This is a genomic window from Geodermatophilus sp. SYSU D01176, from assembly GCF_054050015.1.
On sequence record NZ_JBJGYN010000025.1, the window covers coordinates 1 to 57,671 of the forward strand.

Here is a 57,671-nt window from a genome sequence, read left to right on the forward strand (position 1 = left end):
ACCGGGAGCTGGACCCGGTCGCCTTCGGCCGGGTCGTGGCGCAGAAGCGGGTGCTCGACGGCCGCAACGCCCTGGACCGCGAGGCGTGGACCGCCGCAGGCTGGACCCACCGCGCCCTCGGCCGCCGGGGCGGTTGACCGTTCGCTCGTGAGCCGAACCAACTCTCCGGGCCCCTTCTTCTGAGGCCTGCCGGCTCAGCCGAATGCGCCGAGGTGCGAGTCGAGGTCGTCGGTCGACAGGTGATGCCACAGATCGGCCCCGCGGCCCGGGTCGACGTACTGAACTCGGGTACCTTCCTCGATCCCGCTTCCCGAGATCGGCACGACGATGCTGTCTGGCTCGCGGACCTCGCGCAGGCTCCAGGCCAGGCCCACCAGGTCGGCGTTGCTCAGGGTGTCGTCGACGGCCAAGGCGCCGGTGAGCGAGTCCAGGGTTCGGGTGAGCGTGCCGATGTCGCCGAGCACGTCCGCTCGTGAGAGGGCGTCGAACAACGCAGTGATCAGCTGCTGCTGCCGTGCGACGGAGGCATCGTACGCGGCCTCGGTGGGAGCACCCCGCAGATAGGCCAGGGCGGCGGCGCCGTCGAGGTGCTGGACGCCCGGCCGGAAGTCACCCCCGGACCCAGGGAACGGCGCGGGAACGTAGACGTCTACGCCACCGAGCGCGTCTGTGACGGTACGAAAACCGACGTAGTCGAGTTCGGCGTAGTGGTCGATCCGGATGGCGGTGAGCGTTTCCATCTGGCGCACCAGCTCCGCCCGGTCGGACTCGTAGGCCGCCTCCAGGGTGGTCCCGGAGCGGTCCGGAGCAGCGACCCACGTGTTGAGCGGGAAGGACACCAGCTGGACGTGCCGCCGGTCCCCGGTGAGGCGGACGAGGCTGACCGACTGGGCGGTCCCGCTCGAGCCGGAGTCGGTCACGACGAGCACGAACGTGACCGGTGGCTGCTCATCCGGAGCCGCTTCCGCCGCCGGGGGTCGGTCCCCCGTGGGGATGGCGGACTCGAGTCGTGTGATGTTGCCGCCGAAGTGGCTCACGCCCCACAAGGCGACGCCGGCGCTCGCGCCCACACCCATCAAGAGGACGCCGAGGACGATCAGCAGGACACGTCGCCGGCGGCCGCCCGCCCCGTGGACGTGCTGGAGGAGGCGGCTGCGTCGGGTCCACCGGGCCGCCTCACGTGCGGGTGGTGAATGCGGGTCATGGGGTGTTGCAGCGGAGCCCTCGGTGGCCATGACGGCGGATTGTGGCGTGCAGCCGGTTCGCGGTACCAGGGGTCGCAGCACGACCCGGCCGCTCTCACACGGCATCGGGTTTTTTCGCGGCATCACGGCGGTCCTACGCCCGGCATCGGTGGCACCCTCATCCCCTCGGGGGTGCAGCGCACGCTCGGTTCCGAGGGGTCGACGAAGCGTGTCGACCTACGACAGATGCATGAGTCGGGGCACTTATCGTGGCGGAATCGCTTGGCCTCTCATTCACGGTTCGTTTACCTCTCCGACAGCGGTGGTTCTAGATGAGGCAGGACGCCGATTCCTGGGGGTGGGCATGCCGCTCGGAGACGTTGGGTTCAGGGCCGTGGACGGGTACGTCGACAGTGAGAGTGAGGTGATGTCACGCGTCGAGGACCGGTTGAGGGTGGCCATGCACGAGATCCGGCAGCCGGTCGCCGCGGTGCTCGCCCTCGCCGAGGCCGCGGGGGGGCATCCCGAGGTCCCCGACGACGTGCGGCGCTACCTCCACCAGATCGTCGAGCAGACCATGGAGGTCTCCGGAGCCGCTTGGAGCGTGCTCGAGACGCGCCGCGCCCGGAGCGCCTCGGAGTGTGATCACGTCGACCTCGACGAGGTGCTCGATTCCGTGCTGCACGCCGTCCGTCTCACCTGGAGCGGGGTGCTGACCCGCCGAGGGGATGCCGGTGGCATGGCGGTGCGGGGGAGCCGCCCGTCGCTGCGGAGGTGCGTCATGAACGTCGTCGACAACGCCGTTCGCGCCGCCGGGCCGGATGGCAGCGTCGCGGTGTCCGTGCAGTGCCACGCCGACGTGGTCGAGGTCGTCGTCGAGGACGACGGGCCAGGATTCGGCCGGGTGCCCCGTGGCACGGGCGTCGGTCTCGCCGTCACCCGGCACGCGTTGCAGTCCATCGGCGGGGGGATCTCGGTCGGCCACGGCCCGGGGGGCAAGGGAGCGCGGGCCGTGCTCTCCCTCCCGGTCTGGGCCGAACGGGCCGACCTCGGCGGGGCCTGTCCGCACCAGGCCACCGCCTGACTGGCGCCACCACGACGGCGGCGTCCGTGCGAGTCCTCCTCTGTGACGACCATCGGTTGTTCGTCGAGCCGATCGCCACCGCGCTGACCCGGCGCGGCCACGAGGTCCTCGTCAGGACCTCTCCCGACGATGCACTCCGGGCGGTCGGGGAGTTCCGGCCCGACGTGTGTCTCATCGACCTGCAGTTCCCGGACGGCGACGGCGTGGAGACGGTGGCACGACTCCGGCAAGAACACCCGTCGTGTCTGGTCGTCGTCCTCTCCGGCTCCGCCGACCCCCGGGACCAGGAGGCAGTCGCGGCAGCGGGAGCAGCCGGCTTCCTACGCAAGGCCCAGCCGATCAGCGCCATCTTCGAGGCGCTCGACGGCATCGCCGCCGGTCGGCGGCTCCCTCCGCCGATCCCCGTGGGGAGTCCCGCCGGTTCTGCCGAGCGGGCGCGGGTCCACCGGCTGGTCGACCTGCTCACCACCCGGGAGCGGGAGGTCCTGCGCCGCCTGGTCGAGGCGCAGGACACCGTGACCATCGCCCGCGCGCTGGGCATGGCGCCCAGCACTACGCGCACCCACATGCAGAACGTGCTGCACAAGCTTGGCGTGCACACCCGGCTGCAAGCGGTCGCGCTCGTGGTGGGCGCGGGCGTGGACGACGAACTGTGACCGGGCGCCTACAGCGTTCGACGTAGAGGCGCGTCCGACAGGTGCGGGTCGACGGTCGAAGGCGGCTGCCCCAGCATGCCAGCATGAGCGAGATCCGGGTCCTCCTCGGCGACGGGCACCGGTCGTTCGTCGAGGCGCTCGAGATGCGCCTGGGGGCGGAGCCCGGCTTGCGTGTCATCGCCGCTGTCGTGAAGCCCTCCGAGGTGGTGCCGGCCGCCCGGAGTCGAGGTGTCGACGTGGCCGTGCTCGCCACGGACGGCGCCGGTGACTTCCTCGCCCTGGGACCCGAGATCCGCGCCGCGTGCCCCCAGGCGGGCCTCGTGGGCGTGAGCGGTGGGGAGGACGTCGCCACCGTGGCGTACGCGATACGCCAGGGCTTCCGGGGGTGGGTTCCCAAGGACGTGGGCATCGCCGCCCTGGTCGACGTCATCCACGCCGTCCGCCGGGGCGAGACCCGCATCCCGCCGCTCCTGCTGACGCAGCTCCTGGACCAGTTGCTCCGTGAGGAGCAGGACAGGAACCAGGCCGAGCTCCCCTTCCGCTCGCTCACCGCCCGGGAGCGCGAGGTCCTCCGGGCGATGTCCACGGGGGCCAGCCGTCAGGAGATTGCCGTCCAACTGGCCATCTCACCGAACACGGTGCGCACCCACATGCAGAGCATCCTGGCCAAGCTCGATGTCCACACGTCCCTGGCGGCGGTCATGCTCGCCCGTCGCGCCGGCTTCGGCTGACCGCGCGGCCGCTCCTACGGGCCACGCCGCGCATCTGGACGGTCACGCCCGCGCGCGGACACCTCTGGGAGATGCCTGTTCCTCAACCGTCCTGCGTATTTCGGATCACCACGGTGACGGATCCGCTGGCCAGGTCCGCGCCCTAGCGTCACCGACCACGTCGACTGGCCGAGGGCAGTGGAGGCACGGCATGCGATGCGTCGTCACGGGGGCCGCGGGCTTCGTCGGTTCCCACCTGTGTGAAGAACTGCTGGCACGCGGTGACACCGTGGTGGGCGTCGACTGCCTCACCGAGTACTACGACCCGGCGCGCAAGGAGGCCAATCTCCTGGCGGCGCGCCGGCACGAGGGTTTCCGGCTCTGTCGGGAGGACCTGCAGTCCGCCCCGCTCATCGAGCTCTTCCGCGACGCCGACGTCGTCTACCACCTCGCGGGTCAGCCGGGGGTGCGGCCCTCCTGGGGTTCGGACTTCGCCACTTACGTCTCCCGCAACGTCCTGGCCACGCAGGCGGTCCTGGAGGCGGCCCGGTCGGTCGAGTTGCGGAAGCTCGTCTACGCGTCCAGTTCCAGCGTCTACGGCAACGCGGAGGCCTACCCCACCGCCGAGACGGTGCGGCCTCAGCCGGTGTCCCCCTACGGGGTTACCAAGCTCGCAGCCGAGCACCTCTGCGAGCTGTATCGCGTCGGCTTCGGCCTGCCCACCGTGTCCCTGCGGCTGTTCACCGTCTACGGCCCCCGGCAGCGCCCGGACATGGCGTTCTCCCGGCTGGTCTCGGCCGCTCTCGACGGCGGCACGTTCGAGCTGTACGGCGACGGCTCCCAGACCCGCGACTTCACCTACGTCGGGGACGTCGTGCGAGCGATGGGGGACGTGGCGCGCTCGGACTTCACCGGGGTGGCCAACCTCGGCGGTGGCAGCCGGACCTCCATGAGCGAGGTGCTCCGCATCGTCTCGGAGCTCGCAGGCGAGCCCACCGTCATCCGGCGGCCGGCGCAGCGAGGCGACGTCCGGGACACCGCGGCGGACACGACGACCGCGTTCCGGGGGTTCGGCTACGTCCCCCGCGTGGGGTTGCGTGAGGGGCTGGGATCGATGGTCGAGGCCCAGCGATCCGCCGTGCTCGCCGCCGCCGGCGCTGCGTGACGGGAGGCATCCGCCATGGTGTCAGGGCAACAGGTCACGGGCGCCTCGGCCAAGCCGCGCCACCTCGCGCCACGGTCGCGGGCGGTGCTCCCCACGGGCCTGTTCCGCGGCGCCCCCAACGGGCTGGAGGACCGCTCGACGGCGCTGGCCCGGCTCACCCGGACACGCCCCGTCCGGCTCGGAGCGGTGCGGATCCCCCGGGTCGTGCTGCTGAGCGTGGACGTCACGGCGTTCGTGGCGGCCATGCTGCTCACCGGTACGGCGAGCCTCAAGACGCTCACCGTGCTCGGACTCGTCCTCGTGCTCTTCCACACTGGGGACCTCTACCGGAACCGGCTGGCGTACTCCCTCCTCGACGACGCGCCCTCGATCTTGGGCCGTGCGCTGGCAGCAGGCGCCGGCGCCATGGTGCTCGGCGGCCTCAACGACGGTCTGGCCGGAACGGCCCGGCTGCAGACAGCAGTGGCCTTCGGCGGGCTGTGCCTCGCCGGACGGTATGTCGCCTACAGCGGGATCCGGACGGCCAGGCGGCACCACCGGCTGCGCCAGCGGACGCTGATCGTCGGTGCCGGCGCGGTGGCCGGCGGGCTCGCGCGCAACCTGCTCACGCACCCGGAGTACGGCCTGGAGCCGCAGGGTCTGCTCGACGACGACCCCCTGCTCCGCGAGGACGAGCGCCCGGTGCCCGTCCTGGGCCAGTACAACGACCTCAGCCGGGTCGTGGTGGAACACGCCGTCGACGTCGTGATCGTCACGTACGGCTCCGTCCGGGAGCTGAACGTGGTGGGGATGCTCCGGACGTGCGACCGGTTGTCCTGCGAGATCTACTTCGTCCCTCGGCTCTACGAGCTGCATGCGGTCACCAGGGAGACGGAGGTCCTCTGGGGCGTCCCGCTGGTGCGGATGCGCAGGGCTCCCTTCCGCTGTGGAGCCTGGACGGCCAAGCGTGTCAGCGACATCGTCATCTCGGCGACCGCCCTGATGCTCCTGGCCCCGGTCTTGCTGGCCTGCATCGTCCTCACCCGCTGGGACACCGGCTCGGTGCTCTTCCGCCAGACCCGCATCGGGCTCGACGGTCGGCCCTTCACCCTCCTCAAGTTCTGCTCGATGAGGCCGGCGTCGGGATCGGAAGCGTCCACCCGGTGGAACATCGCCGAGGACGAGCGCCTGCGTCCGATCGGCAGGTTCCTGCGTCGGACGTCGCTCGACGAGCTCCCGCAGCTGTGGAACGTCCTCCGCGGCGACATGAGCCTGGTGGGGCCCCGTCCGGAACGCCCGTACTTCGTCGACGAGTTCACCCGCCAGTTCCCCTGGTACACCGCCCGGCACCGAGTGCCGGCCGGGCTCACCGGCTGGGCGCAGATCCACGGGTTGCGCGGGGACACCTCCATCGGGGACCGAGCCCGCTTCGACAACTTCTACATCGAGAACTGGTCGATGTGGGGTGACATCAAGATCTTGCTGCGCACGGCGGGTCAGGTACTCAAGGCGGCGGGCCGATGACCTCGCCCGCCCGCGCGCCGTGGACGGAGCAGCGACACGGAGCCCGGCGTGCTGCGGGGCCGAATCGAGAGGCAGAGATCGACGTGGACGTGGACGAAGCAGCCCAACGGATCATCCGACGACACTGGGCGATCATCCTGGTGCTGACCCTCGTGGGGCTCAGCGTGCCGTTCCTCATGGCCAAGTCAGCGGCGACGGAGTACCAGGCATCCGCCCGCATCATCATCGGATCGGCCGACACCCGCGACGGTCAGGAGGCCAACGCCCTCGGCGACACGGCGCTCGCCCTGGCCTCCAGCCCTCAGGTGATCGGGCGGGCACTGGAGCAGGTCGGCGTGCGCCAGGACCCGGTGCAGGTGGCCGAGCAGGTGGAGGTCGCACCCGTGGGGACCTCCGGCGTCCTCGAGCTGACCGTGACCGACCGGGACGCGGAGGTGGCCGGGATGATCGTGCACGCCCTCGCCGCCGAGGTCGTGCGGCTCCGCGAGGAGGTGCTCCTCGGGAACACCCACCAGCTCATCGCGCAGACCGACGAGCAGATCCGGGCCGTGACGGCGAACATATCCGCCATCGAGGCCGCCGCGATGGAGCCGTTCGCGCCCGTCGAGTCACTTGCCCTCCAGCACGATGCGGCCCTGGAGCAGCGCCGCGTCCTGGAGGCGCAGCGTCAGCAGCTGTCCACGTCACTGGCCCAGGTGGTGCGGCCACGTGTGATCGACGACTCCACCGCACCGGGAACGCCCGTCCCGACGTCGCTGCCGTCCCGGCTCGCCGTGGGTGGTCTCCTCGGGCTGATCCTGGGGGTCGCCCTCGCGGCGGTGCGTGAGGCCTGGTGGCCGACCCTCGGCCGCACCTCGCTCGCGCGGCAGCTGGGCGCTCCGGTGCTCGGTACCCTGCGGCACGCCCCCAGTCGGGGCACCGAGCTGCCGGACCCGCTGCTCACCCAGTACGTCACCCTCGCGGCGCAGAACGCGGGCGTGGGGACGGTGCAGCTGGTGCCCGTGGGGCCGCCCGTGGACGTCGCCAGCCTGGCCCGGTCACTGGACAACAGCGAGAACGGGGGACCTGCCGTCGTGCCGCTCGCGCTCGAGGCCAGCGACCACGAGGACGAGATGCGGCCGAGCCGGCTTCCCCAGTCGGACGCGGGCATCGTCGTCGTCGCGCCGGAGGCCCTCAGGGGCAGCTCGCTGGATGCCCTCGAGCGACACGTGCAGGTGACCCAGGAGCCCATCCTGGGGATCGTCACCTACCGGGGTCGGCGGATGGCGCGGCACGAGCTGACCGAGTTCGACGACGAGGCGATGGCGCTGTCGCGCCAGGCGCCCTCGACCCCCGGCCTCTAGGTCAGCGACGTGACCTGGCGGTTCGAGCGCGCGCCGCGCTTCGCCCGTGCGGCCGCACTCAGGACGCCGTCGTCCGTGCCCGGGGATCCGTCCGTGCGGGTGGGGACCCAGGAGCCGGCCGGCGGCGTCCTGGCCGTCATCGCGGGCAGCGTGGCCCTGATCCCGCTGCTCGTGCCCAAGGGGCCCGGGCACAGCGCGCCGATCGACGTCCTGATCGCAGCCAGCATCTTCGTGGCGTTCCTCTGGGCGCTGTCGACCGGGGCGAGGCTGCACCTGCCCTACGTCGCACCGATGACCGGGCTGCTGGTCGCCGGACTGGCGGCCGCTCTGGTGGGCACGCACCCGATGCGCGGCGGTATCGCCGTCATCCAGGAGATCCTGCTCCTCCTCTGGGCGGCCGCGCTGGCCACCGTGTGCCGGACCCCCCGGGCACTGCGGGTCGTCCTCCGCGCCTGGGCGATCAGCGCGACCGCATGGGGCGCGCTGCTTGTCCTGGCCGTGCTGCTGGGGTGGAGCGCCGTCTCGGGGGCATCGGGCGGGCTCGGCACTCGGGCCCGGCTGTTCTTCGACCACCCGAACATGGCCGGCAACTACTTCATGATCGCCGTCTTCGTCGTCGTGGCCGCCGGTCGCCCGCGGCACCGCTGGGCACGGATCGGGGCCTGCGCCGTCCTCCTGGCCGCGATGTTCTTCACCGGTTCCAACGCGGCCCTGGGATCCCTCGTGATCGGGGCCGTCCTGGCGCTCTTCCTGAGCCTCCGGATCCGGCTCGGTCTGCTCAAGGCGATCGCCGTGATCACGGCCGTGGTGGGCGTGCTCGGCGTCGGCTGGATCCAGGTGGGCGCGCCGCTGGTCCAGATGGCCCAGCACAGCGACAACCCGCTGCTGCGGTACTCCTTGGGCCGTGGTGAACGCAGTGCCGAGGCGCGGGAGTCGCTCTTCCAGTCCCAGTTTGAGCTGTTCGAGAGCGGCAGCCTGTTGGGTGTCGGTCCGGCCAACACCTTGAACTCCCTGGACAGCACGGCCGCCTCGGCGGTGAAGGAAGCGCACAACGACTACCTCGCCACCCTGGTCGAACGCGGTCCCGTCGGAGCGCTCGCGCTGGCAGGGTTGATCGGCGTGATCATCGTGCGCTGCACCCGGTTCACGGCGCGGCCTCTGTCACCGCCCCTCGCCCGGGTGCTCCCGGTGCCGGCCGCGCTGGCCGGCGCCTGCCTGGCCTTCGCAGTCACGGCGGTGACCCACGAGGTACTGCACTACCGGTGGTTCTGGACGCTGCTCGGCCTGGTCGCGGCGGCGGCTCTGCTCGCCTCGGCCGACCGTGCGGTGCCGGGTGCGGAACCGGTGCCCATCCGGACCGGTCCAGGGGTCGCGCCGCCCCTCGGACGGGCCACGTGACCGGTCAGCTCCAGGCGCGGGCCGGGGGGCCGTCGGATCGCTCGGCGTCACGGAAGGTGGTCTCGAACTCGCAGTTCCAGATGCTCTCGTTCGCCTTCCGCGCCATCTCGGGGATCGTGGTCGTCATCCTGCTGGCGCGGACAGGTGGCCCACGCTTGGTGGGCATCGTGCAGTTCGCTCTCACCCTGACGTCCCTCCTGCCGTTCTACTGGGGGGTGCCCTCCCTGCTCGCCCGCGAGGTGGCCCGACGGCCGGAGGAGGGACGACGTTGGGTGGAGGTCGGGACGCTGATCGCACTGGGCTTCGGAGCCCTGTTCACCGTCCTGCTCCCAGCCGTGGCGCTCGCCGTGGGCGCGAGTCAGGAGACGACGCTCTCCATCCTGATCGCGACCGTCGGGATGGTCTTCGACGGCGTCGCCCGCGTGCAGTTCGCGGCCTTCTGGGCCTGGGAGCGCATGGGTCTGGAGACCCTCGTCACAGGGGTGCAGGAAGCGGCCTATCTCGGCCTGACCGTAGGCGTGCTCGTCCTGGGTGAGGGACCGCTCGCCGTGCTCGGCGCCTTCCTCGCGTCCCGGGTGCTGGGGGCGCTGTGGGGCTGGGCGCTCGCCGGCCGCGGTCTGGGCGGCCTCCCCGTCCCGCGGGCCCGACCTGAGTTCCTGCGTCGAACGGTCCGGCAGTGCACGCCCTTCGCTATCAGCGACACCTTGACGCTCACCCACTCGCGGTTCGACACGGTGCTGCTCGGTTTCTGGAAGGGACCGGTGGCGGTGGGGCTGTACCAGGCCGCGACCAGCCTCGTCCTCCACTTCAACACCGTCGCGCGGAGCGTCAACCGGGCGCTGTACCCGCGCATGGGCCGCGCGTGGCCCCAGCGGCGGGACGAGTTCGGCCGGCTCCGGGACATCTCCTTGCGGGTCATCGCCCTCGTCGCTGCCCCGATCTCCGTGGCGTCCCTGCTGCTGGCGCCTCGTACGATCGACTTCCTCTACGGCGCCGACTTCGCCCCCGTCGTCCTGACCTACCAGCTGCTCGCGCTCATGATCCCCATCCGGATGGCGAGCAACACGATGAGCCTCTCGCTCGCGGCGACCGACCGGCAGGTCCCGCGAACCGTCGCGGTGTCGGTCATCACCGCTCTGAACCTGCTGTTGAACATCTATGCGATCCCGCGCTGGTCCTATCTGGGAGCTGCCGTGTCCACGCTGGCCTGCCAGGTCGGCCTGCTGGTCATATACGCCGTCCTGCTGCGCCGGGCGGCCGGTCGGTCGGAGCTGCTCCGTTCGCACGTCGTCCCGCTGTTGGCCTGCGTGCCGATGGCCGCGGTGATCCTGCTGACCGGGGGGCAGCACGTGCTCGTGTCCGCCGCCGCCGCCCTCCTGGCGTACGGGCTCGCGGTCGCCGTGATGGCGGCCATCCGGGCGCCGGCCGACCGACGGCGGCCCATCCGTGCGCTGGCCGTGCTGGTGAGGCCGGCGCGATGACATCGACACCCGAGACGAGGGAGGACCGCGTGGCGCCCGACATGCCGACGTTCATCGTGATCGGTGCCATGAAGGCTGGGACCACGAGCCTCTACCACTACCTGCGCAGCCATGACGAGATCTACATGCCGAAGGTCAAGGAGCTCGACTACTTCGCGGCCGAGGCGAACTGGTCCCGGGGGCTGGACTGGTACCGGCAACAGTTCGCCGGAGCGAACGGCGCTCTCGCCCGGGGTGAGGCATCGACGCTGTACACCAAGTACCCGCAGTACCAGGGAGTGCCGGAACGCATCGCGGCCGTCGTCCCCGACGCACGGCTGGTCTACGTCGTCCGCGACCCCGTGGTCCGGATGCGCTCGCACTACCAGCACCGCGTGGCCCTCGGGGCCGAGACGGCGCCGCCCGAGGTCGCCCTCCTCGAGAACCCGATCTACCTGGCCTACAGCCAGTACGCCATGCAACTGGAGCGGTACTTCGACCACTTCCCCCGTGAGCAGGTCCTCGTGGTGACCTCCGAGGGGTTACGGCACGACCGAGCAGCCGTCGTCCGCCGGGTCTACGAGTTCCTGGGGGTGGACCCCACCCAGCTGCCCCCCGCGCTGGACTCGGAGTTTTACCGGACCGCGCAGCGGCGGTCGTACCCGCCGGCGGTGTGGGCGGCCCGCCGCTTCCTCAAGCACCACGTGCCACAGGCGAAGCGGGCGAAGGAGTGGGTCGACTCGCTGACCGCGAGACGCGGCAGTGGTGGGGCGGAGACGGGGCGGGCCTCGTCGTCGGCGTCGGGCGGCCGCCTTGCAGAGAGCGTGCTCCCACCGGAGCTGCGTGAGCAGTTGGCCGACCTGCTCGCCGACGACGTCGCCCGGCTGCGCACGTACATGGGACCCGACTTCGACGGGTGGGGCCTCGCCTGAGCGCCCGGGCTCCGGTCGGTGGTGCCTGGTCCCCTCAGCCGGACGGGACCGATCGGGCGGGCCTGAGCGCCCGGTCGAAGACCGCCCGGTAGGAGGCGGCGATGGTTGCCGGGGCCCAGCTCGTGAGGTCGGCCACCGGCTCGCGGTCGGCCGGCGTGCTCGTGGTCAGCCAGCCGGTCACCGCGTCGGCTGCGCCATCGAGGTCGCCCAGCGGCACCGCGGTGCCCCTCGCACCCAGGGAGAGGACCTCACGCACCCCCTCGACGTCGAACGCGACGAAGGGCGTGCCCGCCGCTGCCGACTGCACGAGCACCTGCGGCAGGCCCTCGGCCTCGCTCAGGAGGACGACGGCATCCACGGCGCGGAGCACGTCGTGCACCTGCTCCGGCTCGGCGAGGTAGCCGGTGAGCACGGCGGGGTCCGTCAGCCCCAACGACCGCAGCTCCTCGGCCAGCCGGGGCCGCAGGGGGCCGTCACCGACGACGACGAGCTGCGGACGACCCGGCCCGGTGTCCTGGAGGCGGGCGAGGAGGGTGGGCAGGAGCAGCGGGTTCTTCCGCGGCTCCAGGCTGCCGACGTAGCAGACGACCGGCCGGCCGGGCACGGTGCCGAAACGCTCGTCGAGCAGGCGCCGGGCCTCGTCCCGCGGACGCCGGCGGGTGGGCAGCGGGATGCCGGACCGTACGACGTGCAGCCGGTCGGCGGGGATCCCCAGCTCGCCGAAGCGGTGCGCGAGGTCCTCGCCGACGACGCAGTAGGCGGTGGTACGGGTGCCGAGCAGCCGCTCCAGGCGCTGGAACAGGAGGTTCTCGACCCTGCCGTAGCCGGGGCCGAAGCTGGCCATCGAGAGGGAGTGGACGGCCGGCGGCCCGCCGGCGGCGGCCGCTGCCGCACGCGTGAGGATGCCGGCCTTCGACTGGTGGGAGACGGCCACCGAGTAGACGCGGCGACGGAGCAACCGCCACAGGGAGACCAGGGATGCCGCGTCGCGGACCGGGTCGACCTGACGGACCAGCGTCGGCAGCACCCACACCCGCTCCGCCCCGGTCTGGCGGAGCGCGAGGTCGGCGTCGGACTCGGCGCCGAGCAGGAGGTGGTGCCGGAGTTCCGGCACCGCCCGGATGCAGTCCCGGACGCGGCGCTCGGACCCGCCCCGCTGGTACCGCGTGCACACGTGCAGTGCGAGTTCGGGGGTCGTCCGCCCGTTCCCGGCACCGTGCACGTGTCCGCCTGTTTCGGGCATCGCCACTGACCCCCCATGCGTAGCCGGCGGCCGCACAAACGCGGAACGCTGTCCCGGCCGTTGCATTGTGCGGAAGCGGAGCGCCGTGCAGGGGATCTGCCATCACGAGATTCCACATCGACGGTCGGTGACCGCCCGATCGACCGGTCGGCCGGTCCGGAACCATTGCGTATCGTTCTGCTCTACGCCGGTGATGGAACGTGGACCGCGGATCGGTCACCACGCTCGGTGAGCGCGGCGAAACCGGCTGGGACGAGTGGGGTGACCCAGCCTCGCCACCGGGCGCATGGCATCACGGCGTGTCAGCGCTCATCGTCACCCGCGGTGCTCGCAGTCGTCGGCCCGGGCGAGCAGGCGCCTACGCAATTATGACGAGGCGGACTAGTACATCCGACGGTTGGCATTCGCTCTTCGTTGTGCATTTCCGGGCGCCATTCGGGAATTCTCAGGATTTTCCGGCGCTTCCGTTGACAGTGTCCTCGGAGCACCCTGAAATGTGCGGGTCACACCGACCCTTGGGGGGCAGACATGAAACGGACCAAGGCGCTGCGCGTCGCCGTCGTGACGGCGATGATCTCTGGGGGGGCGGTCGCGCTGGCCCCCGGCGCCGCACAGGCGGCGGTGATCAATGCCACTTTGGTCAAGACCACGTGGACCGGTGGTCCGGACTCCAACTGGGCCGAGCCCAGCCCCGACCCGTCGGGGGTCACCTACAACTCGCGCACCGGCCGGCTGATTATCGTCGATGGTGAGGTCGAAGAGACAGGCGCTGCCTACCCCAACAACGTGTGGCGAGGGACCAACCTCTTCGTGGCCGGCCTCGACGGCGCGTTGCTGGAATACGACACCAACACGCTGGCCTACTCCGCCGAGCCGGTGGGCGTCGGGTTCCGCCCCGCCTCCGCCGAGTGGGAGGAGCGGCTGTTCATCTCCGACGACAACCTGGACCGCATCTTCGAGGTGAACCGGGGCTCCGACGGCCGCTACGGAACGCCTGACGACACGCAGACGTCCTTCTCGGCCCGGTTCACCGGCACGAGCGCCGACGACCCCGAGGACGTCGCCATCGACCTGGAGCTGACCCGGGACGGTCAGTTGCTCATCATCGACGGCTACCGCAAGGAGGTGTACGTCTACAGCCCTGGGCCGAACAAGCGGTTCGACGGGCTGCCCTCGGCCGGCGGGGACGACTCGGTGCGGCAGTTCGACGTCGAGGTGCACGGCGCCCGCGACCCCGAGGGCATCGCCTACAACCCGAGCCGCGATACGATCTTCGTCCTCGACGACCCGAGCAACCAGATCCTCGAGTTCGGCCTCCAGGGCGGCCCGCCGCAGAACCTGATCAAGCTGCCCATGACGATGAAGAGCGGCGCCGGCATCGCCCTCGCCCCGCCCAGCGGCAATTCCTCCGGGCCGTGCAACGCCTACATCGTCGACCGCGGCGTGGACAACGACACGAACCAGGACACCTTCAACGACGGCCGGCTCTACGAGATCGCCATCCCGAACCTCACCGGTTCCGGCGGCAGCGGCAGCATGCCCTGCAGCAGCGGCGGCGGTGGCGGCACCCCGACCAACGCGCCGCCGACCGTGAACGCCGGTGCCGACCAGTCGGTGACGATGCCGAACGCGGCCACCCTGGACGGGACGATCACCGACCCCGAGGGCGCGGCCGTCACGGCGGCGTGGACGAGGCAGAGCGGTCCCGGCACCGTGACCTTCGCGAACGCGGCTGCGACGGACACGACGGCGACCTTCTCGGCGGCCGGGACGTACGTCCTGCGGCTCACCGGCAGCGACGGACAGGCCTCGGCCTCCGACGACGTGACCGTCACGGTGGCGGCGGCTCCGGGCGGCGGCGGCGGTGGTGGCGGCGGGGTGCTCGACATCCCCGTCCAGGTCGGTTCGGACGACGCCGAGCAACGGCCCAACGGGACGGTGCAGCTCAGCAGTGGTGACCTGAACCTCGGCCAGGAGGACTCCGCGCTGCTGAGGGTCGGCATGCGCTTCACGAACGTCACGATCCCGGCCGGCGCGACCATCACGAACGCCTACGTCCAGTTCACGGCCGACGAGGTGAAGAGCGCTGCGTCGAACCTCGTCATCGCCGGACAGGCTTCGGACAACCCGGCGACGTTCACGACGGCAACCAACAGCCTCTCGCCGACCGCGCGGCCGCTGACCACGGCGACGGTGTCGTGGGCGCCGCCGGCCTGGACGACGGTCGATGCCCGTACGACCGCTCAGCGGACGCCGGACATCCGCTCGGTGGTCCAGGAGATCGTGGACCGTGGTGATTGGGCCAGCGGCGACCCGCTGGTGCTGATCGTCACCGGCACGGGAGAGCGGGCGGCGGACTCCTACGAGGGTGGCACGCGCAAGCGGCCGGTCCTGCACATCGAGTACACCCCCTGAGCCGGGGGCACGGAGGGCCCGGTCGTCGAGTTCCGGCTCGGCGGCCGGGCCCTGTTGTGTGCGCCCGACGAGCCAGGACTCAGCGGCCGACGGCGCCCGCGGCGGCGCGCACCCGGTTCAGGAGCTCCCCGCGATCGGAGCCGCACTCCTCGGTCCCGGTGACGACGACGACCTCGTGGCCCGCACCCGGCCGGTTCGCCCACCACTCCACCAGGCGGTCGAGCAGCGCAGCGCCGCGGCGCAGCTCACCGAGGGCCTCGTGCTCGTCGAGCAGCTGGGTCCGGCTGTGCCGGGAGGTCCGTCGGAGGAGTCGGTCGAGGGCCAGCTCGGGAGGGACCGAGATGGTCACCAGGAGGTCGGCGCGCCGCCCGCGGCCCGTGCGCTCCAGCGTGGTGAGGACGGGGTCGACGTCCCCGCGCACCCCGATCGACCACAGGGACTGGACCAACCCCTCGTCGACGATGCTCACCCCTGGGCGGTGAGCGGCCCGGGCGGCGATGCCCTCGGCGACCAGCCACTGGACGACCCGGCCTGCCACGTCGGCCCTGCGCGTCGGGTGCGAGCGTGCGATGGCAGCGACCACCCGCCCCGTCCCCGCCGGGTCGGCGAGCGCCGCCGCGCCGCAGGCGACCGCCTTGCGGGCGAGCCGTCGGGCGGTGGGCACGGAGGGAGCCACGGCGGCCTGCGGCTGCCGGACGACGACGTCCCGCTGGGCGAGGTCCTCGGCCAGGGTGCGGCCGAGCCTGCTCTTGCCCGAGCCGGGGATGCCCGCCAGTTCGACGGTGAGCCGCCTCGGGGATTTCCCGTGACCGGGGGCGTCGACGGTCACAGGCTCGTCCAGACGGCTGCGCGCGCGTCTGCGAGCACGTCGTCCGCCGGCCGGGACGCGTCCAGCACCACGGCGCCGCTGGCGTCCCAGTCCGCGGCGAAGACCTCGGCGGATCGCGGACGGACGAAGTGGGCCGGATCGACGCCCTGCTTGCGGGCCACCGCGGTGTCCGGATCGACCCGCAGCACCAAGAGGAGGTCGGGCGCGACCATCGTGGCGTAGCACCGCTGTTCGGCGCTCGCCAGCCGCCGCCCCAGGGCCGTCAGCTCGCCGAGCGGCACCCACCGGGTGCGCGAACCGTCCATGAGGGTGACCTGAGGCAGCGGGAACCGGTCGCAGACGACGAGGTGGCCGCGCGCCGCCGCCGCCCGGGCGCGGCGGTGCTGCCGGCGGCGGTCGGTGGCCGTCACCAGCTGCCACAGCAGCCAGGCGGTGCCGGGAGCGGCGCCGCCGTGCTCGTCGGCGGTGGGGTAGTTCGGCAGCCAGGTCCGCAGCAGCCCCGCTCGCCGGGCGGTGGCGATGCCGCCCTTCACCAGGAGGTTCGCCGGTCCGCGGGGGGGCTTGCCCATGTGCAGCACGCGGGTGTCGAACGGTCCACCCAGCCACCGGGCGAGGCCGTCCACCATGGTCGACTTCCCGGCCCCGTCGCCGCCGACGACGGCGATGACCCCGCCCCCGGCCACGAGACGCTTGGTGTTGCGCTGGCCGAAGACGTAGTGCCGGATGCCCCACTCCACGCGACGCCGGCAGCGCAGGGCCGTGTCCACGGCCGGACGGCGGCGCATGAGCTCGCCAGCACCCGCGACGACGCGCCGGCCTGCGACGAGTCGCGTCGCGAGCGAGCGGTCCTCGAGCAGGGCCCGGTAGTAGCCCGACCAGGCGGTCCAGCCGATCTGCGGGAGGTGCTCGTCGACGACCCGGCGCAGGTCGTCCTCGTTGGCCCGGGCCCGCAGGTACTCCAGCTCCCGGCGTTCGCTGCCGCGCAGGGATGCCAGGCCGAAGGCCGCCGCGTCCCACGTCCCGTGCTTGAGGGCCAGCCGGAGGACGAGCACAGCGAGCTCGAACTCGGGCGCCGGTACGGGGAACAGCGGCCCCTGCGTGCAGGAGGCGAGATAGGCGCGTTCGATCGGCAGGTGCACGTTCTTGGTGGTGTCGTCACCCAGCACCAGGTGTGCCTGAGCGTCGACGTGGACGAACCTGCCCGTTGCCGCGTCCGGACCGTAGTAGTGCACCACTCCGGGGACCTGGCGCCGGCGCGGTGGTCGCGCCTGCTTGAAGCCGGCCGCGATGAGCACGCCGAGGAACGCCTGGAAGGAACCACGGTCGACCAGCAGGTCGAGGTCGTTGTCGCCGGAGGCGGACAGGTGGAGGGCGTCGTTGCTCTTCCAGTGGCAGTAGGTGACACCTGCTTCCCGCAGCCGGGCGCACAGGTCGACGACCAGACCCAGCGGAGCGGCGCCGGCTCCGGTCCTGTCGGCCGTCCCCTGGTCGGTCAGCGAGGCCGTGCGCGGTCCTGACATGGAACCCCCCGGTAGCCGGCCGGTCCCCTCCGCCGATCGGACGTCGGGGTCTCGTCGGGCCATCCTGCCGGGTCCCCGGGAGCGAGCACAGACGTCGACCTCTGCGTACCGAGATCGTCCTGACCCGGGCGAAGCGGGTACCAGGAGATGCATGCCCGAGGTACCGTCCGCTGCTGATCGGCCCGTTCGGCAGACCATGCCACGGTCCCGGCGGCCGTGCCCGCGTCCCGACGCTCGAGACGGGTACTCATGTCCTGGTCGAGGCCACGACGTCGATCGCTCCTCCTCGCCCTGGTGACCGTGCTGGTCCTCGGCCTCGGCGTCGCCGCGGCGGCGCTCCTCCTCGATCGGAACGTCGAGCCCTTCTCCAGCAGTGCCCCGCCGGCTCCGTGCGACGGGGAGGGCCGCACGGTCATCCGTCCCGACACCGACGGCTCGGTCCGCGCCGGGCAGTGGGAGGTGCCGTCGCCGCCGGACGACACCACCTACGACCTCTCCGACGTCACCTCGACGGCGTACCCAGCCACTCGGTCGCCCTTCGCGGTGGGCACCGACGACGCCGCGCTGCGCACGTGCGTCCTGGGGGGGACGGTGCTCGGGAAGGCGGACGACGCCGCGACATGGGAGCTCTACCACGACAGCTACAACGCGGCCTGCCTCAAGATCATCGCTCGCGAGTGGATGCAGGTGCGGGGCCTGCGGTGCGACAACGTAGAGGACGGCATCAAGCCGCAGGAGTCCGGCGTCAACGCGAACAACACGCAGTTCTACGTCTCGGGCACCTACCTGACCCGTATCCGGGACGACTGCATGGAGAACGACTACACGGTCGGCGGCGTGCTGTACGACAACCTGTGGGAACAGTGCAACACCGGCATCTCCGAGCGGCCCTCGAACGACCGCTCCTGGCCGACGCCGGCTTCGGAGACGCTGGTCCTCGACCACATGTTGATCGGGCTCTACGAGACCCCGCACGAGGAGGACGGCCAGGTCGTCATGGGCGAGAACGCCCTGTTCAAGTGGTCGACCTCCGGCAACCGCCTGGTGATCAGGTGCTCCGTCTTCAAGGTCGACTCGGTGTCGCTGAACGGTGAGGACGCGATGGCCCTACCGCCGGGGACGGTCGTCGACGACTCCGCGTGCCCCGACGACCCCACCACGATCGTCTGGCTGGGTGGGGGCGAGTATCCGGTGCCCACGCCCGGGATCCGCGTCGTCAGCGACCCGGACGTGTGGACCGACGCAGTCAACGCGTGGAAGGACGCGCACGGTCACCCGACCGGGAGCTAGTGGTACCCGGAGTACCGGGTCATCTCCTCGGGGGGACGACCCGTGCCGCTCGCCGGGTTGGCTCCGCCGGGATCGGCCCGGCACCAGGAGACGCGCGGGTCACCACGCGAGCCGGGGCGTCGGCGGGCGCGGGATCCGGCGAGGAGGGATGTGTCGGTCGTCGTTGCCGCCGTCCCGGTGCTGCTGGCCGTCGTCCTCGGGTACGCGATCGGCTGCGCCGTCTGGGAGGCGACCGGCCTCGGGGGCAACCCGCAGGTGGTCGGCTGGCTGACCGGCCTGGCGCTGCTCGCGGTGGCGATGAGGCTTTTGCTGTCCCGGCAGGCGCGGCTGCAGCGTTCGCTGCGCCGGGCCTGCGGACGGGGGGCGACGTAGAGGCCGCCCGACGACGCCGGAGAAGGGGCTGGGACCGGCGTCCGCGCCGTTGCGGGTGCCCACGTCTCAGTGGGTGCCGGCGTAGCGGATGACCCGGCCGGCGCCCTGAGCGCGGGCGGTCTGCAGCGACAGGACGGCGCGGCGCATCGTCTCGGCGGCGGTGGTGCCGGGCTCGAGCGCGGTCGTGCCGGCGCAGGCGCCCAGGCCCGGGATGCCCAGCTCGCCGATGGTCGCCGTCAGGCGGGTGGCGGCCACCTCGGCGTCCGCGGCGGTGCCGCGCAGCAGGACGGCAAACTCGACGGGGCCGGAGCGGCCGAGCCAGTCGTCGTCGCGCAGCGAGCGGGCCACGACCGAGGTGGCAGCGGCGAGGCTGCTGACGGGCGTCGGCCAGCTGTCGTCGCGCCGGAGCAGGCCGAGCACAATCAGCGCCCCGGGGACGTCGCGGGTGGCGGCGAGGCGCTCGGCGAGGTGGGCCGACACCGAGTTCGGTCCGGGCAGCAGGCTGGTGACGTCGTCCTCCGGTGGGAGGAGGAGCGGGACCGGCAGGGAGACCGAGAGCGGCTTGTCGGCAATGGACATGACCTCCCCATCGATGCTGATCGCGTCCCACCCGGAGAGGTGGGCTCGACGTCCGGACCCGTCACCACCCGTGTTTGCCCCGTCGCCGGACCGGAACCTCCGTCCCGGTCGGGCGGCACGCCCGGGCCCGATCCCGGCACAGGCGGTGAACACACGCGGGACCAGCGCGGACGAGCACGGACCGGACGGTTCCGTCGCGGAGCTGCTCCCCCTAGCGTCCCGGGGCCACGGGCGCGCGCGAGCCGCGCCGAGGGGGAGGGCTCGTGCGGGGACCAGACCCGGCCGGGATGGACGGCGGGCCGCTCCGCGGCATGCCGGTGCTGGTCACCGGGGGAACCGGCTTCCTCGGGGCGTCGGTGGTGCCGCGGCTGCTGGCCGCCGGGTGTCGCGTCACCGTGGTGGGCCCGGATCCGGGGTGGCGGGAGCCCGTGCGGCGGGCGATCCGCGAGGGCGTCGTCGAGCTGGTCCAGGAGCCGGAGTGGTGGCGGCCCGACGCGGCCCGGCGGGTGGCGCGCCGGGCGGTGGGGACCGAGCAGCTGGTGCACCTCGCCTCGGCGCCGCCGTCGACGGGGCAGCGGTCGGCGACCGGCGCCGCGCGGGACGCCGTCTCGGTGGACGTGGCCGGCACTCTGGAGCTGCTCGCCGCGATCGGGGACGGGCTGGGCCACGTCGTGCTGGGCAGCTCGGTGGAGGTCTACGGGCGGGCGCCGGTCACGCCGGTGGACGAGTCGATGCGGCCGACGCCTGAGGACTCGGCGGCCGCGGCGCGGCTGGCGCTGGAGGACCAGCTGCGGATCGTCGCCGCGGCGGGCGGGCCGGAGGCCACGGTGCTGCGGTTTACGACGCTGTACGGGCCCGGGGAGACCATGCCCTGGGCGGTGCCGACCTTCATCCAGGCCGGGCTGGCCGGGCACCCGGCGACCATCACCGGGGACGGGCAAGAGCTGCGTGACTACCTGCACGTGGAGGACGCCGCGGACCTGGTGCTGCGCGCGGTGGCGCGACCGCCGGCGCTGTCGCCGCCCGGGGAGCGGTTCCGGCTCGTCAACGCCGGCAGCGGGACGGCGGAGCGCACCGTGGCGCTGGCCCACCGGGTGCGCCGGGCCGTGGCCGAGCAGCGCGGCGTACTGCCCCCGCCACCGCGGCACGTGGGCGCGCGGCGGGCCGGGGACGTGGTGTGCCGGACCCAGCGGGCGCGCGAGCTGCTGGGGTTCCGGCCGACCGTCGACCTGGACCGGGGGTTGGCCGAGGAGGTCGCCTGGTTCGCCCGGCTGGCGGAGGCCAGGCGCGACCTCCCGGTGGACACCGCGGTCTGACCGCGGTGTCCACCGACCTCAGAAGGACGACGCCCGTCCGACCGGTCGGCCGTCCTGGGGCGGCAGGGCGAAGTGCCGCAGCCGGCGGAAGCCCTCCGCACCGTCGATGGCGGCACGGAGCGAGGCGGCGGCCCGGATCGCCTGGACGGCGTCGACGGTGTAGCGCCGCCACAGCCGCCGGGGCTCCCGCACCAGCCGGACCAGCCAGTTGAGCTTCAGCGGATAAGCCCACGAGGGGTAGTAGCCCTCCTGCTGCACCTGGTCGAGGAAACCGCCGCAGGTGATGGCCAGCCCGGTCGGCAGCCGGCGGGCGACCTCGCAGACGAACTCGTCCTGCAGTCCGGCACCCAGCCCGGCCAGCACCACCGTCGGGCGGTGGCGGGCCAGCCAGCGGTCCAGGTCTCTGCCCCGCGGCAACCCCTCGAAGCCGTCCCGGACGGCGACGATCCGCCCCCCGGGCGGCAGCAGGCGGGAGACCGCACGGTGGATCCCGGGCAGTGACGACGGCGTGCCTCCGACGATCGCCACCCGTGGCGACCGGAGCCGGCCCAGGAGGGCCGGGAGGACCAGGTCCGCGCTGGTCCGCGGGGTCGTCCGACCCAGGATCCGGCGGAGGAGGAGACCGTCGACGCCCACGTACGTGAGCTCGTCGAGCACCTCCGGCGTGCGGGCGAGGACCACCTGGGCGCTGTGGTGGTTCAGCCACGAGACGCTCGCGCAGGGACGCTCCTCGTCGTGGAGGGTCGCGAGGTGCTCCGCGACGAGCTCGGCGGCGACGGCAGCGGGCGCCTCCGGGTCCGGCACCTCCTCCAGGAGCACCCCGCGGCTGCCGTGCGGCTCGAGCACGGCCACCCCGGCGGGCGGCGCCGCGGCCGACCGGCCGGCCCGGGGGCCGGGGTCGGTCGCGGCGCCGTCCACGACGGTGAGGTGCAGCGGCGCGCGCATCAGACCGGCCGCTTCGCGGGCCACACGACCTCGCTGTCGGCGACCTCGCCGTCGAGCCGCTGGTAGTAGTCCCCCGCCGGCAGGACCGACTGCTGGGCCATCGCCGTGGCGACCATCCGGGCCAGCTCGATCGCCCCGCGTGCCTGGAAGTGGGTGTCGTCCACCTCGCCCTCCGGGTAGTTGGGGTGCTCGCCCGGAGCCAAGTGCATGAACCAGTCGAGCGTCCCCTCGGGGCCGAGCTCGTTCCACTTCACGAGGCTCAGCTCGGTGAGGTCGACCAGCGGCACGTCCTGCTCCGCGGCCAGCGCCCGCATGGCGGCCGGGTACTCCCCGTGCGTCGTCTTCGCCTGGCCGGCTGCGTCGAACCGCCGCCGCTCCACCGGCGTCACCAGCACCGGGGTGGCCCCCCGGTTCCGGGCACCGTCGATGTAGAACTGCAGGTAGTCCTGGTACGTGGTGTACGGGTCGGTGTAGCGGGTGGGGTCGTCGGCCTTCTGGTCGTTGTGCCCGAAGGAGATCAGCAGGTGGTCACCCGGCTGGATCTCCGCGAGGATCCGGTCCAGCAGGCCCAGGTCGTAGAAGCTCTTCGAGCTCGCCCCGGACTTGGCGTAGTCCACGACCGTCGCGTTGCCGGTCGTGAACAGCGGCAGGGTCTGACCCCAGCCGGCGCGCGGTGCCTCGTTCGTCTGGTAGATCGACGAGGTCGAGTCACCGGCGACGAAGACGCTCAGCGGCCGGGTCTCGGTGCTGGCCTCCGTCACCGTCGCGCTCGCCGTCGCGGGCGCCGACTCGTTGCCCGTCCTGTCCACCGCGGTGACCCGGTAGGACGCCGTGGTGCCCACCGGCACGGTGGTGTCGACGTAGGTGGAGGCGGGAATCGGCGTCCCGGTCAGCCGGGCGTAGTTGTCCCCCCCGCTCAGCGTGCGGTGGACGACGTAGCCGGCGAGGTCCTCCTCCGTGCTGTCGGCCCAGTCGAGGGTCACCGACCCCGCGCCCGGCTCCGCGGTCAGGCCGGCCGGGGCGGCCGGGGCCGTGGTGTCGGACGGCGGCGGCGGCAGCTCACCGGTCGGGTTCCACCCGTCGGAGCCGGCCAGGTACGTCCACTTCGTGTACCGCTCGGCGTCGGCAGCGGTCAGCTGCGGGCGGTCGGCGTTCACGCCGGCACCCGGGCCGGTGTTCCGGTACTCGGCGAAGCGGGCGTCCCGCCAGGAGAAGCCGCTCATGTCCGTCCACGGCGCCGACTTGATCGCTGCGGGCAGCTCCGTGTCGCGGACGACGACCTGCGCGATGGCGTTCACGTCGCCGCTCGGGTGCCACGGCCGGCCCAGGTGCACCGTCCCGGCGGGGGCGTCGCTGGCCACGGTGCTGTCGGTGACCAGGATGCCGAACGGCAGGCTCTTGTCGATGCTCCCGGCCGTCAGGTAGCCGTTGTTCGAGCTGCTCCCGCGCGTCGAGGCGAACAGCGTGCTCCGGTCGAACACCGCCGTGCCCCGCCCGAAGACGAAGTCCACGTCGCCCTCGACGTAGCTGTCCGCGAAGTAGGAGCGGGCAGCCGTGCCGACGGCGGGGGAGTCCACCATCAGGGTGTCCTGGTCCCCGAGGATGCGGACGTTGTCGAAGACCAGCCGGTCGCCGGTGGTCTTGAGCGCGACCGCCTGCTCGCTGCTGTAGGTGAACGCCGCCTCGTCGAACGCGTTCTCGATCGTCAGGTCGCGGACGGTGACGTCCCGGCCCTTGATCAGCACGCTGGCGCTGCCCGACGTCCCCCACGTGCCGGAGCCGTCCGGCTTCGGGGTGCTGGCCGCGTCGTCGTAGGTGAGGACGACGTCCTGGGCGTTGCCGGTCGTCCCGAACAGCGAGACGTGGTTCGAGGAGACCGTCAGCTTCTCCCGGTAGGTGCCGGGCTGCACCGCGATGACCACCGGGTCGGCGGCCGTCCCGGAGCCCGCGGCGGCCAGCGCGGCCGCGACCGTGGTGAAGTCGCCGGACCCGTCCTGCGCGACGAGGACGTCGTGGGCGGGGAGGACGACGCCGGTCGGGGTCACCGCCACCGGGGACGACGCGACCGACTCGTTGCCGGCCGTGTCGAGGGCGGTGACCACGTAGGCGTACTCGGTGCCCGCGGCGGCCCCGTCGTCGGTGAACGTCGTGCCGGTGACCAGCACGTCGTTGACCTTGTTGGCGGCGGTGACCTCCACCGGTGTGCTGGTCGAGCGGTACACCTGGTAGCCGGCCAGGTCGGCGTCGGTGCCCGCGGTCCAGGCCAGCGTCGCCGAGCCGTCACCGGGCTGGGCGGTGAGCCTGGCGGGGGCCGCCGGAGCGGTGGTGTCGGTGACCGGCTCCTCCGCACCGGTGGGGTTCCAGCCGTCAGACCCGGCCAGGTAGTCCCACTTCGTGTGGTCGGCGGCCTGGGCAGGCGTCAGCTGCGGGCGGTTGGCGTTGACCGTGGCGCCGGGGCCGGTGTTCTGGAACTCGGCGAACCGGCCGTCGGTCCACAGGTTCGGCGACATGTCCGCCCACGGCTGGCCGGTCCTGATCGCCGCCGGCAGCTCGGTGTTGCGGATGACCACCTGACCGCGGCTGTTGTAGACGACGCCGTTCTTCGTGTAGCCGTCGCTCCAGCCCCGCCACGGCCGGCCGAGGGAGAAGGTCTCCGCCGGGGCGTCGCTGGTGATGGTGCTGTCGGTGATCAGCAGGCCGTACGGGAACTGGTCGGCCGTGCTCGCCGCGGTGATGTACCCGTTGTTCGAGCTGCTGCCCCGGCTGAGGGCGTGGATCGTGCTGCGGTCGAAGACCGCCGCCCCCCGGCCGAAGACGAAGTCGACGTCGCCCTGCACGTAGCTGTCGACGAAGTAGGACCGCGACACGATGTTGGCGTCGGGCGAGTTGACCAGCAGGGTGTCCTGGTTGCCCAGCAGCCGGACGTTGCTCGCCACCAGCCGGTCGCCGGTGGTGTGCAGCGCGACCGCCTGCTCGCCGCCCGACAGCTGGACCGCGGCCTCGTCGAAGGCGTTCTCGACGGTGAGGTCGCGCAGCGTGACGTCGTTGCCGGAGAGCCGGAACGTCTGGCTGTTGCTCGTGCCGTAGGTCAAGCCCGTGGCCGGGTTGGTGGTGCCGGCGGCGTTGTCGTAGGTGATCACGACGTCGGCCGCGTTCCCGGTCGTGCCGATCAGGGTGACGTTGCTCTTGGTCAGGCTGACCAGTTCCCGGTAGGTGCCCGGCTTGACGGCGATGACCACCGGGTCGCCCGCGGTCCCCGCCGGGGTCGCGTCGATCGCGGACTGGACGGTGGTGAAGTCGCCCGAGCCGTCCTGCGCCACGAGGACGTCGTGCAGCGGCAGCACCTCGCCGGTCGGCGTGGCCGAGGCGACGGGAGAGGCCGGCGACTCGTTCCCGGCCCGGTCCACTGCGGTGACGGCGTAGGTGTAGCCGGTGCCGCTGACCACCGACCGGTCGGCGAACGCCGTGCCGATGAGCAGCTCGGCGGTGACCCGGTTGGCCTCGGTGGCCTCGACCGACGTCCCGGCGGCGCGGTACACGCGGTAGCCGGCCAGGTCGGCGTCGGTGTCCGCCGTCCAGGACAGCTCCACCACGCCGTTCCCGCCGGTGGCGACCAGGCCGGCCGGCGCGGCCGGGGCGGTGGTGTCCACCGGCTCGGTCGGCAGCGGCTGCCCCACCGGGTTCCACCCGTCGGTGCCGGCCAGGTAGGCCGCCTTGGTGTACCGCCCGGCCTGCTCGTCGGTCAGCTGCGGCCGGTTGGCGTTCACCGTCGCACCGGGACCGGTGTTCCGGTACTCGGAGAACCGGCCGGACGTCCACGGGACGGTGGCGGTCCAGTCCCTCCACGGCTGGGCGGTGTTGATGCCGGCGGCGAGCTCGGTGTCCCGCACGGTCACCTGGGCCTGCGCCGTGGCGTGCGCCGGGTAGGGCCGGCCAAGGTGGATGCCGCTGCCGTCGGTGGTGATCTCGCTGTCGGTGATGAGGAAGCCGTACGGGTGCGCGGCGTCCACCGCGGAGTCGGTGATGCTGGCGCCGGGCTGGTCCAGCACGTGGAAGGTGCTGTCCTCGAACACCGCGACCGCCCGGCCCAGGACGACGTCCTGACCGCCCTCGACGAAGGCGTTGGTGAAGTACATCCGGGTGAACGTGGTCGTGTTCGCCGTCGACAGCTGCAGGGTCTGCTTGTTGCCGAGGAGGCGGACGTTGTCGAAGACGTCCTTGTCACCCGAGTTGACCTTCAGCGCGGTCGCCTGGGCGCCGGTGACCCCGGTGCCGTTGGTGTTGGCGACCGTGAGGTTGCGCAGGCTCCACTCGTGGCCGGAGAGGGCGACGGTGGGCAGCGTGGCGCTGCTCGTGGTGAGCACCGTGTCGGCCGGGTCCGTCGTCGCACCGAGCAGGGTGACGCCGTAGCGGTTGCCGGAGTTGACCAGGCCGTCGTAGGTGCCCGGCTCGACGAGGACGACCTTCGGGTCGGCCCGGTGGTCGGCGTTGTTGGCGATCAGGTCAATGCCGCCCTGGACGGTCGTGGCGTCGCCGGAGCCGTCGGCGGCGACGACGACGTCGACCTCGACCGGGGTCGTGGTGACGGGCGCGGAGGCCGGCGAGGCGTTGCCCGCGGTGTCGACCGCGGTGACCGTGTACGTGTAGGCGGTGCCGGCGGTGACGGTGGCGTCGGTGAACGACGTCCCCGCCACGGGCTCGTCCCCGCTCACGACGGTCGCCGGGGCGCCGGCCGCCGTCCGCGTGACGCGGTAGCCGGCCACGTCGGCGTCGGCCGGGGCGGTCCAGGAGACGGTGATCTCGCCGCGGCCGAGCGTGGCGGTGAGGTCGGCCGGGGCCGCCGGCGCCACGGTGTCGATCGGGTCCGGGGTGACGCCGTCGCCGGCGGTCGGGCGCTGGGTGAGCGGCTGGTCGCCCTCGCCGCCCCACCAGACGGTGTTCAGGCCGTCGATGAACCACTGGCCGGTGCTGGGGCGGAAGACGGCGATGTCGGCGGTGCCGTCGCCGTCGTAGTCGGCCGGGACGGCGGTGTCGCCCTCGCCGCCCCAGTACGTCGTCGGCAGGCCCTGGACGAACCACTGGCCGGTGGAGGGGCGGAAGACGGCGATGTCGGCGGTGCCGTCGCCGTCGTAGTCGGCCGGGACGGCGGTGTCGCCCTCGCCGCCCCAGTACGTCGTCGGCAGGCCCTGGACGAACCACTCGCCGGTCGCGGGACGGAACACCGCGATGTCGGCGGTGCCGTTCCCGTCGTAGTCGGCCGGGACGGCGGTGTCGCCGTGCCCGCCCCAGTACGTGGTGGGGCCGCCGTCGACGAACCACTGGCCGGTGGAGGGACGGAAGACCGCGATGTCGGCGGTGCCGTCGCCGTCGTAGTCGGCCGGCACCGGGACGTCGCCCGGCCCGCCCCAGAACGTCGTGGCCCCGTCCTGGACGAACCACTGGCCGGTGGAGGGGCGGAACACCGCGAGGTCGGCGGTGCCGTCGCCGTCGTAGTCGGCCGAGACGTTGACGTCGCCGTCCCCGCCCCAGAACGGCGAGTCGGCCCGCTCGAGGTAGAAGCGGCCCTCGCTGTCGCGGAAGACGCCGATGTCGGCGGTGCCGTCGCCGTCGAAGTCCGTTGCGGCTGCCCCCGCGGCAGCCGCGGTCGCGGACGGGACGGCGATGTTGAGGAGCCCGAGGAAGAGGGCCGACAGGACCAGGGGCGCGACGGCTCGACCGGCGAGCGGGCGCGCGGAACCAAGGGGTGGGGACACAGGGGTCTCGTCTTCTCTCGCGGAACGGGTGAGCCCAGGAGCGGTCGGCGTTGACCCGGCGAGACGGAGAAGCAGACGGCTTCAGCCTCGGGAACTGGTGCGCTGTGCCTGGAGCAGCGCTGACGCTACGTAGCCGCGATCCGGACCGACCATCACCCGAGCGGGTGAGCAGAGTGCGGATCGCGTCACATCACGGCTCAGGAGCGGACGCTCAGTGACCGGAGCGCTGCGCCCCAGCACCGGACCGCCATGGGGGTGTCTCAACCGCTCGGCGTGGCGGTGGGGGCGGCGAGCCCCCGCAGGTACGCCCACCACCAGATCGCCAGGGCGGCGAGACCCGCCAGCGCGTACCCGATCGCGACCCCCTGCGCCGCCCCCAGGACGGCACCTCCCCAGGCGAAGAGGAGGACCCCGGGCGCGGAGCACAGCTGGGCCCGCAGGCTGCGTGCGGAGTCCGCGATGCTGTGCAGCCCGGTGGCCGCGCCCGACTGGACGGCGACCGCCACCAGCCACACCCCGAGCCAGGGCACCAGCTCGCGCGCCGCGGGCCAGGCCGCGCCAAGCAGGGCCGTCATGAGGTCGTCCGGGGCGAGCAGCAGCGCGGCCGTCCAGGCCACCGCGACCGCGGCCAGCGCGGCGGCGACGACCGCCGACCACCGGAGGAGGGCGCCGCGTCCGCGCGGCCGCAGCTCGATGCCGTGCAGGGTGGTGATGGTGTAGGCGCCCTGGAACAGCACGTTCACCGGGCTCAGTGCGGTCAGCGCGAGGCGGAGCAGGCCGGTCAGGGCCAGGCCGAACTGCGCGGCGAGCCCGTAGACGAGCAGCTGGTAGGTCCCGTAGCCGGTGAGGAACTCCAGGCCGTAGCGCCGCATCAGCCGGCGGTCGGCGCGCAGGAGGTCCCGGCCCGCGCGCAGTGAAGGCCGGGACGGGTCCAGCACGAGGCCCGCGGCCACGGCCAGCACGCCGGCGACACCCCAGGCGAGGACCAGCGAGGTCGCCGAGATCCGGCCGGTCAGTGCCGGGACGGCGAGCGCGGGGACCAGCAGCACCAGCCAGGCGGCGTCCAGGGCGGTGGCCGCGCCCGGGCGCCCCTGGCCGAGGAAGCAGTACCGCCAGGCGTCCTGCACGAGCAGACCGGGGAGCAGCACGCCCAGGGCGACGAGGGCGGCGCCGGTCTCCCCGCCGAGCAGCAGCCCGGCGACGGCGCTGAGGACGGCGGCCACCCCGCCGGCCGTGGCCGCCAGCGCGGTCGAGGCGCTGGTCAGCGACGGCCACCGCGCGGCGGGGGACCCGGCGTGCCGGACCAGCAGGGCCTCGCCGCAGGCCGCCCGGACGACGCCCAGCACGATCAGGTAGGTGGCCATCGCGACGGCGAACGCACCGAGCGACCGCGGCGACAGCGCCCGGGCGGCGGCGATGGAGATGAGGAAGTTGGTGCCGCTGGACAGGGCCTGGTCGGTGAGCGTCAGCAGCCGCTGCGTGCGGACCCGCCGGGACGCCGTGCTGTCGACGGCCACGTCAGCCGCTCCTGGCCGGGAGCGGCTGCGTGTCCCGGGCCGGCCGGCCGGCGTGGAGGCCGGCCAGGGCGAGGGCCAGGCCCACGGGCACGAAGTGGCCGACGTCGAAGTCCTCGGCGACCGACCACACCGCGGTGAACACCAGCAGCGCCAGCACCGGCCCGTCGCGGTCCCGCCAGGCGCGCAGGCCGGCGGCCGCGAGGGCCGCGAGGAAGAGCGCCGCGGCGAGGAACCCGCCGCGGTAGACCAGGCCGAGGTAGGTGCTGTGGCTGCCCAGGCTGGCGACCAGCCCCGGCGCCCGCTCCTTGATGCCGGAGCCCAAGAACGGCGTGGGTGCCGCGGTGATCCGCTCCCAGGTCACCGCGTAGATGTCGCCGCGGGTCTCCGCCGACCCGGCCCGCGCCCCGTTGAGGTCGCTGACCAGGGAACCGACCGGCACGAGGAGGAGCGCGACCACCAGCACGGTGAGGGCCAGGCAGACGACCGCACCGAACAGGGCCGGGCCGATCCGCCGGCGCAGGGCGACGACGGCGGCCGCGGCCAGCGCCAGGACGAGCGCGAGGACGGTGTTGCGCGAGTAGGCCAGCACCAGGGACGGCACGAGGACGGCGACGCAGCCGGCCGTCAGCACGCTGCCGACGGCTCCGCCGCGCGGGACGTACCGGACGCCCACGAGCAGCAGCAGGATGCCGAGCGCGGCTAGGGACCCGCTCCAGGTGGGGTTGCCGAGGATGCCGGCGCTGCGGACGACCGGGGCCCCGAAGTAGTCGAGGAAGGCCAGGTGGGTGGTGGTGAACGCCGAGATGCTGGGGTCCTCGGCGAGCCGGGCCGGCAGGACGTGGTCCAGCGGCAGCCGGATGTCCTGGAACCGCGGGTAGGCGGCCCAGGCCAGCAGCGTCAGCACCCCCTGGACGAGGGCGAGGTCGACGAGCCCGCGGCCGACCCCCTCCAGCTCGGCTCTCCCCGGCCGTCCGGCGACGTACAGGGCGAGGGCGATCCAGATGGTCAGATTGAGCACCGCACCGAGCACCCGACCGGCCGCCGGGCCCGACGGCAGCGCCAGCACGAGGCTGAGCCCGAGGAAGACGGGGACGGCCGAGAGCAGCAGTGGAGGGCGGTGGTCGCGCCGGAGGCGCAGGAGCAGCCGCACCAGCACCCACGGCCACCAGAGGAAGCCGGCGCCGAGCAGCCACAGCGGCGCGTAGGCGAGGACGACGCGCCGGGACAGGGCGGGTGCGCTCACGCGGAGACCTCGGACCAGGTGAGCCGGCCGGTCCACCGGAGCGGGGTCCACCGGCGCAGCGCCAGGCCCAGGCGTTGCGCCCGCGCGTTCGCCGTCCAGCCGTACTTGGCGTGCAGCCGGGCGTGGCTGGCCTCGAACCAGGCGTCGGTCGTGGGGCTCCGCGTCCACCGCTCCCCGTGGACGACCGGCGGCTCGGTGCGCACCAGGGCCAGCCGCCGCCCGGACGCCGTGGCGCGGACCGACCAGTCGATGTCCTCGGCGTACAGCCGGAAGCGGGGGTCCAGCGGACCGACGTCCGCCCAGGCCGCGAGGCGCACCGCCACGCAGGTCCAGGGCAGGTACTCGCCCGGCTCCAGCACCCGCACGGGCGCGGTGGAGGTCACCGCGTTGCGGTGCGACCAGCTCCGGGTCCGCCGCATCACGGCGCGCTGCAGGCGCAGCCACACCCCCTGCCGCAGCCCGGCGGCGCGGAGGAACTCCACCGGCGGGCGGGGCAGGCGGCCGGCGCTGAACACCGGCCGGCCGTCGGCGTCGACCAGGAGCGGGCCCACCGCGGCGAGGCCGGGGTCGGCGCGCAGGGCCGTGACGAGGGAGTCCAGGGCCGGGGGCTCGAGGTCGAGGTCAAAGTTGAGCACCAGCACCGTGTCGATGCGCGCGGTCCGGACGAGGGTCTCCACCGCCGCGTCGACGTTGGCCGCAAAGCCCGCCGGCTCGTCGTTGACCAGCGTGGTGGCCGCCGCCGGCAGGCCGGTGTAGCGGCCCGGGGCGGGGTCGTTCACGACGAGGACCAGCGGCACCGCCTCCGCGAGGTCGTGCAGCCAGCGGGGCAGGGGCGGGTCGCCGTGGAGGACGCAGACCGCGCCCACGTCATCCGACCGGGTGTCGTCCACCGTCCCCCTCCAGGCTGGTTCGGAGGCGATGTCCCCGGGATGGGGTCGCTCCGTGGTTACGCTGCGTCGACCCGGCGATACGGCGGGTACGGTACCGGTGCGCTCGTCGGCTCACCCGGATCGAGGCGGACGAGGAAGCACATCCATGACCCTGGGAGACCTGGGCCGCGCGCTGCGTCGCGGCCGGCTGATCATCGTGGCCTGCGTCGTCGCCGGCCTCGGAGCCGCCGGCGCGTACACGCTGGTGCAGACGCCCGAGTACGTCGCCGAGTCCCAGCTCTTCCTGGAGGCCACCGACGCGTCGGACACCCAGTCCAGCCGGCAGGACACGATCTACCTGCAGCAGCGGATGCAGTCCTACGCGGCCGTCCTGGGCAGCCCGGCGCTGGGTGACCGGGTCGCCGGTGACCTGGGGCTGGACCTCACCGGCGCGGAGGTCGCCGCCCGCATGACGGTCGAGGTCCCGGCCGAGACGGTGCTGCTCAACGTGTCGGTCCGGGACTCCTCGGCGGAGCGGGCGCAGCTGATCGCCAACACGGTCGGGGACGAGTTCGCCCGACTGCTGTCGGAGCTGGAGGGCACGCAGGCCGCGGCCATCGACGCCGTCGACGTCACGACGATCCGGCCGGCGCCGCTGCCCGGGTCGCCGGCCGCGCCGGACGCCGTGCTGCTGGTGCTGTCGGGTCTGCTGCTCGGCCTGGTGGTGGGGGCCGGCCTGGCCCTGCTGCGGGAGGGGACCGACGACACGGTGCGCGGCGCCGACGGCGTCCGCCGGCTGGGCCTGACGTCGCTGGCCGAGGTCCCGCGGCGCGGCCGGTCGGGCGAGCTGTCCCCGGCTCGCCGGGACGCGCTGCGCCGGGTGCGCCTGCACCTCGACGCGGCGGACGCCGGGGCCCGGGTGCTGGCCGTGACCGCTCCAGCCGCCGGGCCGGACGTCGCCGCGTTCGCCGGCGACCTCGCCGTCGTGCTGGCCGCGTCGGGGCGCCGGGTCCTCCTGGTCGACGCGCACGGGCAGGCGGCCCGCCTGCTCGGCGTCGACGGGGACGGCGCGGGCCTGGCCGAGGTGCTCGCCGGCAGCGCCGACCTCTCCACCGCGGTGCGGTCCGGCCCCGGCGGGCTGGGCGTGCTGCCGGGCGGGCGGTCGGACGTCCCCGACGCCCTGTCCCCGGCGCGGGCCCGCGAGGTGCTCGACAAGCTCGCGGCGGGGTCGGACGTCGTGGTCGTCGCGGCGCCGCCGCTGGACGGGCCGCCGGACGCCGAGGCGCTCGCGCTGGCCGCCTCCGACGTCCTGCTCGTGGTGGGGGACGGCGGCACCCGCGAGCGGGACCTGCAGCGTGCCCTTCGGACCCTCGAGGACCTGCGGGTCCCCGTGCTGGGGGCCGCGCTGGAGGAACCGGCCCGGGGTCGGCGCTAGGGGGATCGCGGCGTCGCGGTGGGGGTCGACGGGGTCGATCTCCCGCCGTCGAGCCCTGGACGTCCGCACGTCCACACCCATCGGCGCCCCGTCGCTCCGGGTGGAGGTGGGCGGTCGGCCGCTCACCCCTCCGGGGGACGTCGGGCATGGCGCGCCGGCGTGACGGACCTGTCGCTCTCATAGCGCAGTGCCATGGAGCACTGACTGAGTGGTAGAGCGCCGGTCGATGGGGCCCGCTCCTCCATCGACGGCGACGGCTTCCGCGGTGGTGTCGTACCGGTGGCCCCCGGGGCGCGGATCGGCGCATTCGCGTCCTCGGTGCCCTCCGGGACGGCGTTCCTCGCCTGCTCCGACGGACTGACCGGGCGAGTTGGGCGATGACCGTATCGCCGACCTTGCTCACCGGGCACACGGCCCCTGACGTCGTCGCAGCGGATCTCGCGGCAGCGGCGGACAGTGCTGGCGGACGGGACGACGTCGCCGTGGCCCTCGTCGAGGCGCACGCTGACGAGGAGTCGGGCTCGACCCCTCGGACGGCCGCCCGGCTCAGCTCGCCGAGGCGATGGGGTGCTCGTCTACGACCAGCCGAGCGCCGCAGTGGTTGCAGACCGCGGTCACCCGGACGCGGGGATCCCACGCTGAGCTGAACCGGTCCCGAAGGCGCCGCACGTTGCGGGACTCGACGAGGACGACCTCCGGCCTCCCGCAGATGGAGCAGGGGCTCCCGGCCGGGCCGAGGAGGTGGCGTTCGCGCGGCGTCATGCCTTGATGTTCACCCTGCGTGGGCGAGCCAGGCAATCGAGGGACTGAGGGATCACCCGTCCACGGGCCTCGCCGGGCCCGGTACTTGCGCCGCAACGCATTGTGATCAATCGGCTGCGACTTGTTCCCTGCCAGTGAGTGGTGAATCCATCCGTCGCGGCGCAGGATGTAACGGAACAAGGTCGAACGACCACGTTCTGCTGTCAGTGTTGGCCTCGACGCCGCTACTGTGGCTCCATGCGGGGTCTGCAGTTGGAACGCCCACCGCGGTGGGGGATCGTGGCGCTCGTCGTCCTGGTGGTCGCCAATGTCGCGCTGTTCGCACTCATGGCACTGCGCCGTGTCCCGGACGATCCCTACGGTGCCACGCGAGCGGCCGCGGCGACGAGTTCCGTCTCTGCATCCGCGCCTCCGGCGCCGGCCCCGCAGGAGCCGGCCACTCCCGCGGTCGTCGCTGTCTACGGCGACGGTTATGCGGCAGGGAACAGTTTTGGAGGGCTGGGGGCGGCCGGGTGGCCCGCCCAGGTGGCGTCCCGGGTCGACGCCCGTCTGGCTCTGCACGCCCTCCCGCAGGCGGGCTATGCGGCGGTGGGGGTCACCGGCCAGAACCTGGTCCAGGTGGTCCAGTCCACTCCGGTCCCCGGCGCCACCGTGACAGTCCTCTTCGGCAGCCGGAACGACGGCGTCGAGCCGGCGGCCACGGTGCAGGAGAACGCCACCGGGGTCATCGCGGCCGTCCGGGCGCAGGCTCCGGGGACGACGATCCTGGTCGTCGGGCCGGTGTGGGATGACGGCAGCGTGCCGGCCGGTGTGGTGGCGGCGAGCGACGCTGTGGAGGCGGCGGCCCGAGCGGCGGGCGTGCGTTTCGTCGACCCGCTGACCGAGGAGTGGTTCGCCGGGCCGCAACCCGGTCTCATCGCGGCGGATGGCGTGTCCCCTACTGACGCGGGACACGCCTACCTCGCTGAGCGGATCGCCCCCCTGGTCACCGACGCCCTCGACGGGCCGACGCCCGCTCGGTGATCCCACCGGGCGCAGGTCTCACCACCGGCGCGCCAACGGTGGCGGCAGGTAGCGGATCGCGGCCATCTCCGCGGTGGGGGGTGCCTCCGCGGGCAGGGCGTCGACGAGGTCCTGCCGGGTGCCGTCCCGCGGGCCGCACAGGGCCGAGAGCAGGGGGATGAGGGACTCGAAGATCTGCTCGCCGACCTGCTCATGGACCGATACCCGCTGCCCGATGGGGTCCACCACGTCGTCGGCGTCGCGGTCGGTCCGCCGGCGAGTGGCTCGTTGTGCGCCGAGGGCGGCGACGAGCGCCCGGGCCCGCAGGTCCAGGGAGGTCACCGACGGGAGGGCGGCGACGTCCACGTTCTGCAGGAGGTCACCGGCCTCGCGCAAGGTGTAGGTCCGGAACATCGCCCTGGGGGCCAGCTTGAGCACCCTCCGGCGGTGCCTGCGCGTCATGGTCAGCACGAGGTCTGCGCCGTCGACCATGTCTGCGGTCAGCTGCTGGGCGACGAATCCCGACGGGTCACCGCCGAGACCCTCGAGCACGAGGGTGGACGACGGCTCCATGCCCTTGCCGACGACGGCGTGCGTCCCGGCACTACTCGTGCCAACTGCCGCCGCCGAAGCGCCCAGGGCATCGTCGAGGAATGCCCGGGTCAGCCGCTCGCCCAGAGGGGATCGGCAGATGTTGCCCGTGCACACGAAGAGGATCTGCACGCTTAGTAGTCAACGCCTCACAGTCGGCGATGAGGAGGAGGCGCGGCCCGGCGCGTGCGTTGTCCCGCCGACGGGTGAGCACACGTCCCAGCTGTCACAGTGAGTGTTAGGTCCAACACTATGGGGCTAACTTTTTGCGGTCCTACCCGGTATCGTCCGATCTCGTACCCACTCGTTCGGGGGACGATCGGCGGGCCTGCACCGAGGGTCCGATCAGCAGACGGGGAGTCGTGTGGACCTGAAGGACGTGCTGCAGGCGGTCCGCTCGGGATGGTGGCTCCTCGTCGGTGCGGTCCTCCTGGCTGTGGCCGCTGCCGGGGTGCTGACCTGGACGGCGACGCCGCTGTACTCGTCTTCCACACAGCTCTTCGTCTCGACGTCGTCGTCCACCGACACGTCGACGGCCTACCAGGGCAACCTGTTCTCGCAGCAGCGGGTGACCTCCTACGCGCAGCTCCTGACGGGTGAACAGCTGGCTGCGCGGGTGGTCGACGAGCTGAGCCTCGACCTCACGCCGACGGAGGTCGCCGCCAAGGTGACCGCGACCGCTGTCCCCGAGACGGTGATCCTCGACGTCACCGTCACGGACACTTCACCGCAGCGGGCTCAGGACATCGCGACCTCCCTGGGTGCGCAGTTCACCCAGCAGGTGACCGAGCTGGAGACGCCCGAGGGTGCGACCGCCTCCACGGTCAAGGTGACGACCGTCGAGCCCGCTGACCACAGCGAGACCCCGGTGAGCCCGAACCCCACCCGCAACCTCGCGCTGGGCGCGGTGCTCGGCCTCCTCCTGGGTCTCGGACTGGCTCTCCTGCGCAGCCGTCTGGACAACACGGTGAAGGCGCCGGAGGACATCCGCGAGCTAACTGGCGTCGGCGTCATCGGCACCGTGCTGGAGGACCCTCGCCTGGCCGAGGAGCACCTGGTCGCCGACCTCGACGAGCACTCGGTCAGTGCCGAGGCCTACCGGTCGATCCGCACGAACCTGCAGTTCCTCAACGTGGACAACCCGCCTCGGGTCATCGTCATCTCCAGCTCGATCCCCGGCGAGGGCAAGTCGACTCTCGCCGTGAACCTCTCTGCGGTGCTGGCCCAGCAGGGCAGTCGGGTCATGCTCATCGAGGCGGACCTGCGCCGCCCGCGGATCACCCGGTACATGGGGCTGATCAGCGGCGCCGGCCTGACCAACGTCCTCGCCGGTACCGCGGCGCTGCACGAGGTGGCGCAGCCCTGGGGCGACGGCAAGCTGACCGTGCTCGGTGCCGGCCCGATGCCGCCGAATCCCAGTGAGATGCTCGGCTCGGCGCAGATGCGCGCGCTGCTCGAGGAGCTGCGGGAGACCCACGACTTCGTCGTCATCGACGCGCCGCCGCTGCTGCCGGTCACCGACGCGGCCGTCCTCTCGGTCCTTTCTGACGGCTGCGTGGTCTCCACGCGGTTCGGGGAGACGCGTCGCGAGGAGCTCGCCGAGTCGACCGCCGTCCTGCAGCGCATCGACGCCAAGCTCCTCGGCGTGGTGCTCAACCGGGTGCCGCAGTCGACCGGTACGGCGCGCGGCTACGGCTACGGCTACAGCTACGAGGCCGACCCGGGACGGGAGACGACTGCCGACACCGGCAACATGGCCATCCCGCGTCCGCTGCGCGGCCGGACGCGCCGACGCTTCGAGACCACCAGCCCGCTGCCGGCGGTTCGTCCCGGCAGGTGATCGAGACTCCGGCGACCGAGTCGCCGAACAAGGGTGACGTGCGCCCGCATGACGAAACGGAACGGTTCATAACAGGTGCATGCTGTGACGGCATGCCGCGCTGGACGGGGGTCGGCATGACCGAACGACGGGGGGCCTGGCGCTGGCGCATGCGCCGGTGGGGCCTGCTGGTCATCGACGCGCTCCTCCTGGTCTTCGGGCTGTGGCTGGCGAGCGCCGCCCGCTACGACGGTGACCTGAGCCGGATCGACACGCGGGATCTGCTGGTGATCGGCTCGGTGGCTGCGTTGACATACGTCGTCCTCTCTCCGGCGCTACGCCTGCACCACGGCCGGTACCCCGTGGGCAGCGCCGACGAGCTGCTTACGCTTGCTGGTGCTGTGGCGGGCGTGACGGTCGTCGTCCTCGTCTGTGACATGGCTTGCGGCACGCCTCGACTCCTCCCGCTCTCGGTGCCGCCGATGGCTGCCGTCGTCGCTCTCGTGCTCATGACGGCTATCCGGCTGGGCATCCGACGGCAGAGGGAGGGTGCGGCCCGTCCTCGGGCCGGCGAGCGGACGCTGGTCTTCGGCGCCGGGAACGCCGGCGACCAGCTGGTGCGCTCGATGCTGACCAACTCGGAGAGCGCCTACCTGCCGGTCGGCCTCCTGGACGACGACCCGCGCAAGCGGCACGCCCGCATCCGTGGGGTGCGCCTGATGGGCGGGCGGGACGACGTCGCCTCCGTCGCTGCCACGACCGAGGCGACGACCCTGATCATCGCGCTGCCTTCGGCCGACGCCGCACTCGTCCGGGACATCTCCGGGCGGGCGGTCGCCGCGGGCCTGACTGTGAAGGTCCTGCCGCAGCTGTCGCAGCTGCTCGACTCCCACCACGTCGGCATCCGTGACGTGCGGGACATCGACATCGCCGACCTGCTCGGCCGCCGGCAGATCGACACGAATGTGGACGAGATCGCGGAGTACCTCCGCGGCAAGCGCGTGCTGGTGACCGGGGCCGGCGGCTCGATCGGGTCGGAGCTGTGCCGTCAGATCTCTCGCTTCGCGCCGTCGGAACTGATCATGCTGGACCGCGACGAGTCGGCGCTGCACGCCGTCCAGCTGAGCATCCACGGCGAGGCACGGCTGGACCTGCCCGAGGTCGTGCTCGCCGACATCCGGGATGCGGAGGCGGTCCTCGACGTCTTCCGCGCTCGGCAGCCGCACGTCGTGTTCCACGCGGCGGCGCTGAAGCACGTGAACATGCTCGAGCAGTACCCGGACGAGGGCTGGAAGACGAACGTACTCGGCACGCGCAACGTGCTGGAGGCGGCGACCGACGTCGGGGTCACCCACTTCATCAACGTGTCCACCGACAAGGCCGCGGACCCGGTGAATGTGCTCGGTCGGACGAAGCGGATGGCCGAGCGGTTGACCGCCACCTATGCCGAGCGGAACACCGGGGCCTTCCTCTCCGTGCGCTTCGGCAACGTGCTCGGTAGCCGCGGGTCGGTGTTGACCACGTTCGCAGCCCAGATCGCGCGCGGTGGTCCGGTGACGGTCACTGATCCCGATGTCACGCGGTACTTCATGACCATCCCCGAGGCCGTGCAGCTCATTATCCAGGCCGGCGCCATCGGCCGTGGAGGCGAGGCGCTGGTGCTGGACATGGGTGAGCCCGTGCGAATCGCCGACGTCGCCAGGCAGCTCATCGCGATGGGGAACCGCCCCATCGAGATCGTCTACACCGGCCTGCGACCAGGGGAGAAGCTGCACGAGGAGCTCTTCGGGATCGAGGAGTCGGGGCACCGGCCGGTGCATCCGCTGATCAGCCACGTCGCTGTTCCTGCGATGGAGGGCTGGTCTCTATTCGATGTCCCTCGGCAGCCCAAGGGCCGCAAGACCGTCCTGGCGCTGGTCGATGAGCCGTCGGGTGAGGACGCCGGCACGCCTGCGTTGAGGACCCGCCGACTCCGCGCGGGGTTGCTGGGATGAGTTCGCTGTCCCCGTTGGGCAGCTCAGTCGCTTCCGCGGCTGCTACCGCGCTGCTCCTGCCGCCACTGATCGGCATGCTGCGCCGTCGGCAGATCCTGGACACCCCAGGGCGGCGGTCTTCCCACGCCGCTCCGACTCCTCGCGGCGGTGGAGCGGCCCTTGTCGCGGCTGTCGCCGTGGTGTCTTCTGTCGCCGGTGCTCCCGGGGCCGTAATCGCGATGCTTGTGGCCTTCGCTGTGGTCGGGGGCATTGACGACCTCGGCGGCTTGGCGGCGCGTACGCGTCTAGGACTCCAGGTGTTGCTCAGCCTGACCGCGTCGACCTGGCTCTTCCTCAGCGGGAGCCTGGCTTGGTCGGTGGCCGTGATCGCTGCCGTGTTCCTCGTGGTGTACGTCAATGCGTTCAACTTCATGGACGGCATCAACGGCATCAGCGGCCTGCAGGTCGTCGTGGTGGCCGGGGCCTGCATGGTCGTGGGGCTCGTGACCGACTCGACCGTCCTCGCCTCGACCGCTGCGGCGGTCCTGGGCGCGGCCGCGGTGTTCCTGCCGTTCAACTTCCCCCACGCGAAGGTCTTCCTCGGCGACGTCGGCAGCTACGGGATCGGGGCGTTGCTCGCGCTCCTCCTGGTGCTCATCTCCGTGCGGATCCCTGTGTGGGCTGCAGTCCTCGTCCCGGCCGTCTACCTCGTCGACGTGTTCTCCACTCTCATCCGCCGAACTTGGGCTCGTGCTCCTCTCATGGAAGCGCATCGGGAGCACGTCTATCAGCGGCTGCTGATCACGGGGTGGTCGCATGTCGGTGTCTCCGCGTTCGTGACCGCTTGTTCCGCGCTGGTTGCGGCCGCGGCGGTTGCCGCAGGGCTGAGCGAGAGTCCGTTCGTACGGGCTGTGGCCCTGTTCGGGATCGTCGTTGTGCTCGGGGCGTACCTCGGAGCACCGCGTTGCTACGTCCGGTGGATCCAGTCCTCCGCACGGTCGCGCAGCCGACCGGGTGGCGACGCGCTTCGTGGGCGGCATCCCCGCGAGCCCGGCATCGAGCCCGTACCGGCCTCGCCCAGTGGCGCCCGGCTGCATCAGTAGGAAACCCCGCCGTGCGTCACGCGCGGCGCAAGACAGAGGAAGCCCATGACCAGCAACTTGTCCGGTGCCACCGTCCTCATCACGGGCGGTACCGGGTCATTCGGATCCACCATGGCGCGAGCCCTCCTGTCCGAGGGCGTTGCGCAGGTGCGGGTCCTGAGTCGTGACGAGGCCAAGCAGGACGACTTGCGCCGGCGTCTCGGTGACGCGCGTATGCGGTTCTACGTCGGCGACGTCCGAGACCGCGCGAGCGTGGAGGACGCCGTTCGCGGAGTGGACAAAATCTTCCACGCCGCGGCCCTCAAGCAGGTCCCGTCGTGCGAGTTCTTCCCGTCTCAGGCGGTCCTGACCAACGTGACCGGCAGTCACAACGTCATTGAAGCTGCGCATCGCTACCAGGTCGGGTCCGTAGTTCTCCTGAGCACTGATAAGGCCGTCTACCCCGTCAATGCCATGGGCATGACCAAGGCACTGATGGAGAAGACGGCACAGGCCTTCGCGCGCAACAACCCTGAGTCACGGACGGTCGTATCCGTGGTCCGATATGGCAACGTGTTGCACTCCCGCGGCTCCGTCGTCCCCTTGTTCCTCGAGCAGCTGGTGGCGGGCCGCCCCATGACGGTCACCGATCCACACATGACCCGCTTCCTCATGTCTCTGCAGGAGTCGGTCGACCTGGTCCGTCACGCGCTCCAGCACGCTCAGCCAGGGGACCTGTTCGTGCGGAAGGCGCCTGCCGCGACCATCGGAGCGCTCGCCACGGCCGTCGCTGACCTCGCCGGCTGCGAGCCGCGCACTACGGTCATCGGCACGCGGCACGGAGAAAAGCTCTTTGAGACGTTGCTGTCGCGTGAAGAGGTCGTCCGGGCCGAAGACCATGGAGCCTATTTCCGCGTGCCTCTCGATGCCCGTTCGTTGGACTACGGGCTCTTTTTCGAAGAGGGGGACACCGCTCAGCGGACTTTCGAGGACTACACAAGCCATAACACCGACCGCTTGGACCGTGCTGGCGTCGTCGGCCTCCTGCGTTCGGTGCCCGAGGTCATGGCGGCCTTGCCGAACTGGAGCGGCGGCGGCGGATTCGGAGCGGCGGCGTGACGGTGCCGGAGGGACAGGAGGCGGAGGTGCAGATGAGCCCCGTCCCCACGTCGATGAGCGAGCACGTCGTCTGTGCGGTGTGCGGGATGCCCGCGCGCACCATCTCGGAGAAGTTCGAGGGATACATCGAGGGATATCTGACCGAGATCCTCGAATGTGAGGGATGTCAGGCGCGATTCAGCGGTCGCATGGACATCCCGGACTGGCTGTACGACCGCATCTACGCGCAGGCGGAGGCCATCCCGGGTTACGGACGGTACGCCCGGTACGAATCCAGTGTGGCGGTGGCACGTGAGCCGTTGGATCTCCTGGCGGAATCCGAGGACCCCTACTGGTATGTGCGTGAATATCTGCGGGATTGTCCCCGGCCCGAGGAGCTGCGCGTGCTGGAATTGGGCTGTGGGGCTGGTTACCTGACGTTTGCGCTGCGTCAGGCCGGGGTCGAATGCGTGGGCGTGGACATCTCCGCAGAGGCCATTGCCCGTGCCCGAGCCCGGTACGGCCACCCCGATTGGTTCCAGACCGTCGCCGAGTTCCATCAATCGAATCGAGCAGTCGATCTCGTCGTGGCGTTGGAACTCATAGAGCATGTGCCTGAGCCGGTTACCCTGTTGAAGGACGGCCTAGATCTGCTCGACTCCAACGGCGCACTGCTGCTGACCACGCCAGACCGGGACGCCTGTCGGCCGGGAGAGGTGTGGGCGTCCGACGCGCCGCCGGTGCACCTGTACTGGCTCGGCCGTCAGGCTTTGCAGGCTGCCGCCGAGCGTTGTGGGGCCACGGTGGAATTTCCGCGGAACCGTCCTACGTCGGCTGATGCGTGTGTGCCACCGGCCAATCGATTGTGGCCGGCGATCTTGACCGCCGACGGGATCGTGACCGAGGCCGTGCGTCGAAGCATGCGCCTGGACAGCCGGCTCCGTTTCCATGCGTCCGCGCTGCTTCAGCGTCTGCGCAATTCTGTGGCGCCGCGGCACTGGCGAGAGGTGAAGGGGCTCGATGTCGACTCCCTACATCCCGGCGCCACGCTGGCCGCTGTCCTGAGGCGGCCCTCGACACATGGCTAATCGCACGGCGTCGCCCCCACGGGTGCTGGAAGGCCGGCACATCCCGTGGGGGCGTCTGATGACTCTGCTATGCAACGGCAGCCTCCTCGTTGCCGGAGTCATCACCAGCGCAGTCATCTCGCGGGTCCTCGGGCCCGACGGCCGTGGCACGTACGTGAGCTGGCAGGCGTGGGCCGCGGCGGTCGGCCTCGTCGCTGCGGCCGGGTTGCCGCAGGTCGTGGTGCTCGATGACTGGAACAGCAGACGTCACCGTCTGGGCGATCTCTTGACACCTCTTGCCTCGACCGTGGCGGTGGGCGTTGTCCTCACGGGTCTGGTCGGCCTCTTCGTCCCCCAGCTGCGAGGAGCGTTGGCCGGGATGGTCCTTGTGGTGGTGGCTACCCAGGTGGGAGCCGTCGCGACGGCGGAGGCCCAGCGGGTGGGTCGGATGACAGGAGAGTTCAACGTCGTCCGGCTGCTGCCACCGGTCGCGGCATTGGTCGCCATGGGGGCCCTGGTGGCAGCCGATCAAGGGGCCGCGGCGTCGTGGTTTGTGACCATTGCTCTTGCCCAGGCGGCCGTACTCGGAGCCGCACTCACATGGGTCACCCGGCCCCTGCGGCTGCGCCCGTCGTCGGGATCCTCCGTCCGCAAGACGCTGTCCGCGGCGGCTCGGCTGGGGCCGGGAAACTGGGTGACTCTGCTCCAGTACAGAGCTGACCTCCTCGCCGTGGCGCTCATCTTTCCACCGTCGGTGGTCGGGTACTACAGCGTTGGCGTCGCAGCCCAGACGGCCGTAGCGGCGGCAGGCCAGGCTGGAGGCCAGCTGTGGTTCGCGCGTGGGCGGCAGGCGGCCGGGGCATTGGGTGCGTCGCTGCGCCAGGAGATCATGCGGACGGCTGGGTTGGCGGCCGTCGTCGCACTATTCGTCGGGGTGGCCGGCCCCTGGTGGGTGGGCCAGCTCTACGGCAGCGACTTCATCCCCGCGATACCGCTCGCCATCGGCATGTGTGTGGTTGCGGTCGTTCAGTCGGTGGACTACTTGCTCGCCCACGCGGTCTTGCTCTCTGGGCGTGGTCCGCGCGTCGGGATCTACCGACTTCCTGCGGTCGGTGTGCTGTTCATCGGCCTGCTTGCCGTGTGGGCCTTTGACCTGGATGCACTCGTCGTGGTGGTGCTGGCGGGCCTCGCCTATACTACATCGGCGGCCGCCATGGCAGCGACCCTGTATCGATTTCCTGGCCCGGCGGACCTGACTGCAGGGTCAGCCGCTGGATGATCTGGCGCTGACCTGATCCCGTGGCCTGGCGGCCAGGTCGCACGCCAGCCAGATGGTCGATACGACGAGCAGGTCCCTGAGAGAGTCAATAGCCAGGCTGAGCAGGGGCGACTCCTGACTGACGAGCCTGTAGGTAAGGATCGCGGCCACAACGTAAGTGAGGCCACGGTGGCCACCACGAACCCGCCGCTCCAGACGGCACAGGATTAACCCTAAGGCCATACCGGCCAATGGCATGACCGACCCGAGGTTCAGTCTTGTATCGCCAACGGTTGTGATCGTCGAGCTCGTCCGATCACTCGTGGCGCCGAAAAAGGCCTGCGCGACTCGAGGGCCGTAGTCGACTTGAGGTTTGTCGGGCCACAAAAAGCGAGGGATGACGGCGCGCGCCTGATCGGTCAGCGAGATCGCATCGAGGGCCCTGTCAACGTCGCGGTACTCCAGAGCTCGTTCCAGGTAGGAGCTGAGGTCAAGGCGCCGGGCGACCGTCTCGACGACGGTGTCCGACGTCACGAGTTGCGTCCCGCTCGACGAGAATCCGGCTTCGGAGGCTGCTCGGTTCTTCACCACTGCAGCCAGTGTGAACATCGTGCCGACGAGCACAGCAGCCGTCAGGGCGGCCACCAGGATCCGCCGCGGATGGCGCCACGGCGAGTCCTCGGGGAGCACCACCAGGCTGCCAATAATTAGCGCGACAACGAACAGAATGCCGGCACCGCGCAGACCGGATGCCGTGAGGATCGTTGCTTGGGAAGCTCCGAGGGTCAGTGCCAGCCTGGCCATGTGCCCGGTCGCGAGGGCGGTGAAGACCAGGACCAAGGTGATCACGGGGCTGGCCGTTGACATGGCGCCGAGCAGCCCTGCTGGGTTGAGGCGCCCGTGCGCGAGCTGGGCGCTGTATCCAGCCTGGTCGGTGACGACGAGGAACGCGTGCACGACCTGCAAGGCGACGACTGCGGTCACGTGCGGCCACGACGGTGGGCTGGCGGGCTCGGCGACCCGCTGCCGGGACGGTACGAGCATCCCGATGCGGGCGCCGGTCGCGATGCTCGCCGACCAGGCTAGGACCGTGGAGACCGCGAGGGCGGAGACGGTCGTGCCCAGGATCGTCGACGTCACGCCGAAGTAGATGGCGCTGACCGAGAGATAGACCGCGACCGTCCGCGATACGCGCCACGTGATGGCTGCAAGCAGCGCGGGCACGACCGTCAGCATCGGTTGTGCCCACCAGGTCCACTCCGGGATCAGGATGGGCACCCACATCGCCAAGAACAGTGTCGCGGCGGTGACCAGGAGGATTCCAGGTGTGTGACCGGTCTCCGCCTGCGCGGGGGCGGGCTGAACGGCCGTGTCCATCACTGGTGTCCTAACCGGTCAGGCGACGAGGCAGACTGCTCGCAGAGGCGGCGGGATCCAGCCCGGCTGCCGACGCCTACGGGGAATCGATGAAGAGCACCGCAATCGTAGTTCACTACGGACGTCCCGAGCCGACAGTCGAGGTCGTCCGGACGGTCGCGTCGCTAGTGACGGAGGTAGTCGTGGCGGTCAACGATGGCTCACCACGCCCGGCCGAGCTGCCGGCAGAGGCGGAGTGGTCCGTCATGGACCGCAACCTGGGATACGGAGAGGCCTTCATGCGCGCGGCCGCAGCCCGGGGCAGTGACGTCTACGTGCTCCTGAACAACGATCTAGACTTTTCGATCGAGTCGTTCCGGCGCTGCATGCGGGCACTGGCCGACGACGAGACAATCGGCATCGTGGGGCCAGTGTTGCGCTTCGCCGACGGACGCCTGCAGTCGGGGGCCGGCCGGCTCTCGCGGTTCCGCAAGGCGCCGAGCGCGATGCAGGATCCTGGGCCGACCGCCGTGGACTGCACATGGGTTACTGGTGCAGCCATGTTCATCCGTGGGCGGGTCATCGACGAGGTGGGCATGGACGGCAGCTACTTCCTCGGCCACGAGGACGTCGACCTGTGCGTCCGTGCCCGACAGGCCAATTACCGCATCGTCTGCCACGGGGGTGCTCCCGCCGTGCACCACGGCTCCCAGGTAATCAGCGGTCCGCGATGGAGCTACTACACCCCCCGCAATCGAGTGTGGTTCGCGCGGGCCACCTTCGGCCCGGGAGCAGCCTTGTTGGCCTGGATGGGAGAGTTGGTGCTGGTTCCCCGTGTCCTAATCGCCGACCTGGTTAAGCGCCGAGACCTCACGTCGACACGGCTGCGGCTGGTGGCAGCCGTCGACGCCTGGCGGCGCAAGCCCTCGAGAGACGAGGGCCCACTCCCAGGAGAGCCGCTCGCCGGTCGAGTCATGCGCTGGTAGTCCTCCGGAAAGTGTCCGCAGTGAGTGAGTCGTACAGCGAGGTCACTTTGCCCAGGGTGAGCTCGTCGGCCATCAGCTCGACACAACGCGTCCGGCCGGCTTCGCCACGCTCGGCGCCTTCGAAGGTCAGGGCCTCCCGGATGGCCTCCGCTATCCGGGCCGGCACGGATTCGGAATCCTCTTGGTCGACCACCCAACCGGTCACCCCGTCGACGACGGTCTCGCGGGTACCGGCAGTGTCCGTGCAGATCACCGGCAGGCCGCTGGCCATTGCCTCGGCGACCGACAGCCCGAATCCCTCCTCGTAGGACGCCTGCACGTACACCGACGCCCCCTGGTACAGCTCTGGGAGTTCCTCCTGCGGCACATCTCGCAGGATGTGCACCCGGTCTCCCAGCTTGAGTCGGGCGATGAGTTCCGTCACCGAGGCGGACAGCTCGCCTTTCCCCGCCAGAACCAGGGACGGGACCGCATCATTGCCTGCCACTGCGATGCCGTAGGCCTCCACCAGCCGGAGTAGCCCCTTGCGCGGATCACCCAGTCGGCAGACGGACAGCAGGTGGCCGTCGCGTTGCAGCCCGCCGGGATGCGGCCGGAACCGCTCGATGTCCACACCGGGGGCGGCGAACATCGTCGGGCCTCCCGCCAGTGGTGCGGCGACGTCACGAAGGTGCTGGTTCTGCGCGAGGACTGCGTCAACCGAGCGGAGTGCCCTCCGCTCGGCCCGATCGACGAGGGCCGTCATTGCCTTTCGCCATGTGCGCACCGGGAGCCTCATCGCGACCTGCTGCGATGCACGTTCCCACTCGACGCGTGTCGCGAAGTGAAGCACGACGGGACGTCGGACCTTGCGGGTTACGGCGGCCAATGCCGGGCCTCCCGACACCACCTGGACCAGGTCGTACTGATTCAGGGTCCGCGTCAGCTCGCGGCGAGGACGGTACCGAAAGGGCTCGATCTCGACGCCGTTCGCGCCCCAGCTCTGGACGCCGTCCCGGACGGGACCGCGCAGGTTGGTGCGCAGCCAGGTGCGGGGATCGGTGAGGCGACGGCTGTAAGGGTCTCGCCGAGAGGTGGCGACATCGTGCATGTCCACCTCGTACCGACCGGTCGCCTCGAGCCCGGAGCGCAGCCAGCGCGCGACCTGAGGGACCCCGCCACCTGCGGCGAAGCCCTGGGTGACCAGGGCTACCCGGCGGCGCCTCGGGGACCGGGGCGTATCGGCTGGGGAGGATCGGGCGACATCGAGCACGTTGGCACCGTCCTGGGCGGCAGCCCAACGCCGGTAGACGTTGCCAGCAGCGAGCCGTCGGTGATGACGCTCCTCCGGGGTCAGGGCAATCCAGGCGTCGAGGGTCGTGGCGATCGTGTCCACCGAGAGGTCCACGAGGACTTCGCCGCCGCCCTCACGTAGCACTGCCGACCAGGGCGTGAGGTCGGAGCAGATCACCGGGCATGAGGCGCGCAGGCTCTCCGCGATGACATGCCCGAAGTTCTCGCCTCGCGTGGGGAGGGAGAAGGCGTCGTATCGCGAGAACGTCTGGATCACCTGCTCGTGGCGAAGAACACCCCCGTACTGCACGGAGACGTGAGCGGGAAGGCGCTCGATCACAGCGGCGCAGTTGGCCCAGTACCGCTGGTCCTCGAGGGGACCGTAGATGTCGAGGCTCACTTCGCCGGAGACGCGCGTGAGCGCCTCCAACAAGCCAAGCAGGTTCTTCATGGGCGAGATCCGGCTGATGAAGACGAGCCGCAGCGGTCCGGCGTGCGGCTCGCTCGGTGGGACTGTCGGCTCGTGACCGGTCTCGTTGCCCACGACCAAGAGGTCCGCCCAGGGGAGTGCCGCCTGGATCGCCGTGGCTTCCTCGTCGGCCGAGGCGTGCCACCGCACCCCTGCGCGTTGTAGCACGGGGCTCCACGCTCGGAGCGCCCAGCGCTTCTTCCGGCTCTTTAGTGCCAGCGCGCCGGGTGCAAGTTCTCCGCGCGGAGCCAGCAGGATCCCGGCGGCCTCGATCAGTCGCAGTCGTGTGGCGACGACCGGGAGCACCGTGAACAGCGGGGACCAGAGGCTGTTGACGTAGAGCAGTTCGAACGGCGTCCGCCGCAACTCCGTGATGAGGCGCCACCAGTGCTGACAACTCCGGACGTCGACGTAGAAGACGCGGTGGGGTCCGCGGGTGGTCCAGCGCCCGGAGAGCCCAGGGTAGGGCTCCGTGTCGCCGAGGTCGCGGTCACGCGTCACGACGGTCGCCCGGGTGTCGGCCGGCGCGCTGTCCAGGATCCGGGCCAGGGAGCGGATGGGGCCGCCCCCGCGGAACCCGGGTTCGAAGTAGCTGGTCCAGACGAGCACGTGCCGGTCGCGGATGGGGGTGTCGGTCATCGCAGGCCTGCCCAGGTCGCGTGCTGGGGTGCGACCGACAGAATGTAGTTGCGCACGGCGGTGCTGCAGGACGTGCGGCTGTAGTCGGTCGGAGCCGACGTCCGGCCGTGGTCGCTGACCGCGGCATTTATGCCCCGCAGGACGCTGTCGGCACGCAAGTCAGTGGTGATGATCGAGCCGGTGTCCATCGCTTCGGGACGTTCTATCGAGGAGCGCAGGGTGACCGCTGGGAACCCGAGAATGGCAGCCTCTTCGCTGATGGTCCCGCTGTCGGAGAGCACGCAGTAAGCGTGCTGCTGCAGGGCCACGTAGTCGAAGAAGCCGAACGGCGGTGCGAACGTGATGCCGTCCAGGCCTCCCACGCCGGGGAGGTCGTCGAGCCTCTGGCGGGTGCGCGGATGCGTTGAGACGAGGACAGGCAGTTCCGTTGCCTTGCGTACCGCTACCAGGGAGTCCAGCAGCGCCTGCAGTCTGCGGGAGGCATCGACGTTCTCCTGTCGATGCGCGCTGACGAGGACGTATCCCTGGGCGTTCAGGCCCAGCCGGGTGAGGACGTCCGTTCCCTCGATGTACGGCCGGTAGTGGTCGAGGACCTCGCGCATCGGTGAGCCGGTGAGCATGATCCGGCGGGGATGCAGCCCCTCCGCCAATAGATTCCGGCGGGCGTGTTCGGTGTAAACCAGGTTGAAGTCCGCGACGTGGTCGACCAATCGGCGATTGGTCTCCTCCGGCACGTTCTCGTCGAAGCACCGGTTGCCGGCTTCCATGTGGAATACCGGCACGTGCATGCGTTTGGCCATGACGGCGGAGATGGCGCTGTTGGTGTCCCCGAGAACCAGGAATGCGTCCGGGCGCTCTGTCAGGAGCACCTCCTCGGTCTTGCGCAGGGTGTCCCCGAGCACGGCGCCGAGGCTGGAGGTGTCGACATCCAGGAGGTGGTCCGGTGCGCGCACGCCGAGCTCGTCGAAGAAGATGCCGTTGAGCCGGTGATCCCAGTTCTGACCTGTGTGGACCAGCACGTGGTCGACGCTCTCGTCGAGCTTGGCGATGATCCGGGAGAGTCGGATGACCTCTGGGCGCGTCCCGACCACCGTCATGACCTTCACCCTTCGGAGGGTAGTGCGTACGCAGAGCGCTACCGTGGTCCCCCTGGAGGCCGGTGAGTCCGTACGCCCGTCGGACGAGCAACGTTCTGCGCACTCCGGTCCCGCGAGCAATGGATGAGGTATGCGGATCGCAGTCGTCTCCCAGTACTTCTGGCCGGAGAACTTCCGGGTCAACGATCTGGTGGCCGAACTCTGCGCCCAGGGCCACGAGGTCCAGGTGCTCACCGGCCGGCCGAACTACCCCACCGGCCGGTTGTTCCCCGGCTACGGGGTCATCCGGCCGATCCGTCAGTCAGCTCTGGGCGCGGCGATCCGGCGCGTTCCCCTGGTGCCTCGCGGCGACGGTAGGGCGGTGTCGTTGTCCGTGAACTACGTGTCCTTTGCTGCTTCCGCGTCCGTCTTGGGGCCATTGCTGGTCCGGGGACGCATCGACGCGATCCTCGTCTGCGGTTTCTCCCCGATCACCGTCGTCCTCCCCGCGGTGATCCTCGGTGCTGCCAAACGTGTGCCCGTGGTCCTCTGGTTGCAGGACCTCTGGCCGGACACGCTGCGCGCGATGGGACTGCTTCGCCGCCCGTGGCTGGACCGCCTCGCCACCCGGCTCACCGCCTGGCTGCACCGGAGCGTGGATCACGTTCTCGTGCAGTCCAGGGCATTCCAGGGATCGCTCCGAAGACACGGGGTGCGCGAAGCTGCGATGTCCTACGCCCCCAACTGGGCGGAGGAGGAGTTCGCCCCGATCGACGTGCCGGCCGATCGGCCCGAGCGAGCGCAACTCCCTGAAGGATTCATCCTCATGTTCGCCGGCAATCTCGGGGCGGCTCAGGACCTGCACACCGTTCTGGCGGCCGCAGAGGCGACCAGGGACCTCCTTGACCTGCACTGGGTCGTACTCGGAGATGGCAGCCGTGCCGGATGGCTCACGAACGAGGTGGAGCGACGCGGTCTCGAAGAAACGGTGCACCTGCTCGGCCGGCGCCCGGTGGAGACCATGCCGACGTGGTTCGCGCTTGCTGACGCCATGTTGGTCACCCTGCAACCGGACCCGGTCTACGAGATGACGATCCCGAGCAAGTTGCAGGCATACCTCGCCTGCGGTCGGCCCGTGCTGGCCGGGCTCGACGGCGAAGGCGCGCGGGTGGTCGAGGAGGCGCGGTGCGGGCTCACTGCGCCGGCCGGAGATGCCGCGGCGCTGGCCCGAGGCGCGCGGCGGCTCCATGCGATGCCGGCCGGTGAGCGGGCAGCACTCGGGGCGCGGGCTCGTCAGTTCTACCTGGAGCACTTCGACCGGAAGACGACGATCGAGCACATCGTGGACACGCTGTCCGCGGGGAGACGGTGAGGGATCACGTGCGAGTGACCGTGCTAGGCGGGGACGGGATGTTGGGCCACGTCGTGGTCCGGACGATGCGCGAGCGGGGTAATCACGTCACAGCGGTGACCAGGCGAGCGCCGCGCGGTGCTGCCTCCGCTGCGCTGACGAGCGTGGATGTGATCAGCGGTGTCGATGCGCGGGTGGCAGAGACGATGGCGGCTGCGCTGGCCGAGGCGCGGCCGGACGTCGTCGTCAACTGCATCGGCATGGTCAAGCAGCGCGCCGAGGGACAAGACGCGACCGAGGCGATCCTCGTCAACAGCCTGCTGCCCCACCGGCTGTCCACACTGTGCGCGCTCGCCGGCGCCCGACTCATCACGGTGTCGACCGACTGCGCGTTCTCCGGACGTACTGGTTCTTACCGTGAGGACGACGTGCCGGATCCCGTCGACGTCTACGGCCGCAGCAAGCTGCTCGGCGAGGTGCATGCTCCGCATGCGGTGACACTGCGGACGTCGATGATCGGGCTGGAGCTTGATCGAGCCACCGGACTCGTGGAGTGGTTCCTGGCCCAGAGCGGCACGGTGGGTGGCTGGGACAAGGCACTCTACAGCGGTCTGACAACGGCCGAGCTTGCGCGGGTGGTCGCCCTGGTGGCGCACGAGCAGCCCGAACTCAGCGGCTTGTGGCATGTGGCTGGCCCGGTCATCGACAAGCACTCCCTCCTGGTGCAGCTCGCCGGTGGCCTGGGTCGCGACGTGGACGTGGTGAGGAACTCGGACGTGGTCATCGACCGCACGCTCGACGCCACCCGATTCGCCGCAGCGACCGGTTACCGGCCTCCGACCTGGGACGTGATGCTGGCCGAGCTGGCCGACGAGATTCGCGTCAGAGAGGCCACGGCGTGAAGGCTCCGCGCCGGGTGCACAGGATGAGCGATGTCGCCGTGATCGGCCTTGGTTACGTGGGCCTTCCGCTCATCGTCGAGACGGCACGTGCGGGTCACCGCGTGTTCGGTGTCGATCGCAGCGAGGCCGTCGTCTCGGGCCTAGCGTCCGGGCGGTCCCACGTCGACGACATCGACGACGGCACCGTCCGTGGCATCCTCGGCCGCTTCACCCCGACGACGGACCCGGCGTGTATCACCGAGGCGGACACCGTCGTCGTGTGCGTTCCCACGCCCCTCTCCGGGGACGGTGCCCCGGACATGAGCGCGGTGGAGTCGGTCGGTCGCATGCTCGGGGAGCGACTCACCCCCGGCACGCTCGTCGTGCTGGAATCCACGACCTACCCCGGCACGACCGAGGACTTCTTTCAGCCTCTCATCGAGGCCCGCGGGCTGCGCGTCGGCAAGGACCTGCACCTCGCCTTCTCGCCGGAGCGGGTCGACCCCGGCAACAAGACCTACGGGATCAAGAACACGCCCAAGGTCGTCGGTGGAGTCACTCCTGAGTGCACCCGGCGCGCGGTCGACTTCTACAGCAGCTTCATCGACACCGTGGTCCCAGCCAAGGGCACCCGTGAGGCCGAGATGGCCAAGCTGCTGGAGAACACCTACCGGCACATCAACATCGCCCTGGTCAACGAGATGGCGCGGTTCTCCCACGAGCTCGGCATCGACCTGTGGAACGTCATCGACTGCGCCAAGACCAAGCCCTTCGGCTTCCAGGCGTTCTACCCCGGACCCGGTGTCGGCGGGCACTGCATCCCCATCGACCCCAACTACCTGTCCCACACCGTCCACGCCCGCCTGGGCTACCCGTTCCGCTTCGTCGAGCTGGCCCAGGAAGTCAACGTCTCGATGCCCCGGTACGTCGTCCGCCGCATCCAGGACCGGCTGAACGACGAGGGCAAGGCCCTCCGTGGATCGACCGTCCTCCTGCTCGGCGTCACGTACAAGGCGGACATCGCCGACGAGCGGGAGTCGCCGGCCGTCCCTCTCGCCGAGAAGCTGTTGACCATGGGCGCTGACGTGCGCTTCCACGATCCGTACGTCAGCGACTGGAATGCCGCCGAGCACGGCGAGCCGGAGTGGGTGCTCAAGGTCGAGCCCGACCTCCTCCAGGCGGCGCGCGAGGCCGACGTCGTGGTCCTCCTCCAGGCGCACCGGGAGTACCTCGGGGGCGCACTGGCTGGGCTGCCCGTGTTCGACACCCGTGGCGTGCTGACCGGCGACACGGTCGAGCGTCTCTGAGTGAGCCTGCGCGGGACGGTTCCGTATCAGGTTTACCGTCTGTAGTGCTCCAGCATCAGACAGTGGGGACTCACATGGGCAGGCGCGGAACCGAGCACGACGTCGAACTCCTCGAGCGTCCGTGGGACGAGGAGGAAAGCGGCTGGGACGTAGCGGTTCCACGCGGGAAGCGGCGGCTCCGCCGTGCCCTGATCGCGTTGGGCGTCGCGGTCACCGTGCTGCTCCTAGCCTTCGCCGGCGGCGCCTGGTACTTCACGAACCGCTACGCCGGGAACCTCGACCGGGTCGGCGCCTTCCAGGGGCTCGACGAGTCGCAGCGCCCCGCGTCGGCTACGGCAGGGCCGGCCGGGCAGGCGCCCCTGACCTTCCTCGTCGTCGGCTCGGACACCCGTGCCGACGTCCCCGAGGGAGAGACCCCGGGCGGCCGCTCCGACGTGATGATGCTGGTCCGGTTCACCGGCGACCGGCAGGACGCCCAAGTCATCTCGCTGCCGCGCGACACCTGGGTCTCCGTCCCCGGCGCCGAGATGGCGAAGCTGAACGCCGCCTACGCATGGGGCGGCCCCAGTCTGCTGATTCAGACCGTCGAGCAGCTGACCGGCGTCCGCATCGACCACTACGCCGCCATCGACTTCCAGGGCTTCGTCCAGATGACGGACGCCCTCGGCGGTGTCGACGTCGAGGTGGCGGAGACGACGTCCAGCGGCCCCTACACGTATCAGGCTGGCACCAACCACCTCGACGGTGACGAGGCGCTCGACTACGTCCGGCAGCGTTACGGCCTGCCCGGCGGTGACTTCGACCGGGTGAAGCGTCAGCAGGAGTACCTGCGGTCGGTGTTCGCGAAGGTGTCCGAGCAGAACGTTCTATCGGACGCCGGCGCGCTCGACGGCTTCCTCCTGGCGCTCACCGGCGCCATGACGGTGGATGAGGGGCTCTCCGACACCGCACTGCTCTCCATGGCAGCTGACCTCCGCTCGGTCCGACCCGGAGCGGTCACCTTCGTCACGGCTCCCGTCGCGGGCACCGGCCGGGAAGGCGCGCAGAGCGTCGTCTACCTCGATAGTGCGCGCGCCGCGCAGATGTGGGAGTACCTGCGCGAGGACACGCTCGCCGACCACGCGGGCGAGTTCAGCCTGGACACGCTCCCGGCCGTCCCCAACTGACCTCGCCCCGCGGCGTCCATCCGGAGTGTTCGCCGGTACCGGTGGCCACGGCCGGCAGGGCGCCGGGTCGTCAGCGACGGCTCCACGAGGAGTCCGGCGTCGCTCGCCTCTTCGGCTGCTCTCCGCCAGGAGTAGCCGTGCTCGTGAGGTTCCTGTGACCACCGGGAACGGGGAGCCGTTGCCTCGGTGTGTCCCTGCCGACAACCCGACGCGAGGCCGACGCGGAGCGCAGGCTGTCCCCATGCGGAGTGAACTGCCGATCGACCGCGCCGCCGTGCTCACCGGCTGGGGATACGCCACCGCTGATAACGCGCCACACGTGACTCGACACGCCATTCCCAGGCTGGCCGCGGACACGCACCGGGCCGTGTGCGGTGCCCACCTCCCGGTCGTCGACCGGAAGCAGTTGTGGGCGGCGGACGACGAGATCTGCTGCGCCGGCTGCGTCGCCGTGGTCGCCTAGCCTCTGCGGCGCGTGGAGAGCCCGAGCCGCCGCACAGCTCGAGTCGGTCGAACGTCAGTCGCCGCGAGCGTTTGTAGTCGTGCGCTCGGACGGCTCTCTGGTCAACGTCTGCAAAAGCGCGTCATGGTCGGCGCAGCGGTGGAGGCTGAGGTCCACCGCTGAGCACATGGGTCAGCGGTTCCCCGCGAATGCCGGGACAGGTGGCAGTCGCGTGATCCGCACCGTCTCCTCGGTCAGCGGTCGGACGTCGAGCACGGCCACGAGCGGAACGAGCGCAGTGGCGATCTCATCCACCGCGGCGACGTGGGCATCGGCGGGACCGTCGATCGGGTCGGCGATGTCATGGTCGCGGTTGACTCCGCGGCGCAGCGCCCGGGTCTCGGCGAGGTCATCGGCCAGCCGGGCCAGCCGGTCCTCGGGGTGTACCGAGCCGAGGTAGCCAGCGGGCAGACTGCCGGCCAGGGTGGCGGCCTCGCGCAGCGTGAACACCTTGCGCATCGCACGCGGCTGGAGTGCAAGCACCTCCCCGCGGTGACCGGTGGTCATCGTCAGCACGAGGTCCGCCCAGTCGATCTCCTCGCCGGTGAGCCGCCACGATGCGAATCCGGCAGCCCAGACGCCGTGCCGTTCCAGCGCCGCCGCCGTCAGCGGGTGCATCGGCCGCCCGTCCACCGCCCGCGTTCCGGCGCTGCGGCTCTCGAGCGGACGACCGGGCAGGCGAGCCGTCCATGCGGACATCAGGCGCTCCGCTGCAGCCGAACGGCAGATGTTGCCGGTGCACACGAACAGCAGGGCCATGCTCCCGTGATCGGCCACGGGGCCGCGGTCCTTGAGTCGGCCCCACCCGTCGACGTGCGCTGTGTCCGTTCGCCCGGACACTGGGCGGGTGCCCGCGACACCGACTTCGCCGTTCACCGTCCTGTTCGTGTGCACGGGCAACGTCTGCCGCTCCGCCCTGGCCGAGCGGCTGGGGCGGGCCTACCTCCGTGAGCTCCTCGGGGAGGAGGCCCAAGCCATCCGGCTGGTCAGCGGAGGGACACAGGCCGTCAGCGGCTCGGTCATGCACCCGGACAGCGCACTGGTCCTCCGCGGCCTCGGCGGGGACGCCGGGGACTTCCGCGCCCAGCACCTGCGCACCGCCCTCCCCGCCGAGGCGGACCTCGTGCTCGCCATGACCGGACGGCATCGCGACGCGGTGCTGGCGCTCGCGCCGGGGGCCCTGGCCCGGACCTTCACCCTCCGCGAGGCGGCGGACCTGCTCGAGCTCGTTCCGGAGGACGTCGACCTGTCCGGGCCGGATCTGGCGGAGCGGGCCCGCCACCTGGTCACGGCCATGGCAGCCGCCCGGCGGCGTCGACCCGTCACCCCGGAGGACGACGTCCCCGACCCGATCGGGCAGCCGCTGGAGGTCCACCAGGAGGTCGGCGAGGCCATCGCCGAGGCCCTGCTCCCCGTTCTCGCCCGCCTCGCCTCGCTCGCCGCCGAGCGGACCTGCTCCTGACGAGGGTCAGCGGGGGACGTCGGGCAGCGCCTGGTTGCTGTACTCCTTCGGCGTTCTGGGACAGCGAGTCGGTCGGCAGGCGACCCCACAGCCGCTCGCCCGCGACGTCGTCGAGGTAGACGACGTTGGCCGCGCCCTCTGTACCCGCGCGCACCACCCGGAGCGGTGGAGAAGTCGACGTCCTCGGGCGTCAGGCCGCGCAGCGAGGCGTCCAGTGACAGCATCCCGGCGTCGCCGAGCTGCTCGTCGCCTCGACCGCCGGCCGGGTGTTGCGTGACCAGCTCGCCTAGCGCAGTGGGTGCACACCGAGGGTGAGCGGTGGGTGTGGACCCAGTCGTCATCGGCGCCGACGGGAGGCACCACCACCAGGCCGGTCCGCGCGCCACCAGCGCCGTCAGGTCAGGAGCCCGGCGTCGGCCTTGGCGCTGAGCGCGGTGCGGACGGCGGCGTCGACCGTCGCGGAGAACTCGGGGTCGTTCTCGGCGCGGGCGACGATGGCGTCGATCATCTCCGTCACCAGGCCGGCGTCCATGGTGAGCATGAGGGTGCCTCCGGCCTCGAGGAACCGGATGGCCCGCTCCTCGGCCGGGATGTCCTGGACGGCCTGGGCGGCGCCGATGTCGTCGGAGATGACCACCCCGTCGAAGCCGAGCCGCTCGCGCAGCAGGTCGGTGACGACGACGGGGGAGAAGGCGGCCGGCGCGCTCGGGTCGATCTGGGTGTAGGTGGCCGACGACATCATCACGAAGGGCTCGGCGTCCGAGCCGGCGAGCGTGCCGAAGGCCGCGACCTGCTCGTCGTCGCGGGTGGTGACGTCGTCGGTGACGTTCCGGCTCTCGTCGGGGTTCTCCTGCACCCGACCGAGGCCGGGGAAGTGCTTGAGCGTGGGCGTGACCCCGTGCGCGGCCAGGGCGTCGGCGACGGTCCCGGCGGCGGCGGTGACGGCTTCCGCGGTGCTGCCGTACTGGCGGCCCCAGGCGCCGATGGGTGCGTTGGCGTCCTCCGTGCCCTCCGGGACGACGTCGACGACGGGTGCGAGGTTGAAGTTGATGCCGGCGCTGTCCAGGGACGCGCCCATGCCCTCGGCGAGGGCGGCCAGTTCCTCGGTCTGCATGCGGCCCTGGTGGGCGGCCGGCGGGAGGTCGGCGAAACCCGGGCCGGACAGGGTCTGCACGGCGCCGCCCTCCTGGTCGACACCGACCCAGGGACGCGGCCCCGGGGCCGCCTCCGCCCACCGTGCGGTCTCGGTGGCCAGCTCGGCAGCGGGGATGCTGCTGCGGCCCTGGAGGAAGACGCCGCCCACGCCCTCGGCGACGAAGCCGTCGGCGGGGGAGAGGTCGGCGAGCGCCACCCCGACGACGATGAGCTGGGCGACCTGCTCGCGGCGGTCCAGGTCGGCGAGCGCGGCCTCGACCGGGTCCTGCTCCGGGCTGCGAGCGGGCGAGGGCGCGGCACTGGACGTGCTCGGCGCCGTCCCGGTGCCGGCGGTCGGCTCCGCGCAGGCGGTGAGCAGGAGGAGGAGGGAGCCCACGACGGCTCCGAGGCGGGAAGAGCGCATCACGGCCATTCTGCGGCGACCCGCCGGCCGGCGGGTCGCCGCACTGCGCCCTGCCGGCGTGTCGCCGACCTTCTACGCTCAGCCCACCTCGTCTTCCCCACGGGGCGTCCTGTCGTCGATGCGTGTTGTGGAGCGTGGATGCCGCCGTTCGAGCTGACGTGGGGAGCGGCGACCGCCGTGGGCCAGCGGGAGGACAACCAGGACCGGTTCCTGGCTGCTCCGCCGGTGTTCGC

45 protein-coding genes (1 of these 45 running past the window's edge) are annotated in these 57,671 nt (G+C 71.6%); 29 read left to right on the plus strand and 16 right to left on the minus strand.

Annotation, left to right across the window (positions count from 1 at the left end; all coding sequences use genetic code 11):
- Positions 1 to 194 precede the first annotated feature (194 nt).
- Entirely contained in the window at positions 195 to 1,235 is a 1,041-nt protein-coding gene (locus ACI78Z_RS14490) for an LCP family protein (RefSeq protein WP_457037234.1), read from the minus strand.
- Positions 1,236 to 1,611: 376 nt separating this feature from the next.
- Here ACI78Z_RS14490 and ACI78Z_RS14495 point away from each other — a divergent pair, with 376 nt between their 5' ends.
- The 9 genes from ACI78Z_RS14495 (at position 1,612) to ACI78Z_RS14535 (ending at position 11,435) form a co-directional block, all read left to right on the plus strand.
- The gene (locus ACI78Z_RS14495; protein WP_457037235.1) at positions 1,612 to 2,268 is read left to right on the plus strand and encodes a sensor histidine kinase; all 657 of its coding nucleotides are present in this window, start codon (positions 1,612 to 1,614) and stop codon (positions 2,266 to 2,268) included.
- A gap of 26 nt (positions 2,269 to 2,294) precedes the next feature.
- The gene (locus ACI78Z_RS14500; protein WP_457037236.1) at positions 2,295 to 2,924 is read left to right on the plus strand and encodes a response regulator; all 630 of its coding nucleotides are present in this window, start codon (positions 2,295 to 2,297) and stop codon (positions 2,922 to 2,924) included.
- 83 nt (positions 2,925 to 3,007) lie between these two features.
- On the plus strand, positions 3,008 to 3,655 hold the full coding sequence (locus tag ACI78Z_RS14505) for a response regulator transcription factor (RefSeq protein ID WP_457037237.1): 648 nt from the start codon (positions 3,008 to 3,010) through the stop codon (positions 3,653 to 3,655).
- A 190-nt stretch (positions 3,656 to 3,845) separates the two neighbouring features.
- Entirely contained in the window at positions 3,846 to 4,799 is a 954-nt protein-coding gene (locus tag ACI78Z_RS14510; RefSeq protein WP_457037238.1) for an NAD-dependent epimerase/dehydratase family protein, read from the plus strand.
- A gap of 84 nt (positions 4,800 to 4,883) precedes the next feature.
- Positions 4,884 to 6,302 (plus strand): sugar transferase, encoded by a 1,419-nt coding sequence (locus ACI78Z_RS14515; protein WP_457037239.1) that lies wholly within the window; start codon positions 4,884 to 4,886, stop codon positions 6,300 to 6,302.
- An 89-nt stretch (positions 6,303 to 6,391) separates the two neighbouring features.
- Positions 6,392 to 7,645, plus strand: coding sequence for a hypothetical protein (locus tag ACI78Z_RS14520; RefSeq protein ID WP_457037240.1), 1,254 nt, complete (start codon positions 6,392 to 6,394; stop codon positions 7,643 to 7,645).
- Between the two features lie 93 nt (positions 7,646 to 7,738).
- A complete protein-coding gene (locus tag ACI78Z_RS14525; RefSeq protein ID WP_457037241.1) occupies positions 7,739 to 9,043 on the plus strand; it encodes an O-antigen ligase family protein in 1,305 nt (434 codons plus the stop codon).
- Entirely contained in the window at positions 9,040 to 10,524 is a 1,485-nt protein-coding gene (locus ACI78Z_RS14530; RefSeq protein ID WP_457037242.1) for a flippase, read from the plus strand. The genes ACI78Z_RS14525 and ACI78Z_RS14530 overlap by 4 nt, the downstream gene beginning before the upstream one ends.
- A gap of 29 nt (positions 10,525 to 10,553) precedes the next feature.
- Positions 10,554 to 11,435 carry a sulfotransferase domain-containing protein gene (locus ACI78Z_RS14535; RefSeq protein WP_457037243.1) on the plus strand — a complete coding sequence of 294 codons (882 nt, stop codon included), beginning with the start codon at positions 10,554 to 10,556 and terminating at the stop codon, positions 11,433 to 11,435.
- 34 nt (positions 11,436 to 11,469) lie between these two features.
- On the opposite strand, the gene ACI78Z_RS14540 is transcribed toward ACI78Z_RS14535, so the two are convergent.
- Complete coding sequence (locus ACI78Z_RS14540) at positions 11,470 to 12,744, minus strand: glycosyltransferase (protein WP_457037244.1); 1,275 nt, start codon at positions 12,742 to 12,744, stop codon at positions 11,470 to 11,472.
- Positions 12,745 to 13,206: 462 nt separating this feature from the next.
- Here ACI78Z_RS14540 and ACI78Z_RS14545 point away from each other — a divergent pair, with 462 nt between their 5' ends.
- Positions 13,207 to 15,093: a PKD domain-containing protein gene (locus ACI78Z_RS14545; protein WP_457037245.1), complete on the plus strand. Its 1,887-nt coding sequence runs from the start codon at positions 13,207 to 13,209 to the stop codon at positions 15,091 to 15,093.
- A gap of 79 nt (positions 15,094 to 15,172) precedes the next feature.
- Here the strand turns inward: ACI78Z_RS14545 and ACI78Z_RS14550 are convergent, their stop codons facing one another.
- Together ACI78Z_RS14550 and ACI78Z_RS14555 are read right to left on the minus strand one after the other, a co-directional pair.
- Positions 15,173 to 15,922, minus strand: a complete 750-nt coding sequence (locus ACI78Z_RS14550; protein WP_457037246.1) for a hypothetical protein — start codon at positions 15,920 to 15,922, stop codon at positions 15,173 to 15,175.
- Positions 15,919 to 17,442 (minus strand): hypothetical protein, encoded by a 1,524-nt coding sequence (locus tag ACI78Z_RS14555; protein WP_457037247.1) that lies wholly within the window; start codon positions 17,440 to 17,442, stop codon positions 15,919 to 15,921. The genes ACI78Z_RS14550 and ACI78Z_RS14555 overlap by 4 nt, the downstream gene beginning before the upstream one ends.
- Before the next feature lie 294 nt (positions 17,443 to 17,736).
- Between ACI78Z_RS14555 and ACI78Z_RS14560 the strand changes: the two genes are divergently transcribed.
- Together ACI78Z_RS14560 and ACI78Z_RS14565 are read left to right on the plus strand one after the other, a co-directional pair.
- A complete protein-coding gene (locus ACI78Z_RS14560) occupies positions 17,737 to 18,732 on the plus strand; it encodes a hypothetical protein (RefSeq protein ID WP_457037248.1) in 996 nt (331 codons plus the stop codon).
- Positions 18,733 to 18,882: 150 nt separating this feature from the next.
- Positions 18,883 to 19,104 carry a hypothetical protein gene (locus tag ACI78Z_RS14565; RefSeq protein ID WP_457037249.1) on the plus strand — a complete coding sequence of 74 codons (222 nt, stop codon included), beginning with the start codon at positions 18,883 to 18,885 and terminating at the stop codon, positions 19,102 to 19,104.
- Between the two features lie 66 nt (positions 19,105 to 19,170).
- Here ACI78Z_RS14565 and ACI78Z_RS14570 read toward each other — a convergent pair whose 3' ends face one another.
- A complete protein-coding gene (locus ACI78Z_RS14570; RefSeq protein ID WP_457037250.1) occupies positions 19,171 to 19,683 on the minus strand; it encodes a hypothetical protein in 513 nt (170 codons plus the stop codon).
- A 263-nt stretch (positions 19,684 to 19,946) separates the two neighbouring features.
- Between ACI78Z_RS14570 and ACI78Z_RS14575 the strand changes: the two genes are divergently transcribed.
- Positions 19,947 to 20,999, plus strand: a complete 1,053-nt coding sequence (locus ACI78Z_RS14575) for an NAD-dependent epimerase/dehydratase family protein (RefSeq protein ID WP_457037251.1) — start codon at positions 19,947 to 19,949, stop codon at positions 20,997 to 20,999.
- A gap of 18 nt (positions 21,000 to 21,017) precedes the next feature.
- Here ACI78Z_RS14575 and ACI78Z_RS14580 read toward each other — a convergent pair whose 3' ends face one another.
- The 5 genes from ACI78Z_RS14580 to ACI78Z_RS14600 form a co-directional block, all read right to left on the minus strand.
- Positions 21,018 to 21,968 (minus strand): WecB/TagA/CpsF family glycosyltransferase, encoded by a 951-nt coding sequence (locus ACI78Z_RS14580; protein WP_457037252.1) that lies wholly within the window; start codon positions 21,966 to 21,968, stop codon positions 21,018 to 21,020.
- Entirely contained in the window at positions 21,944 to 27,697 is a 5,754-nt protein-coding gene (locus ACI78Z_RS14585; protein ID WP_457037253.1) for a pectinesterase family protein, read from the minus strand. The genes ACI78Z_RS14580 and ACI78Z_RS14585 overlap by 25 nt, the downstream gene beginning before the upstream one ends.
- Before the next feature lie 260 nt (positions 27,698 to 27,957).
- Positions 27,958 to 29,214: a hypothetical protein gene (locus ACI78Z_RS14590; RefSeq protein ID WP_457037254.1), complete on the minus strand. Its 1,257-nt coding sequence runs from the start codon at positions 29,212 to 29,214 to the stop codon at positions 27,958 to 27,960.
- 1 nt (position 29,215) lies between these two features.
- The gene (locus tag ACI78Z_RS14595) at positions 29,216 to 30,457 is read right to left on the minus strand and encodes an O-antigen ligase family protein (protein WP_457037255.1); all 1,242 of its coding nucleotides are present in this window, start codon (positions 30,455 to 30,457) and stop codon (positions 29,216 to 29,218) included.
- Positions 30,454 to 31,347: a glycosyltransferase family 2 protein gene (locus tag ACI78Z_RS14600; protein WP_457037256.1), complete on the minus strand. Its 894-nt coding sequence runs from the start codon at positions 31,345 to 31,347 to the stop codon at positions 30,454 to 30,456. The genes ACI78Z_RS14595 and ACI78Z_RS14600 overlap by 4 nt, the downstream gene beginning before the upstream one ends.
- A 145-nt stretch (positions 31,348 to 31,492) precedes the next feature.
- Between ACI78Z_RS14600 and ACI78Z_RS14605 the strand changes: the two genes are divergently transcribed.
- Both ACI78Z_RS14605 and ACI78Z_RS14610 read left to right on the plus strand, forming a co-directional pair.
- Positions 31,493 to 32,761: a Wzz/FepE/Etk N-terminal domain-containing protein gene (locus ACI78Z_RS14605; protein ID WP_457037257.1), complete on the plus strand. Its 1,269-nt coding sequence runs from the start codon at positions 31,493 to 31,495 to the stop codon at positions 32,759 to 32,761.
- Between the two features lie 999 nt (positions 32,762 to 33,760).
- The gene (locus tag ACI78Z_RS14610) at positions 33,761 to 34,546 is read left to right on the plus strand and encodes an SGNH/GDSL hydrolase family protein (protein ID WP_457037258.1); all 786 of its coding nucleotides are present in this window, start codon (positions 33,761 to 33,763) and stop codon (positions 34,544 to 34,546) included.
- Positions 34,547 to 34,564: 18 nt separating this feature from the next.
- On the opposite strand, the gene ACI78Z_RS14615 is transcribed toward ACI78Z_RS14610, so the two are convergent.
- Positions 34,565 to 35,248, minus strand: a complete 684-nt coding sequence (locus ACI78Z_RS14615; RefSeq protein WP_457037259.1) for an arsenate reductase/protein-tyrosine-phosphatase family protein — start codon at positions 35,246 to 35,248, stop codon at positions 34,565 to 34,567.
- Between the two features lie 232 nt (positions 35,249 to 35,480).
- Here ACI78Z_RS14615 and ACI78Z_RS14620 point away from each other — a divergent pair, with 232 nt between their 5' ends.
- The 6 genes from ACI78Z_RS14620 to ACI78Z_RS14645 all read left to right on the plus strand — a co-directional run bounded on the left by ACI78Z_RS14620 (position 35,481) and on the right by ACI78Z_RS14645 (position 43,434).
- Positions 35,481 to 36,956 carry a polysaccharide biosynthesis tyrosine autokinase gene (locus ACI78Z_RS14620; RefSeq protein ID WP_457037260.1) on the plus strand — a complete coding sequence of 492 codons (1,476 nt, stop codon included), beginning with the start codon at positions 35,481 to 35,483 and terminating at the stop codon, positions 36,954 to 36,956.
- A gap of 116 nt (positions 36,957 to 37,072) precedes the next feature.
- A complete protein-coding gene (locus tag ACI78Z_RS14625) occupies positions 37,073 to 38,929 on the plus strand; it encodes a polysaccharide biosynthesis protein (RefSeq protein WP_457037261.1) in 1,857 nt (618 codons plus the stop codon).
- Between the two features lie 218 nt (positions 38,930 to 39,147).
- Positions 39,148 to 40,011 (plus strand): hypothetical protein, encoded by an 864-nt coding sequence (locus ACI78Z_RS14630; RefSeq protein ID WP_457037285.1) that lies wholly within the window; start codon positions 39,148 to 39,150, stop codon positions 40,009 to 40,011.
- A gap of 45 nt (positions 40,012 to 40,056) precedes the next feature.
- Entirely contained in the window at positions 40,057 to 41,109 is a 1,053-nt protein-coding gene (locus ACI78Z_RS14635; protein ID WP_457037262.1) for an SDR family NAD(P)-dependent oxidoreductase, read from the plus strand.
- Positions 41,106 to 42,176 carry a class I SAM-dependent methyltransferase gene (locus tag ACI78Z_RS14640; RefSeq protein WP_457037263.1) on the plus strand — a complete coding sequence of 357 codons (1,071 nt, stop codon included), beginning with the start codon at positions 41,106 to 41,108 and terminating at the stop codon, positions 42,174 to 42,176. Before ACI78Z_RS14635 ends, ACI78Z_RS14640 begins: the two co-directional genes overlap by 4 nt.
- 22 nt (positions 42,177 to 42,198) lie before the next feature.
- On the plus strand, positions 42,199 to 43,434 hold the full coding sequence (locus ACI78Z_RS14645) for a lipopolysaccharide biosynthesis protein (protein ID WP_457037264.1): 1,236 nt from the start codon (positions 42,199 to 42,201) through the stop codon (positions 43,432 to 43,434).
- Here the strand turns inward: ACI78Z_RS14645 and ACI78Z_RS14650 are convergent.
- Entirely contained in the window at positions 43,420 to 44,790 is a 1,371-nt protein-coding gene (locus ACI78Z_RS14650; RefSeq protein WP_457037265.1) for a hypothetical protein, read from the minus strand. The genes ACI78Z_RS14645 and ACI78Z_RS14650 overlap by 15 nt on opposite strands.
- Positions 44,791 to 44,879: 89 nt before the next feature.
- Here ACI78Z_RS14650 and ACI78Z_RS14655 point away from each other — a divergent pair, with 89 nt between their 5' ends.
- Positions 44,880 to 45,755, plus strand: a complete 876-nt coding sequence (locus ACI78Z_RS14655) for a hypothetical protein (protein WP_457037266.1) — start codon at positions 44,880 to 44,882, stop codon at positions 45,753 to 45,755.
- Here ACI78Z_RS14655 and ACI78Z_RS14660 read toward each other — a convergent pair.
- Together ACI78Z_RS14660 and wecB are read right to left on the minus strand one after the other, a co-directional pair.
- A complete protein-coding gene (locus ACI78Z_RS14660; RefSeq protein WP_457037267.1) occupies positions 45,742 to 48,135 on the minus strand; it encodes a glycosyltransferase in 2,394 nt (797 codons plus the stop codon). The genes ACI78Z_RS14655 and ACI78Z_RS14660 overlap by 14 nt on opposite strands.
- Entirely contained in the window at positions 48,132 to 49,232 is a 1,101-nt protein-coding gene (gene wecB, locus ACI78Z_RS14665; protein WP_457037286.1) for a non-hydrolyzing UDP-N-acetylglucosamine 2-epimerase, read from the minus strand. The genes ACI78Z_RS14660 and wecB overlap by 4 nt, the downstream gene beginning before the upstream one ends.
- Before the next feature lie 130 nt (positions 49,233 to 49,362).
- Here wecB and ACI78Z_RS14670 point away from each other — a divergent pair, with 130 nt between their 5' ends.
- The 5 genes from ACI78Z_RS14670 (at position 49,363) to ACI78Z_RS14690 (ending at position 54,379) form a co-directional block, all read left to right on the plus strand.
- A complete protein-coding gene (locus ACI78Z_RS14670) occupies positions 49,363 to 50,583 on the plus strand; it encodes a glycosyltransferase family 4 protein (protein WP_457037268.1) in 1,221 nt (406 codons plus the stop codon).
- A gap of 20 nt (positions 50,584 to 50,603) precedes the next feature.
- Positions 50,604 to 51,464 carry a dTDP-4-dehydrorhamnose reductase family protein gene (locus ACI78Z_RS14675; RefSeq protein WP_457037287.1) on the plus strand — a complete coding sequence of 287 codons (861 nt, stop codon included), beginning with the start codon at positions 50,604 to 50,606 and terminating at the stop codon, positions 51,462 to 51,464.
- Positions 51,465 to 51,487: 23 nt separating this feature from the next.
- On the plus strand, positions 51,488 to 52,750 hold the full coding sequence (locus tag ACI78Z_RS14680; protein ID WP_457037269.1) for a nucleotide sugar dehydrogenase: 1,263 nt from the start codon (positions 51,488 to 51,490) through the stop codon (positions 52,748 to 52,750).
- A gap of 74 nt (positions 52,751 to 52,824) precedes the next feature.
- Entirely contained in the window at positions 52,825 to 53,916 is a 1,092-nt protein-coding gene (locus ACI78Z_RS14685) for an LCP family protein (protein WP_457037270.1), read from the plus strand.
- 241 nt (positions 53,917 to 54,157) lie between these two features.
- Positions 54,158 to 54,379 carry a hypothetical protein gene (locus tag ACI78Z_RS14690; protein ID WP_457037271.1) on the plus strand — a complete coding sequence of 74 codons (222 nt, stop codon included), beginning with the start codon at positions 54,158 to 54,160 and terminating at the stop codon, positions 54,377 to 54,379.
- Positions 54,380 to 54,550: 171 nt separating this feature from the next.
- Here ACI78Z_RS14690 and ACI78Z_RS14695 read toward each other — a convergent pair whose 3' ends face one another.
- A complete protein-coding gene (locus tag ACI78Z_RS14695) occupies positions 54,551 to 55,177 on the minus strand; it encodes an arsenate reductase/protein-tyrosine-phosphatase family protein (RefSeq protein ID WP_457037272.1) in 627 nt (208 codons plus the stop codon).
- Positions 55,178 to 55,265: 88 nt separating this feature from the next.
- Here ACI78Z_RS14695 and ACI78Z_RS14700 point away from each other — a divergent pair, with 88 nt between their 5' ends.
- Positions 55,266 to 55,880 carry an arsenate reductase/protein-tyrosine-phosphatase family protein gene (locus ACI78Z_RS14700; protein ID WP_457037273.1) on the plus strand — a complete coding sequence of 205 codons (615 nt, stop codon included), beginning with the start codon at positions 55,266 to 55,268 and terminating at the stop codon, positions 55,878 to 55,880.
- A 394-nt stretch (positions 55,881 to 56,274) separates the two neighbouring features.
- Here ACI78Z_RS14700 and ACI78Z_RS14705 read toward each other — a convergent pair whose 3' ends face one another.
- On the minus strand, positions 56,275 to 57,411 hold the full coding sequence (locus ACI78Z_RS14705; RefSeq protein ID WP_457037274.1) for a glycoside hydrolase family 3 N-terminal domain-containing protein: 1,137 nt from the start codon (positions 57,409 to 57,411) through the stop codon (positions 56,275 to 56,277).
- A gap of 165 nt (positions 57,412 to 57,576) precedes the next feature.
- Between ACI78Z_RS14705 and ACI78Z_RS14710 the strand changes: the two genes are divergently transcribed.
- Positions 57,577 to 57,671 carry the start of a PP2C family protein-serine/threonine phosphatase gene (locus tag ACI78Z_RS14710; protein ID WP_457037275.1) on the plus strand. It continues 646 nt past the right edge of the window, so the window shows 95 of its 741 coding nt (coding positions 1–95); it begins with the start codon at positions 57,577 to 57,579; its stop codon lies beyond the right edge, outside the window.

Bases quoted from the DNA above. Each gene is read 5' to 3' on its own strand.
- ACI78Z_RS14690 (WP_457037271.1), top strand. From the start codon at position 54,158: ATGCGGAGTGAACTGCCGATCGACCGCGCCGCCGTGCTCACCGGCTGG.
- ACI78Z_RS14510 (WP_457037238.1), top strand. From the start codon at position 3,846: ATGCGATGCGTCGTCACGGGGGCCGCGGGCTTCGTCGGTTCCCACCTG.
- ACI78Z_RS14655 (WP_457037266.1), top strand. From the start codon at position 44,880: ATGAAGAGCACCGCAATCGTAGTTCACTACGGACGTCCCGAGCCGACA.
- ACI78Z_RS14545 (WP_457037245.1), top strand. From the start codon at position 13,207: ATGAAACGGACCAAGGCGCTGCGCGTCGCCGTCGTGACGGCGATGATC.
- ACI78Z_RS14650 (WP_457037265.1), bottom strand. From the start codon at position 44,790: ATGGACACGGCCGTTCAGCCCGCCCCCGCGCAGGCGGAGACCGGTCAC.
- ACI78Z_RS14630 (WP_457037285.1), top strand. From the start codon at position 39,148: ATGCTTGTGGCCTTCGCTGTGGTCGGGGGCATTGACGACCTCGGCGGC.
- ACI78Z_RS14670 (WP_457037268.1), top strand. From the start codon at position 49,363: ATGCGGATCGCAGTCGTCTCCCAGTACTTCTGGCCGGAGAACTTCCGG.
- ACI78Z_RS14540 (WP_457037244.1), bottom strand. From the start codon at position 12,744: ATGCAACGGCCGGGACAGCGTTCCGCGTTTGTGCGGCCGCCGGCTACG.
- ACI78Z_RS14685 (WP_457037270.1), top strand. From the start codon at position 52,825: ATGGGCAGGCGCGGAACCGAGCACGACGTCGAACTCCTCGAGCGTCCG.
- ACI78Z_RS14605 (WP_457037257.1), top strand. From the start codon at position 31,493: ATGACCCTGGGAGACCTGGGCCGCGCGCTGCGTCGCGGCCGGCTGATC.
- ACI78Z_RS14505 (WP_457037237.1), top strand. From the start codon at position 3,008: ATGAGCGAGATCCGGGTCCTCCTCGGCGACGGGCACCGGTCGTTCGTC.
- ACI78Z_RS14695 (WP_457037272.1), bottom strand. From the start codon at position 55,177: ATGGCCCTGCTGTTCGTGTGCACCGGCAACATCTGCCGTTCGGCTGCA.
- ACI78Z_RS14680 (WP_457037269.1), top strand. From the start codon at position 51,488: ATGAGCGATGTCGCCGTGATCGGCCTTGGTTACGTGGGCCTTCCGCTC.
- ACI78Z_RS14625 (WP_457037261.1), top strand. From the start codon at position 37,073: ATGACCGAACGACGGGGGGCCTGGCGCTGGCGCATGCGCCGGTGGGGC.
- ACI78Z_RS14660 (WP_457037267.1), bottom strand. From the start codon at position 48,135: ATGACCGACACCCCCATCCGCGACCGGCACGTGCTCGTCTGGACCAGC.
- ACI78Z_RS14610 (WP_457037258.1), top strand. From the start codon at position 33,761: ATGCGGGGTCTGCAGTTGGAACGCCCACCGCGGTGGGGGATCGTGGCG.
- wecB (WP_457037286.1), bottom strand. From the start codon at position 49,232: ATGACGGTGGTCGGGACGCGCCCAGAGGTCATCCGACTCTCCCGGATC.
- ACI78Z_RS14570 (WP_457037250.1), bottom strand. From the start codon at position 19,683: ATGTCCATTGCCGACAAGCCGCTCTCGGTCTCCCTGCCGGTCCCGCTC.
- ACI78Z_RS14555 (WP_457037247.1), bottom strand. From the start codon at position 17,442: ATGTCAGGACCGCGCACGGCCTCGCTGACCGACCAGGGGACGGCCGAC.
- ACI78Z_RS14635 (WP_457037262.1), top strand. From the start codon at position 40,057: ATGACCAGCAACTTGTCCGGTGCCACCGTCCTCATCACGGGCGGTACC.
- ACI78Z_RS14490 (WP_457037234.1), bottom strand. From the start codon at position 1,235: ATGGCCACCGAGGGCTCCGCTGCAACACCCCATGACCCGCATTCACCA.
- ACI78Z_RS14495 (WP_457037235.1), top strand. From the start codon at position 1,612: ATGTCACGCGTCGAGGACCGGTTGAGGGTGGCCATGCACGAGATCCGG.